The sequence below is a fragment of the Achromobacter sp. LC458 genome (genome assembly GCF_001005835.2).
In the GTDB taxonomy this organism is placed as follows: Bacteria; Pseudomonadota; Gammaproteobacteria; order Burkholderiales; family Burkholderiaceae_B; genus Achromobacter; species Achromobacter spanius_B.
The window spans coordinates 1-53,789 of sequence record NZ_LBHW02000041.1 but is presented as its reverse complement, the minus strand read 5'-3'; the positions used below and the strand labels follow the sequence as shown (position 1 = coordinate 53,789).

Genomic DNA, 53,789 nt, shown 5'->3' with positions numbered 1-53,789 from the left:
CCGTGAACGCTGTTGCACAAACGGGTTGATCAGCGTCAGCCGATCGTCGATCGACATCGTGGTCTGCATGTCTTCGGTGTAAAGAATTTCGCTGCCCGCCGCCAGCGCGGCCGCCACGATGGCGGCGTTGGCGCGTGCAAATTGGCCGGCCCTACGCGCGCGCCCGCGCTCATCAGCCTAGTTCTTCAAGATCCCGTCCAGCGAATGCAGCACGATGTCGGTGGTGCTGCCCAGGCTGAGCGCAAATGCGGCGTATAGGGCGGCCAGCAGTAGCGCGGCGCTGAGCCAGGGCGTCCACCAGGGCCATTGGCGGCCGACGCGATAGCGGCGGGATGCGATGTTGGTGCTGGCGTCTGTCAGGGCTTCCGGGGTTTCGCCGCGCAGTTCGCGCAAGGCGCGGTGCAGCTTGACGATGATGGTTTGCAGTGCCTCGTTCTGGTTGTGCTGCAAGCCATACTTGCCTTTGAAGCCCAGGCACAGGCATAGGTACTTGAATTCCAGCACGTCGCGATAGCGCGCGGGGTCCATCATCATGCGCGAAAGGACCGTGAAGAATTTCTCGCCGCCCCAGGTCTCGCTGTGGTTCACGCTTAGCAGCGAGCGTTCCGCCCATGATGAATGCGCGCCCCAGGGCGTGCCCATCACGGCTTCGTCGATAAAGGTGCACAGCGCATAGCGGTACGCCAGCTGCGTGGCGCCGTCGTAGCCATGCTGGCGGATTTCTTCGTCCAGCGCGGATATCTGGTCGCGTACGGTGGCGTAGAGGTCTTGGATGTCGTCGTATTCGCTTAGTTTGCGCAGGCGGATCACCAGGCCGAACAGCGGCAGCGCGCCGTCCACCAAGGGGTTGTAGCCGTGGCCGCGCAGCTGAAAGCCCAGGTCTTCGTCGCGGTCGATATGGCCGATGGTGTCGTAGCCGATGCGCGCTTTGTCATTGATTTCGGGCGTGGCGGATGTGCGCAGGAACTTGCCGCTGGGACGCTCGGTGGTGGCGGGGGTCGTCATGTCATTGGCTCCTGATGGCCCACAGTTGCAATTCCATCTCGGGGTAGTCGCCGGCGATGTGCAGGCCGAAACCCGCGGTATCCCGAAGCATCTGCCAGGAAGGATGGCTGCGGTCGAACTGGAAATACGTGAAGCCCGCGTGGAACGGCAAATGGCGCGGCGCGACCGGCAACGGCTGCAAGGGGATGCCCGGCAGTTGCAAGCTGACCAGTTCGCCCAGCTTTTCCATCGACGCCACCTTGGTCTGCTGCATGAACTGCTGGCGCAACCGGTCCAGCGGCATGCGCGCGCGCACCGCCAGGATGAAGTCGGCGTCCGCATACAGCGCGCGGTCATGCACGGCGGCGGTCAGCACGCCATATTGCTGGCGCTCAATCGGCAGCGAGACGGCGCGCGGCTGCAACACCGTGCTTAGCGCGCGTCGCAGCGTGTCTTCCAGCATCCGGAACGATAGTCGGGGGTCGTCGTGCTGATAGGCCGGAAACTCTTGCGGCAAGCGCCCTTCGTCGGTAAAGGTGACCAGCTCGCCACACGCCTGGCTGAACGCGATGTACAGCTGTTCGGGGTGCACATGGCGCAAGCGGGACAGGTGCAAAAACCAGGGATGCAGCCGGTTCAACACCAGCAGCAGGTTGAAATCGGTGACGTCCGCCACGCCCGCCTGCCCCGGCGAGCCGATGCGTTCGGCAATGTTCTTGGCGCGTTCGCGCATCAGGCCGGCGATCTCGCCCAGGTAACGCTTGAGCGGCGGAATGGCGTTCAGCGACATGCCGGTGGGGTAGAACGCATCGTCCAACAGCAGGCTGCCGTCCGGGCGCCGATCCAGCAATCGGCACAGCGCCACGCCCGTGAACGCGCTGCGGTCCTCGCGTTCAAGCGTCAGCTGAAGGTTGGGCGCGGCCAGGTCCATCGACACGTAATCGCCTTCCTGGCTGTGCGTGTCGCGCACCTCTTCGCTGCGCGTCACGTAGCGTGCCTTGGCATAGGTGTCCGGCCATTGCACTTCCAGCACCCCGTCCGAACGCAGCGGCAGGGTCAGGTAGACGGTCTGGTTGACGGACGACGTATCGGTGATGGCCAGCGGCACGGGCGGCGGCTGGTCGTTGGGGATATCGAACACCGTGCCGTCCGGCATCACGCCTCGGGCCCGCACGATGGCGATTTTGCCGAAGCTCAGGTATTCCTGGTTCAGCTCCAGTTCGCTCAACCCATAAAGGTGTTCGCTGACCCCGCCGATGCGTTGGTTCGCGTGGTGTTCCAGGGCGCGGGCCTGCTGCTGAAAGTGCTGGGGCTTGACGAACAGCCCTTCGTTCCAGATGACGGGGTTGCGTGTAGTCATGGTTGGGATCTCGGTTGCGACGCGCGAAAGCTCTCATCGACAATGCCGACGCGGTTGCCGTGCAACGTCATCAACAGCGCGTAGCGGCGGCCATTGGGTTCCAGTCGGAAAGCTTGCTTCCATACCGCGCCGTTCTGATCGTGGAAGTCGGCCACGATGGCGACGTAGCGGGTGTCTTTATCGATGCGGGCAAAGTCGATGAATTTGAACTGGCCCGGCTGCAACACATAGTCGTCCTGGCTGATATAGGTGCTGCCCAGCGCCTTTTTCAAATCTTTGGCCAGTTGCTCCGGGTCCGCGTTCAGCAGCAGCGAATCGTCTTTCAGTTGCAGCACCCTGAAGGCGATGGGGGTCGCGGCGCCGCGCGGCGGCGGGGCGGGATCGGCCGGTGGCAGGCTGGGCCCTCGGCTGTACTGGCCCAGCCCAAGGCCCAGGCCTGTGCCGGTACCCGAACCCGCGCCCGTGTCACCGCCCGTGCCGGAACCCAGGTCGCCCGCGCCCCCCATCAGCGCCATCGCGCCGGGCGCTTCGGTAGCCGGCGCGCTGGCCAAGCCACCGCCCAGCGGCAAGGGCACGCCTGAAAAGCCCTGCTCCAGCACGTGCCGCCCGGAACCAAATTGCCGCCCCGGCAGGTAGTGCGCCGAAATGCCCGGCGGCACCGTCAGGTCGCGCGTGACGACGGCGCCCGTCGACGGACCGGACGCAGGCACGGACTTGGGCGGTGCATGGCTTGCCACACCCTCCACGCCCTGCGCGTCCGCCACGTCCGCCACCTCCGTCCCCTGCGCCACCTCGGCCGGATCACGCCACAACTTGGACGACCCGGTATCCACGCGCCGCAGGGGGTGCAAGGACGGGCGCCCCTCTTCCAGTTCCTCAAGCAGGCTGCGCAGGCTTTCGATCAGCTCCTGGCGGTCGCCGCTTTTCAGCTTGACCTCAAGCGGCCCTTCCTCACGGTTGGACGCGGGGTCCGGCCCGGTATCGGCGCTGTCGTCCGGCATGCTGGCGGGGTTGGGGTTGACGTCGGCGGCGGCGTACAGGCTCAGGCCCACCAGCGAGGGCTGTTCATCGGGTGGCCCGATCGGAATGGACGGGTCCATCAGAATCTGCCCCGTCTTGGACAGCACATCGCCCACCGTGCCGCAGGCAGTCAACAGCGTGGACAGCAAGACAACGACAACAAGCCGCTTCATTCGGCCTCCGCCCGCAACACCCGGTCGTACGCCTGCTCGAACACGTCCCAGAACAGTTTTTCAAAGCCGCGTTGGCGTGTGGATGCCAGCTCGTCGTAGTAGTGCGTGTACATGCCCCACGCCCAGCCATCGCCGCCGCCCGCATCCGATGCCTGGTCGGGGCGGTAACGGTTGAAGCGTTGCAGCAGCAGCGCCGGCGCCAGGCTGCGCAATACCGCGTCCAACCCGGCCTGGATCGCCAGCGTGACCGCGCCGTGGTGCGCGTGCAACTGCGCCAGGCTTTCGTCGACCGCCGCCTTGGGCGACAGGTGCACCACGCTGCGATCGGTGGCGAACATGGCGCGCACCGTGTCGGGATAGCTCAGGCCCAGTCGCAAGGGGTTGTCTTCAATCGGTTGCAGGCTGCGGCCCAACAGCCGCCGTGGCTGCGCGGCGTCCGGTTGCTCAGCGTAGACCCGGGCGATGCCGCGAATGGCGGCATTAAGCGCCTGCCCGGCCTCGTGCAACAGCGCTTGTCCGGCCTGCGCGTCCAGCGGCCCCAGCGGCACCTCCAGCCCTTGCATCAACAGCTCGGCGGCCTCGGTCGGATCGCCCACCATGGCCTGCCGGTTGTTCAGGCGATACGGTTGGGGCGATGGTTTATGCAGGGACTTCGGCATGGAAACTTCTCCGGGAAATGGCAAGGGAGAGCCGGTCACGGGCGACCCCGTCACGGCTTCGAATCGCGTGGTGGCAAGGTCTGCCTGGGTCGGCGCGGCCGAGCCGCCGCGGCGCACATCCCACGGTTCCATCACCACGGGAGGCGACGCGGCGGCGCGCTCGGCGGCATCCAGCGCCCGCAAGGGGTCGCTGTCGGCACGCGCGTCAAACGGTGTGCTCAGCGCCAGAAAGTCCGCGTCCACAGGCGCTGGCGCGGCGTCTTGTTCAAACACGTAGGAACCGGCGGGCAAGTCGTCATGGCCGCTGGACTCGCCTTCCAGGATCTCGGCTACCCCGTACTGCGCCAGGTGCCGCGCCGGGTCCAGCAATTCCTGGTGCGGATGATTCAGGTGCACGGTGATGTGGTACGGCCCTATGTGCAGGACGTCGCCGTCACGCAGCTTGGCGGCGACCATCTTGCCCAGCGGCGCGTCTGCATCATTCACGCGCGTCTGGCCGCTGCGGTCCACGACGCAAAAGGCGGCATCGCGATAGACGATTTCGCTGTGAATCGGGTCGACGCGTCCGCTCTTGTCGGGCAGCGTCCAATCGGCGCCACGTCCCCCTATCGTGCCGCCGGCGGCGTCAAAACTGTGACGCGGCTTGCTGCCGTGAATCAGGGATCCGGGGTTGGCGACAACAAGCGCCAACGCCGTGAGCGAGGTTGCGGTAGCGGTCATAGACGGGCCTTGATACGAACGGTGAATGGTCGGCGCGCCGCCGTGTGCTGGACAAAGCTGGTCCAGCCCAGGTGGGCGCCGGTGTCGCGTCCCAGGTTGAAGGGCGGCACCTGGTCATGCCGCAAGCCCAGCTCCAGGTCATAGGCGGCGGGGTCGCGCAACAGGAAGTCGATCAGCTTGCGCAGCCGTTCAAAGTTCTCGCCGCTGGGCAGGAATTCCCGGAACCGCGCCTGATCCAGATCGCCGATCACAATGGAGAACTTGCTGTAGCGCGTGCGCACCCGCCCGCCCACCACGAAGCTGTCGCCCAGCACCCCGTTGCGGCGTCCAAGCCGCAAGCGCTGGCTGTCCGCCACATGCATGTAGCGCTGCTCGAACTCGCGCACGCCCACGTGCTTCAGGTCAAAGCAATGCGCGACGATGCCCGACACCACCTGCGGTGAGCGGCTGCGGCTGGCGATAACGCCGGCAAAACTCAACAGCCGGCTCCAGGGGATAGGCGTGGCGCCGCGCAGTTCGACGTCGCCCAGGCCCACCATGGCAAACACATAGCGGGAAAACCGATCCCGCGCTTCCCGCCGGAACCTGACGTAGTAGCGGTATTTGCGCCACGCCTGATGCAGCAGCGTCAACAACCGATGGTTGAAAAAATCCAGAAACGCCGGGCGGATGCCCACGCCTTGGCCGTACTCGTAGGCCAGCCGGTCCAGGTAGTGGCCGGGCAACGGGGAGTCCGGCCCGTGCAGGCCGAAGAACGTTGCCTGCACGTGGTAGTCGGCGCGCGCGCCGGCAGGCATGCGTTCGGCCAACGCCACGTCCGATGCCGGAAACCCCAGCCCCGCGTAGCTGCTCAGGCGCACACGCTGGCGCTCGGGCTCGTGGCTATCCCGGGACTCCAGATCATCGTCATGCAGGCCGTGCAGTTGCTCCAGCAACCGGAAGAAGTCGTAGTTCTTCGCATCGGCCAGCAAATGGTCCGCTAGATCAGCGGTTGTCTTCCTGTTTGCATCGGCCATTCGTAGTGCTCGTTGTTACCGGTGTTGGCGGCTTCCAGCAGGTGGAAGGAATTGATGCTGGCGTACAACGCAAAGAAGTGGCTTAACACCGTGCCGAACAGATACAGATCGCCCTCGCAGAGAAACGCGGCGGGATCCAGCTTGAGCCGCGTCTTCAGGCCCCGTATCGGCAAGCCCTTCATGAGCAGGTCGGTGGGTTGCGTGACGGCGTCGCCGATTCCGTCCAGCCGCTTGCTGCCGGCGCGCGCATGCTGGATGTCATGCAAGGCCGCGAAGTCATAGGCACGCAAGACAGCCTTCAGCGGTTCGGTGGACAGCAGCGACAGATAATTCAGCGACAGGTTTGAAATCAGCGTCCACTGCAACGCGCCGTCCAATACCGGCCGGTACGGCGCGGTCGGGCGCACGATGTTGCTGTAGGTGGCGAACGTGGGCGTCGTCTGCGTCTGCACGCAGATATCGCCCACGCCCAATGCCAGCGGCAAGTCTCGATTGGTGCACGTCAGCGCCAGCGAGACGGTTTCGTCTTCGTCGATGTAGTCGGTTTCGTCGCCACGGATAAACGCAATGCGATGCGCGACGCCCTGCTCGCCGATGGCGTTTTCGATGCGGCTGCGGTAGTACAGCGCGTGGCGGCCGCGTGCGTGTTCGATTTCGTGTTGCAGCGATTCAAACGGATGAAAGGTGCGCAGGTAGCGGCCGCGCTTGCCTTCGGCGACTCTCTGCCAGCCAGTAACTTCGTCGATGCTGAATATTTCGCATGCGTCGGCGCGGTGGCCGCCGGGCAACAGTCGCTGGTCCACCGCGCGCCCATTCAGGTTGATCGGCTCGGCATCCTGCTCGAACAGATTCACCGCGGGCGCGCAATACAAGGCCAGATCACCGATGCGTAGCCGGATGTCGGCGGGCATGGGCCGCGTGAAATGGAATTCCAGCCGCACGCGTTCGGTCGTGGCCTCGGGCCACAACGAGCGCAGCGCATTCAGGCTGAAGAAAAGGAAGCGACGCGGAAAAATGAAATATTCCTGAAGGATGCGATACCCATCGAAGACATTCCTGGGATACGGCAGCAGCGATTCTTCGGGCGCAAAACCGGGAAACGTGACCTGCCGGGGCGAGAGCGTGCGCGTCTGCCCCCCTGCTTCCAGGCGGATTTCGCCCAGGTAGCAAGACAGCCACAGGTACAGCGTCATGGCGGTGGTGTCGTCGCCCGACAGGTGAAAATCCAGTTTGTCGCAGTCGAAGGTATCGATGGCGTTTCCCGCCAGCGGCGCCAGATCGACGCGCATGATGGATTTCTCGCGCGTATGCGCATCGCTGACCTCGACGATTTCCAGCGGATAGATCACCACGTCCGTGCTGGTACGAAACTGGCAACGGGTGCCATCGACCGGCCGCGACAGCACGCGCGTGCCCTTCGGAATCACCTGCCGCGTCGTGATCGCGCGTTCGACCGGGGTGAACCGCATGATGGTCGCGCTGGGCAAGGGCCGCAGGTAATTCGGCCAAAGCAGTTGCAGCAGCGAATGGGTAAGTTCCGGTAGGTCGTCTTCGATCTTCAGGCGCAGCTTGGCCGTCAGGAACGCAAAGCCCTCTAGCAGCCGTTCCACGTCAGGGTCGGCGGCCTCGTCCCCCAAAAACTGCGACAGCTGTGGGTTGTCACGCGCGAACTCGCGTCCAAGCCGCCGCAGGTAATCGATCTCTTCGCGAAATTTTCCTCGCAACGGCATGTCGTCCCGCCTCCGTGGCACCGCGCTCAAACAACCCGGGCGTACCGGTCCTGATGGTGAATCACCAGATCGATCTCCACTTGTTCTTCGTGGTTCATGACCGGTACCAGGCATTCCAGCCTGAAGTTCAAACTAAGGGGTTGGGCAGGGTCCGGCCGCGAATGCACGTGCAGGACCTTGATACGCGGTTCAAAAGCCAGAACCGACGCGCGGATGTCCTGGCTGACGTGCGCGAGCAAGTCGGCGCTGCCCATCGCGGCGTCGTTGAAATCATGCAGCCCCAGCTCGGGGCTGCTCATCGAGCAGCCCCGGCGGCTATTGAGGATGCGTTCCAGGTGGCGTTTGATGGCGTGGATGCGTTCGGCGGCCAGCTCCTGCCGGGAACGGGTGCGCCGGGGCTGGGCGTCCGGCACCAGCCGTTCGAACAAACTGCCCTGCCCCCGCGACCTGGGCATCCGCCTGCCCCTTTATTCCTTGTCCAGCCTGCCAACCAGCGACAGCTCGAAGTTGGCGCCCATGTACTTGAAGTGCGGACGCACCGCCAGCGACACCTGGTACCAACCGGGATTGCCATCGATGTCCTGCACCATGACCTTGGCGGCGCGCAGCGGGCGACGGCTGCGCACATCGGCGGACGGGCTTTCCTGGTCGGCGATGTACTGCCGCAGCCACGTGTTCAGTTCGCGCTCCAGATCCTGGCGTTCTTTCCAGCTGCCGATCTGCTCGCGCTGCAACACCTTGATGTAGTGCGCCAGGCGGTTGACGATGAACATGTACGGCAGTTGCGTGCCCAGCTTGAAGTTGGTCTGCGCGGCCTGGCCTTCCGGCGTCTTTTGGAACAGCTTGGGTTTTTGCACCGAGTTGGCCGAGAAGAACGCGGCGTTGTCGCTGTCCTTGCGCATCGTCAGCGCGATGAAGCCCTCTTCGGCAAGCTCAAATTCCTTGCGGTCCGAGATCAGCACTTCGGTGGGGATCTTGGCCTGCAACTGACCCAGCGATTCGTACAGGTGCACCGGCAGGTCGTCCACCGCGCCGCCCGACAAGGGGCCGATGATGTTGGGGCACCAGCGGTACTTGGCAAAGCTGTCGGTGATGCGGCTGGCCAGCAGGTACGACGTGTTGCCCCACAAGTAGTTCTCGTGAGCCCCGTCGATGGTTTCGCGGTAGTTGAAACTGTTGACGGGATTTTCCAGCGGGTCGTACGGTTGGCGCAGCAGGAAGCGCGGCATCGTCAGGCCCAGGTAGCGCGCGTCTTCGGATTCGCGCAGGCCGCGCCACTTGGTAAAGCGCGGGCCTTCGAAGATGTCTCGCACTTCCTTCAGGTTGGGCAGTTCCTGGAAGCTCTTGATGTTCAGGAACTCTGCCCCGGCCGCGGCCAGGAACGGGGCGTGCGACATGGCGCCAACGGAAGCCACATAGGCAAGCAGCTTGATGTCGGGCGACGACGGGCCGAACGTGTAGTTGCTGACGATGGTGGCCACCGGCTCGCCGCCGAACTGCCCGTAACCTGCCGTGTAGACCTGCTTGTACAGGCCGCTGCGCGTGATGTCGCCGGCGCTTTCAAAGTCTTCCAGCATTTCGTCTTTGGTGACGTGCAGGACTTCGATCTTGATGTTCTCGCGAAAATCGGTGCGGTCCACCAGCAGCTTCAGGCCGCGCCAGGCCGACTCCAGCTCTTGCAACGGCGCCTGGTGCAGGATCGCGTCCATTTGCAGACCCAGCTTGCGATCGATCTGCGCAATCATCTGGTCGACCAGCTGCTTGTTGACCTGTTGTTGCGGTTCTTGCGTTCGTAGAATTTCCGAGATGAACGCGGCAACCCCGCGCTCGGCCACGGCATAGCCTTCGTGACTGGGTTCGATGCGGGTCTGGGCCATGATCTGCTCCAGCAACCCGATCGACGGCTTATCTTCCAACTTGGCGGCGGCTTGGGCCTTCATGCTCATATCCTTTGATTGCGGTTTGGCATTGCGACAGCAAGGGCGGCTTACGCGGCCGGCTTGTCCAACACAAGGTTCAGTTCCTTGGCCAGCGCCGTGCGCGCCTTGTCATCGGCCAACAGCGTCTGCAACTGTTTGCGAAACGCCGGCACGTTGCCCAGCGGGCCCTTAAGCGCCACCAACGCTTCGCGCAGGTCCAGCAGCTTGTTCAGCTCGGGCACCTGCCGGGCGATGGCGTCAGGCGCGAAGTCCTTCATGCGCTTGAAGTTCAGCGACACGTTCAGCGTGTCGTCTTCCTGCCCGGCCTCGCCCAAGCGCGAAGGCACCTGCATCGTCAGGGCCAGGCCGGCTTCGCCCATCACGTCGTCAAAGTTGTCCTTGTCGATGCGAACGGCCTGGCGCTCTTCCAACGCCGTCTCTTCACCGTGGCCTTTGAAGTCGCCGGTGATCAGCATCTTCAACGGCAATTCCACTTCGGCTTGCTGGTCGCCGGTGGCGGGCACGTACTTGATGTTGATCCGTTCCGGCGGGGCGACGGAGACCGATTTCTTCGACATGAAAGCTCCTGTTGTGAATAAGACAAACCACTCGGGGCTACCGCGATAAGTAGTGCTGGGATGCTAAGAGCGTGGGATACGAAGTCGCAATAGGACGAATAAGAAAACGCCGGAACATTCTCGAACGTGGGCTTTTCGACTTAGTAGTAACCGCGATATTTATGTCTTTCTGATTCCTCCTATGGAAATAAAAACCGCGCCATGGTGTCGTTGCGGATTACTTCTTTGTTCGAAAGTGTGTGAGTCATGATCAGAATTGATCTCTCTTCCCTCATCGATCGCTTGAACCCCATCTGCCGCCAGGCGGTCGAAGAAGCCGCCAGCCTATGCATCAGCCAGCATTGCGCCGAAATCACCGTTGCGCATGTGCTGACCAAGCTGGTGGATCAGCCGCTGTCCGACATGCGCGTGCTGATCCAGCACGCCGGCCTTGACGCCGATTCCGTGCGGCAGGCGCTGGCCGGCGGCAACCCTTATCACGAGGCCGCGCCGGGCCAATACCCCAGCTTTTCTCCGCTGCTGATTGAATGGCTGCAAGAGGCCTGGCTGCTGGCGTCGCTTGAACTTGCACAGGTCAAGCTGCGCGGCGGCAGTCTGGCGCTAGCCGCGCTGCTGAACCCCGGGCGCTACCTGCCATTGGCCGCCATCACCCTGTTCGAACACGTCAACCGCGAAGCGCTGCGCAAAGCGTTCAACACACTGTTCGCGCAGTCGGCGGAATCGCCCGGTCCCGGGGCGGACGCGCCTGCCACGCCGATCGATGGCGACGACACGGCCCTTGCCAGATACGGGCACGACTTCACCGCGCAGGCCCGCGCGGGCACGGTTGACCCGGTGCTGTGCCGCGATGCCGAAATCGACTTGATGATCGACATCCTTTCGCGGCGTCGCAAGAACAACCCCATCGTGGTGGGCGACGCGGGCGTGGGCAAAAGCGCGGTGGTGGAAGGGCTGGCGCTGCGCATCGTGCAGCAGCGTGTGCCCGAACCATTGCGTCACGTTGCGCTGTGGGGCCTGGACCTGGGCGCGTTGCAGGCAGGCGCGTCGGTCAAGGGCGAATTCGAAAAGCGCTTGAAAAGCGTCATTGACCAAGTCAAGGCGTCGGCGGGCCGCATCGTCCTGTTCATTGACGAAGCCCATACGCTGATCGGCGCGGGTAATGTGGCCGGCGGCAGCGATGCCGCCAACCTGCTCAAGCCCGCCCTGGCGCGCGGCGAGCTACGCACCATCGCCGCCACCACATGGTCGGAATACAAAAAGTACTTTGAAAAAGACCCCGCGCTGACGCGTCGCTTTCAGCTGGTGAAGCTGGAAGAGCCCACCCAGGAACAAGCGGTGCATATTCTTCGCGGCTTGCGGGCGACCTACGAACAGGCGCATCGCGTCTACATCGGCGATGACGCCTTGCGGGCCGCCGTCAGCCTGTCCGCGCGTTACCTGTCCGGCCGTCAACTTCCCGACAAGGCCATCGATGTGCTGGACACCGCCAGCGCACGCGTTGCGACCGCGCTGGCCGAGCCCCCTCGCCGCTTGACCGCGCTGGAGCACGAGCAGATGCAGATCACGGCGGAACTGGCCCAGTTGCGGCGCGATGCGCGCGCGGGCCGCGCGCCCGACCCGCGTCGCATTGCCCAGCTTGAAACGGATGGCGTGGCCGTGACCGAGCGCATGGTGGCGCTGCAACAGGCATGGGAGCGCCAACAGGCACTGGTGGATAAGATCCTGGGCCTGCGCGCCGCGCTGCCGTCGCAAGACGCGGTCGCGGATACCCTGGTCGCGGATGGCGACGGCTCGGGCGATGGCGACGTGCTGGCCGCCACTGTCGCTGAACTTCACCACCTGCAACGCGATGGCGCGCTGCTGCACGCCGACGTCGGCCACGAACAGATCGCACAAGTCATCGCCGACTGGACCGGCATCCCCGCCACCATCATCAGCCGTGGCCAGATGGAACGGCTGACGCAATTGCCCGACGTTCTGCGCGCGCGCATCAAGGGCCAGGACGCGGCCATCGACCGCATCCACAAGCACCTGTTGACCGCCATGGCCGACCTGCGCCGGCCCGGCACGCCCTTGGGCGCGTTTCTGCTGGCCGGCCCCAGCGGGGTGGGCAAGACCGAAACGGCGCTGGCGCTGGCCGACGCGCTCTTTGGCGGCAGGCAGTTCCTGACGACGATCAACATGTCGGAATTCCAGGAACGGCACACCGTGTCGCGGCTGCTGGGCGCCCCGCCCGGCTATGTCGGGTACGGCGAAGGCGGCGTGTTGACCGAAGCCATCCGGCGTCAGCCCTATTCCATTGTGCTGCTGGACGAAGTGGAAAAGGCCCACCCCGAAGTCATGAGCCTGTTCTACCAGGCCTTCGACAAAGGCGAGCTTGCCGACGGCGAAGGCCGCCAGATCGACTGCAAGAACGTGTTGTTCTTCCTGACTTCGAACCTGGGCTTCGACCAACAGGACGGGCAGCTTGCCGACCTGTCCGAAGACGCCTTGCGCGCCCGCTTGGGCGCCTTCTTCAAGCCCGCTCTGCTTGCGCGGATGCAGCTGGTTCCCTACCAGTACCTGGGCGAAGACGTGCTCGACCAGATCATCCATAGCCGCCTTGAGCGCCTGCGCGTGCAGTTTGCCGCCCGCTACGACGCCACCCTGGACATTACGGCAAGCGCCCGCGACGAGTTGCGCGGACGCTGCATCCGCCACGAAAACGGTGCGCGCCTGCTCGACGCCAGCATCGACGGCGAACTGCTGCCGCCGCTGTCATTAGCCGTGCTGCGGCGGCTGGCCACGGGCGAGTCCATTGGCGGCGCGCATCTGCATTGGGCCGAGGGCGCATTCACCGCCCAATTGCATTGAGGCCCGACATGGACGCGCAAAGCGTGGCAAACGTTGCCCGCGACATGGCATGCGCCAGCCGGCCCGACGCGCTGGCGCAAGTTTTCGTGGCCGCCTGCGCGGCAGCGCCCGCCATCTCGGCCGCCTGCCTGTACGCGCGCAACGCCACGGGCGACGCGCTGGTGCCGTTGGCGTCGGCCGGGTCTCCCGGCGCCGACCTGCACGACATCAGCATGGACGCGCTGGACGACCCCCTGGTCTACGCAATGACCAGTGGCAAGCCCTGCCTGGTAGAGCAGATGTCCGCTCTGGTGGGCGTGGGGTCCGGCTTCGAACGGCTGCGTGAACGCCTGGGCGCACGGCATGGCTTGCTGGTCGTGCCCTTGCTCGATGCACGCCGGCAGTCGTTGGCCGTGTTGGTTCTGGCGGGGCCGTCGCTGACCTTGTCCACGTGGCGCGACCACCCCGTCTGGCGCGCCTTGCAAGCGATGCACGAAGCGCTTTTCGCACGGCTGCACGCCCAGGCGCATGCCGCCGACGATGCGCGCTACCAACAGGCGCTACGCCAGACCCCGGCGGCCGACGCAGGCAAACAGCGCGCCGCGCGCTTGCTGGCGGCCGAATTCATTGGCGTCAGCGCCGCGGCGAAAGCGGCACGGGAAGCGATGCTGCGTTTCGCGGATTCGGCGTTGGCCGTGCTGCTGACGGGCGAAACGGGCACAGGCAAGGACCACGCCGCCTGGTTGATACACCAGGCCTCGTCACGCAACGGCAAGTTCGTGCCCGTGAACTGCGCGGCCATTCCGCAAGACCTGATCGAAGCCGAGTTGTTCGGCAACGTGCGCGGCGCATACACCGGCGCCGTGCAGGCGCGTACCGGCCTGGTTGCCGAAGCCGACGGCGGCACGCTGTTCCTGGATGAAATCGGCGACATGCCCATGGCGTTGCAAGGCACGCTGTTGCGGCTGCTCAATGAAAAGAAGTTCCGGCCGCTGGGCGCCACGCGCGAGCACGGCTCGGACTTCCGCCTGATCTGCGCTACCCACCGACCATTGCCGCAACTGATCCGCGATGGCCGTTTTCGCGAAGACCTGTACTTTCGGATCCGGCAACTGACGCTGGCCCTGCCGCCACTGCGCGAGCGTCCGGAAGACATTCCCGCGCTGGCCCTGCACACCGTTCTGCAACACAACCGAGAACGGCAGACTCGCGTGGCGGGTATCGCGCCGGACGCCCTCGCGGTGCTGGCGGCGCACGCCCTGCCGGGCAACGTGCGCCAGCTTCGCAGCCTGATCCTGGTGGCGTCCGAAAGAACAGCGCCAGGCCAGGCCATCCGCGCCGACACGCTTGAACTGTCGCAGGGCGACGTGCCGCCGCTGGCGGGCCACAGCGCCGGCGCCGATCTGCTGCATGGCCTGCTGCATACGGACAACCTGCCGCAGGCGCTGGACGCCTTTCAAAGCCTGGTCATCCGTGCGCGCCTGCGGCAAGTCAATGGATCTCGCACCCGGGCGGCCCAAAGCCTGGGTATCCCCAAACGTACGCTGGCGCGCCGCTGTCAGGCGTGGAATCTGGATCGGGAGGACCACACTTCATGAAACTTGCCCCTAGCTTGGTTGTGCTGATGCTGGCCGCGCCCGTCGGGCAGGCGGCCAACGACCTAGACGCGTTCGCGCGCGACTGCACGCAGATCGTGTCCGGCGTTGAACGGCTGGCCTGCTTTGACGCGGCGGCGGGCACACCGCCCACGCTCTCCGCGCCGCTGAACGGCCATCGGCACACGGTTGCGCTGGACCCGGCCGCAGGCATCCCCTCGACCGCCGAGCCGGCCCCGGCCCTCGACGCGGCGACCGCGCTGCTGCCGCCTTCGGCCCGTGCGTACGACATCGTCAGGCAGAACGAATCGACACGCCCGGAGGACGACAGGTCGTTTTTGATAAGCGACTCGAACGAGCCGCCCGCCGGACAGCAGCGCGTGGTGATTTCCGCGCCCGCGTTGAACATGCGCCCACCTATCTATCTGGCCATCACCTGCCTGTCCAACATTTCGCGCTTGCAGCTACTGGCCGACCGGCCGTTTGAACGGCACCAGATGTCGGTGCGCCTGTACATGGACGACCGTCCGCTGTCGCCCGCGCGGCCGTGGCGCGTGCTGGACGAAGGCAACGTGGCGGACGCCGGCCGGGGCCTGGTTGCCATCGAACAACTGCGGCCCTTCGTCGCGGGCGCGCGGCTGCGTGTGGAAAGCGACTATGCGCCCGTCAACGGCCTGACGTTCGACGCCACGGGCCTGCAAGCGCTGTTGTCGCGCCAGCGCGAGGCGTGTCACTGGTGACGCACTACGCCCCGCTTGACATGGATGCCCTGCTGGCGCCGCTGGACGCCCGCCAGCCCGCCGGCCACTTCGACGAAGAAGACGAAACCTTCCAGGCGATCGACCACGAGATGATCAAACTGGGCGGTCTGCAAGAAGCGCGGCTGGACTGGCTGTACGTAGACGAGGCCGCTCGCCAGTACCTTGCGTCACAGTGCAAGCATTTCCGCGTCGCGGGCCACCTGATTTCCGCGCGCATCAAGGCGGGCTCATGGCGCCGCTGGGCCGAAGCGGCCGATGTGCTGGCGGGCATGGTCGAGCACTACTGGGAGACCGGGCATCCCAAGCCCGGCCCGACGGGTTACCTGGGCAAGCGCCGACTGGTGTCCTTGTTGGCCGACCGCCTGCGCGACGCGCTGGGAACGCTGCCGGCCGCCAGTTTCAACCAGGCGGATCAGGCGCGCGCGCAGCAGGCGCTGGACCGGCTTCAGGCCAGTGCGCCCGAGGCCAAGCTGGACCAGGCATTGCTGACCCGGTTGGAAGCGCATTTTTCCCGCCGCGTCGAACAGGCCCGCTATCCCGACGCCGCGGCATCGGCCGCCCCCAGAAGAGGTGCCGGGCAACAAGGCGGCCAGGCCATCAGCGAGAGCTTTTTCGGCGGACCCGGTGGGTCTGCCAGTGGGTCTGCTGGCACCCCTGCCAGCTCCTTTTCCAGCGCCGCGCCAACCGCCTCGCTTAGCGCCGGCGACGAGCGTGAGAACCGCCGATCCCTGTTGAGCGTGGCCGAATTCATCAACCAGCAGGACGCCTACGACCCCACCGGTTACCAGCTGCGCCGCTTCGCCCTGTGGGCGCATCTGCACGCGGCGCCCAATACGCGCCACGGCATGCGCACCGAATTAATGGCGGTGCCGGCCGATATCGTGGACGGCTACGGCGAAGCCCTGGCCGGCAACGCCGTCAACCCGGCGCTGCTGCAACGGGTTGAAAAAAGCGTCGTCGCCTCGCCCTACTGGATACGCGGCAGCTTTCTGGCAGCCGGTATCGCCGCGCGCCTTGAAATGAAGGACGCCGCCGCCGCGATCCGGCTTGCCACGGAACGCTTCGTGCGCCGCATTCCCGCGTTAGTGGACCTGAGCTTCAGCGACGGCCGCGCCTTTGTCGACAGCGAAACACTGGCCTGGATCAGCGGCGCGGATGCCCACGACGGCAGCGTCGGCCCGCATCCGGAATTTGCCGCCCTGCGTGAAGAACTGATTGCGCAGCTGGACAGCGACGGTGTCGAAACCGTGCTGCATCGGCTGCAAGAGCAACAGGGCAATTCGGAATCGCCACGCCAGCGCGCGTACGCCACCGTCATCGCAGCGGACCTGCTTGCCGCTCGCGGCCTGTCATGGCTGGCTCAGAACCTCTACACGAATGTGGCCGTCACGCTGCGCGCGATGCCCGCCCACGAATGGGAGCCCGAGCTGGCCGAACAATTGAACCCGTACCTGCCCGTCCGCCCCGCCAGCGACGCGGACAGCAAGAGCCAAGGAGTCCTGCGATGAAGAATGTGTGGTCGATGATCAAGCGCTACGGCATGCCGGTCGCCAGCCAGTTCAAAAGCGCCATGCCGATCCTGGTGCTGATCGCCATCGTGTTCCTGCTGATCGGCCTTTGGTGGCTGGGCCCGTTCTGGACCTGGCGTGGCCAGCAACCCCTTGCCGATCTGACCCTGCGTATCCTGTGCACGCTGCTGATCCTGATGGCGCCGGCGCTGGGGTGGCTGTGGGCGCTGCGCCGACGCAATCGCCGGCTGGAGGCCGAGCGCGGCGCCTTGGCGCAGCGCGAAGACGACCCGGTGCTGCGCTTCGTGCAGGCGCAAGAGCGCGCGCTGGATCAAAGCCTGAACGTGCTGCGTTCCAACCTGAAGGGCCGCAACGCGATCTACGAGCTGCCGTGGTACCTGGTGCTGGGTCAGGAAAATACCGGCAAGACCAGCTTCATCAACCGATCCAGCCAAAGCTTTTCACTAAGCAACGAGATCAAGGCCGGCGTGCGGCGCGCGTATGCGGACCCGGACCTGGCGTATGACATCGATTGGTGGATGGGTGATGAAGCGGTGCTGATCGACCCACCCGGCGAACTTGTCAGCCAGACAGAGGCCGCGCCCGCGCCAGAAGTCGCGGACCGTGTATCGGATCGCGCCATGTCCGGCGGCGCGGCGGCAGCTGCTGCTCAGGCCGCCCCGCAAAGCGGCGCGCAAGTCGCCGACCAAGCCGACGGTCCAGTCACCCCGCAATCTCCCCCACAATCTCCCCCGCTGGCGGCGCCCTCGTCGCGCTCGCTGGGGCAGGTCTTGTTGCCGCCCGGCGCGCACGCAAGACTGTGGGCCGGGCTGTTGGACTGGCTGGGTCGCAACCGCAGCCGGCGCCCGCTGAACGGCGTGGTGTTGATGGTTGACCTGGTGACGCTGCTGAATCAAAAAGCCAGCGACCGCAAGGCCTTGGCGATTTTGCTGCGCACGCGCCTGGCCGAACTGAGCCGCCACCTGGGCACGCGCCCGCCGCTGTATGTGGTCCTGAGCAAGTTCGACCTGCTCAACGGATTCGAACCGTTCTTTGCCCGTCTGCCGCGTGCCGTGCGCGAAGACATCTTCGGCTTCACCTTCACGCTGGACTCGGTGCATGACTACGACGCGTGGCTGGACGAGCTGGCCGGCCGCTATGACGGCTTCATCCAACGCTTGAACGAACAGATATTCGACGCGCTGGGCGAGGCCGCCACGATGCAGGCGCGCGAAGCGCTGTTTTCGCTGGTGCGGCAATTGGCCGGCATGCGGCCGGTGCTGCTGGGCTTTCTGGAAGACGTCCTGGGCAGTGACCGATACATCACGCCCGCCCTGCCGCGCGGCGTGTATTTTTCGTCCGTCTATCAGCAGGGGCTGCTGTGCGACGCCTTCATCAATGCCGCGTCGCAATCGTATGGCCTTGAAGAGGCGCCCGCGCATGCCAAGCCCAGCGGCCGCTCGGTGGTGTATTTCGCGCAGCAGGTGTTCCAGCGCATCATCTACCCCGAGGCCGGCCTGGCGGGCGACAACCTGAAGGTCATGGCCGACAAGCGCCGCACGCTGCTGGTGGGGTTTGGCGTGGCCGGGCTGGGCTGCCTGCTGATGGCCGGCGGCTGGTACCACTACCACGGCGTCAACCGCCAGATGGCAATGTCCGTGCTGGAAAAAAGCCGCGAATTCAGCGTCCACAAGATTGACGGCAGCAGCGACCCCACGGGCCGCAACCTGTTGCAGCCGCTGGACCAGATCCGCAGCGCCGTCGCGGTCGTGGGCGATTACCGCAGTGCCTGGCCGGTGGTGTCCGAGCTGGGCCTGTACCAAGGCCGCAAGATCGGGCCTAAGGTCGACGAGGCTTATTTGCAGTTGCTGTCGAAGCGCTTTCTGCCGGAGTTGGCCAGCGGCGTCATGCACGCCATCAATAGCGCGCCCTCGGGCAGCAACCAGCAACTGGCGGCGCTGCGCGTCTATCGCATGATCGAAGACCGCGACAACCGCCGCGCCCCCATTGTCGAAGACTGGATGACGCAGCAATGGCAGGCCGCCTACCCGGGCCAGGGCTCGGTGCAGAATGGCCTGATGCGTCATCTGGACTACGCCATGAAATATGCCGACGCCGAGCTTCCCCAACACCAGGCGCGCATCGCCGACGTCCAGCAGCGCCTCCGGCAGTTGCCCATGCCGCAGCGCGTCTACATGACGATGCGCGAACAGGCGGGCAAGATCCTGCATTCGCCGCTGGACCTGCGCCATGAGGTCGGCCCGGCGTTCGACATCCTGTACAAGGATCCGGCCGCGCCGGGCAGCACGGCGGGCGCGACCACGCGCATCGATCCGCTGCTGACGGCGGCGGGTTACCACGGCTACTTTGCCGCGCACGGCAAGGACTTTACCGACCTGGCAATGATCGACCGCTGGACGCTGGGCGAGCGCCAACGCATCGACTATTCAGAGGCCGATAAACAGGTGCTGGCCGAACGCGTGCGCGCGCTGTACAGCAGCGACTACATCGACACCTGGCAACGCAACCTGAACCAGCTTGAAGTGGTGGACTTCAACGACCTGGGCCAGGCGGTAACGGTGCTGGGCAATGTCACCAGCCCGGCCGCGCCGCTGCGCCGCCTGCTCGAGACCGTGCGCGACAACACGGTATTGAGCCCGCCCTCGCCCGGGGTCGCCACGCCGGGCCAGCCCACCGACAAGGTCGAGCCGGTGACGGCCAATGCCATCACCGGCGCCAACGTTCCGCAGGTGGCGGTCATTGCGCGGCCGTTTGCGCCCTTGTCGGAACTGCTGCTGTCCAAGGGCGACAAGCCTTCGTACCTGGACGAAAGCATGGGCGCCATCGGCCGCGTCCACGACACGCTGAAGGGCGTGCATGACAGCGCTGAACCGGGCAAGGCCGCGCTGGCCGTCGTGCTGGACCGCTTTGCGCTCAAGGGGGCCGACCCCATCGGCAACCTGCAACGCGTGGCGGTGGGCCTGCCCGAACCGCTGAACCGGCAAGTGAAAAAGCTGGCGGACGAATCCTCGCAGGTGCTGCTGATTGAGGCGCTGAAGGAACTGGAACGGCGGTGGGACACTGACGTCTACCGCTATTACCAGGAGCGGCTGGCCGGGCGCTACCCGTTCAACCCGAACAGCCGCGTGGACGCCTCGCTGGAAGACTTCACGGCGCTGTTCGGGCCGCAAGGCAGGCTGGCGCAGTTCAAGGAGCAATACTTGAAATTGTTCTTTGACGACAACCTTGAAGCCTTGTATTCGGAACGCCGTGGCGGGTACCTGGTGCGCATGGACGTGTTGGAGCAGCTTGAGGCAGCCGACCGAATCCGCGATGCCTTCTTCAACAGCCGAGGGCGCTGGGCGTGCAGTTCAGCATCGAACCGCTGGGGCTGACGTCCAGCCGGCGCAGCAGCGTGCTAAGCGTCGAAGGTCAGTTGATTGCCTACAGCCACGGGCCTAGCAATAGCGTCGGCCTGATCTGGCCGAACAATCTGGGCGATTCCACGGAAAGCCGTATCACGCTGGTCAGCGCGGCGGGCACCAGCAGCGGGCTGGTGTATCGCGGGTCGTGGTCGATGTTTCGCCTGTTGAGCCAGGCGCGCCTGGACAGCGCAACGGCCAATAGCGTGGACCTGAGCTTTTCCGCCAACGACGGCGCGATGCGCTATCGCATCACGGCCGAGAAATCCAATAACCCGTTCACGCAAGCGAGTTTTGACGGGTTCGTCTTGCCGCAAACGCTGCTGGCCGAGACATCCAAGCCGACGCCGGCTCCGCCCGCGCCCCTCTTCACACCGGCGGCCAACCCCAAGGCAAGCACGCCCAAGGGGCCGACGCGTTCGCCGCCCAAGGCAGGGGCCGCGCTGCCCAAGCTGGCCATCAATGCGCACCGCGCTGATGAATCTTGGGAACGCCGCAGCGGCATTTTGCAATGCACGCCATGAGCAACCGGCATCCAGGCTGGCGCGGCTGCTGTCGGCCGGCAACCGAAACCGACCGGCTCGTGCAAACGGCTGAAGTCGGCTCGGTCCGGCGGGCAACTGGACCCGGCAGGATCCAGCAATTGGCCGATGCCGGCCCGGTCCGGCGCGTCCGGCGTACGGCTTACTGCTGCTGGCGGCGCTGTTCCAGTTCTTTCAGGCACTGGGCAACGCCGGCCTGCATTTGCGCGTTGGACACCGCCGCGCGGTCAGACACTTCACGGCAGCGCACATACTGCGCACGGCTTTCCTCGGTGTCGCGCATGACTGGCGGGGGTGCGCTCGGGTCAGGCGTGACGGTCATGCGCAAGGTCGACGGCGGCGACTGGCTGCCGTCCTTGGAAGGCATGCTGGGAAATTGCATTTCCTGGGAAGCGGGCGCGGGGCTTTGCATGGACTGTGCATGCGTCACGCTTGCGGCGCCCAGCGTGCAAAGCGCGGCGAACGCGGCGGCAGGAACGGAGAATTTCTTCATGGGGACCTCTTCTTTAATGGGCAAGCGCCCTTGGCGACCGGATTGTGGATGCGCGGCCGCCCGGGGCGCGCCGGCTAATCGTAGCGCCGGGTGCGCTTCCTCGTCGTGCCAAACCGCTACAAGCGCCCCCGCAGTTGTTTCGCGCCGTTTCCGACCCAGCCAAGCCACCGGGCATTGGGGCGGCCCCAGATGGCTGGGTCCGAAGCAAAGCTCGGGGCTAAATCCGGGGCTGAACCCGGGGCCAAATCTGGGGCTAAATCCGACGCTAAATCTGGGGCTAAATCTAGGGCTAAATCCGGTGCTACGCCTTGGGCGCAGCCCCGGACCGCGACGTACGCAGCGGCGCCAGCAAGGACGACAAGCCGTTGTGATCCAGTTCATGCATCAGCGCCAGCAGGCGGCCCAGCTCGCCGGGCGGAAAGCCCTTGCGCGCAAACCACGCCAGGTAAGGGCCGGGCAGGTCGGCGATGAGTCGCCCTTTGTACTTGCCGAACGGCATGTCGCGGGTCACCAGCAGGTTGAGCAGTTCAGGGTCCATGGCGCATCAAGAGATTAAGCCGGCAGTCTACCCCAGCCGTTCTGCCTTGCCATGCACCCTTCCCGCAACGGATTGCGGCACTTTACATCCCGTTTCAGCACCCTCCCGTTACTGTCCGTATCGTGAATCCGGCAGGACATGTTCCGGCAAAAACACTAACCCACAGGAGCTCGCCATGATGAAAACCACCCTGACCTGCACCCTGAGCCTGGCCTTGCTTGCCGGCTGCGCGCCGTTCAAGTCGCATGACGCGCGCGATACGCCCGCCGATAACCACACCGCCCGCAATGCGCTGGACTGGCCAGGCAGCTACGAAGGCACGCTGCCCTGCGCGGATTGCCCCGGCATCAAGACGCGCTTGACCCTGCTCAAGGGCGACCGCTACGAGCGCCAGACCCAGTACCTGGACCGCGAGCCGCAACCCGAAATCGTGACCGGCACGTTCAGCTGGGAGTCGGACGGCAGCACCATCCGCCTGGACGCTTCCGGCGACAGCCAGCGCTACTTCGTCGCCGAGAACCAGGTGACGATGCTGTACCGCGACGGCACCCGCCCCACGGGTCCACTGGCCCCGCACTACGTGCTGCGCCGCGCGCAATAAGGCGCGGGTCGGGCTTCGTGCCGGCGCGAAAGCACGCGGACACAGGTGCGACTTCCAGGAGCCAGGTGCGGCCGTGTGCGGGCGCGAAGCCCGCAATGCACAGGCGCCGTCGATCCGGCTATTCTTGAGGGCAAACCGCTGCGCCCTGACGGCGCGGCGCATACCGATCAAGGAAGCCATGAAGACCGACCACGAGCTGCTTTCCGCATTCGCCCCCACCGGCACGCTGCGCGCGTCCATCAACCTGGGCAATCCCATTCTGGCCAACACCGACCCGGCCACCGGCCAGCCGGTTGGCGTCTCGGTGGACCTGGCCACGGAACTGGCGCGGCGCCTGGACGTCAAGCTGGAATTGGTGGTTTTCAAATCGGCCGGCGAATCGGTCAACGCGGTGGCGGCCGAGCAGGCGGACGTGGGGTTTTTCGCGATCGACCCCTTGCGTGGCGAACAAATCGCCTTTACCGCCCCCTACGTCGTGATCGAAGGCGCCTACCTGGTACGCGACGATTCGCCGGTCACCGCCATGGAACAGGTCGACAGCCAGGGCGTGCGAGTGACGGTCGGCAAAGGCAGCGCCTACGACCTGTACCTGACGCGCGAACTGAAGCACGCCGAGATCTTCCGCGCGCCGACCTCGCCCGCCGTCGTCGATACCTTCATGAAAGAAAATCTGGAAGTGGCGGCGGGCGTCAAGCAGCAGCTGCAAGCCGACGCCGCGCGCCTGGGCGGCCTGCGGCTACTGGACGGCCATTTCATGCTGATACGCCAGGCAATGGGCGTGCCCAAGAGCCGGGGCGACAAGGCCAGCGCGTATCTGTCGGCCTATGTGGAAGCCATGAAGAAGGCCGGGTTCGTGGCCGACGCGCTGGCGCGTCACAAGATCCAGGGCGCGGCGGTGGCGCCGCTGGAAGCGACGGGGGCCTGAGCCGGATAGTTTTGGCGGGCGCGTCCCGCCGCTTCGTTATGCGAGCGACGCGGGCGGGGCATTGTCCAAGGTGACGTCCGGTGTGATGTTCGGTGCATTAGCCGGTGCGCTAGCCGGTGTGCTAGCCGGTGTGATGTCCGACACGCGGGCTCCGAGGTGATGTCCGATGTGATGTCCGATGTGATGTCCGATGTGATCTCCGATGTGATGTCCGATGTGATCTCCGATGCGATGTCCGATGTCCGCGCCTACCCCGGCGTCCCGCCCTGCCCCTCCCCCAGGCTTGCACTCAGCATCTCGCGCAGCTTGAACTTCTGGACCTTGCCCGTGGGCGTGGTCGGCAGTTGGTCCAGCACTTCCAGGCGCTCGGGAATGTACTGCCTGGTCACGCCGAAGCCTTTCAAGAACTGCACCAGATCCTGCAAGCTCAACACCTGCCCGGGCTTGAGCGTTACCACCGCGCAAGCGCGTTCGCCCAGGCGCGCGTCCGGATACGCCGCGATGGCGGCCATCTCCACAGCGGGATGCCGATACAGCAGCGACTCGATTTCAACCACGGGGATGTTCTCGCCGCCTCGGATGATCACGTCCTTGCTGCGCCCCGTAATGCGCAAGTAGCCGTCGGCGTCGATGCGGGCCATGTCGCCCGTATCGAACCAGCCGTCGGCGTCGGTGGCGTTCAACTGCGGCCGCTTCAGGTAGCCGCCAAAATTGGAGCATGACCGTAGCCAAAGCTGGCCTTCGACGCCGGCGGGCAAGGCTGCGCCCGACGCGTCCCTGACTTTGATCTCAACGCCGGGCAGTGGCTTGCCGTCGGTGGTGCAGGCCCGCGTGTCGTCATCGTCCGGCAACGTTAACGTGACCGCGCCGTTTTCCGTCATCCCCCAGGCCGAGATGATTTTCGCGCCCAGCGCGCGAGTGGCCTGTTCGACAAGCGGGCCGGGGATGGGCGCGCCCGCGCAAAGAAAGACGCGCAGCGTGGGCACCGTCAAGCCCGACTGCGCCACCTGACGTGCGATATCCGTCAGGAACGGCGTCGATGCCATGCTGAACGTGACGCCCAGTTCGCGCATTAGCGCAACGGCTTTCTCGGCATTCCAGATATCCAGCGTGACGGCGCTCGCGCCCAGGTAGAACGGCATCATCAAGCCGTACATAAAGCCGGTCTGGTGCGCCATTGGCGAGCCCATCAGCACAACATCGTCCGAGCCCAGGCGCAGCCGCTCGGCGTAAGCGGCGATGTTGGACAAGCAGGTGTTGGCGGTGTGCATGACGCCCTTGGGCTCGCCCGTGGTGCCAGACGTGTACATCAGCTGTGTGACGTCATCCGGGCCGGGGCGGGATTGGGTCAGGATGCGTTCGGCATCCGGCTCGCGTTCCCATTCAGGCCCCGCCAGCAGCGCCTGGAAGCTGTCGGCGCCCTGGCCACCGGCCACGATCACATGCTGTAGCGCCGGCAGATCCGCGCGCAAGTCGGCCACCATCTCCGGGTAGTCAAAGCCCCGAAACCGATGCGGCACGATCAGCACACGCGCTTCGCCATGGCGCAGCATGAAAGAGAGTTCACGCTGCCGAAAAATATGCATCAGCGGGTTCATCACCGCGCCGATGCGCGAGCAGGCCAGATACGTGACAACGAATTCCCAGCCATTGGGCAGTTGGCACGCCACCACGTCGCCGCGCCCGACACCCAGGCGCGCCAGCCCCACGGCAGCGCGGTCGGCCAGCGCCGCCAGTTCGCGATAGGTGAACGTGCGCTGCGTGCCGACGTCGGACTGCACGGCGGTCAATGCAACTTTGTCGGGATGCGCCGCCACGCATTTGTCCAGCAGGTCGTTGATGGTCACGTCCCGCCACCAGCCGCGCGCGATGCTCAACGCCCGGCGCGGCGCAATCAATACGGCGTCAAATTCCATGGATGCGTCTCCCAGAGAGGTTGCAAGGAATGCGGGGATATCAAGCGGGCACGACGCGTCGACCCGCGCGCTCGCGAGCGATGATGATTTTCATGATTTGCGCGGTGCCGTCGCCGATCTGGAATCCCAGCACGTCGCGTAGCCGTTGCTCCATCAGCCCGTGGTCGTATCCGCCATGGCCGAACGTCAGCAGGCATTGATGCACCACGTCGTACGCAAGCTTCGGTGCCCACCATTTGCACATGGCGGCTTGCGCGCTGTGGGGCAGGTTGCGGTCCTTCAGCCACAAGGTCTGAAGGCACAGCAGCCGCGCCGCCTCAAGCTGGGTTTCGGCCTCGGCCAGCGGATGCGACACGCCCTGGAATGCGGTCAAGGGTTTGCCGAAGGCCTCGCGCTGGGCGGCATACGCCCACGTCTCATCCAGCGCTGCGCGCGCCACCGCCAGCACCTGTAGCCCGATCAGCGCGCGCGAATAATCAAAGCCCTGCATGACCTGGACAAAGCCGTGGCCTTCCTGCCCCAGCCGGTGGTCCGCCGGCACCCGCACGTTTTCGAAGAATAGCGAGCCACGTCCGATGGCGCGCTGCCCGTGGCAGTCAAAGCGGTTGCGCGTGATGCCGGGCAAGTCCATCGGCACCAGCAAGGCCGTCACGCCATGCGCGCCCGATTCCACGGTGCCACTGCGGCCGAACACGATGGCGGCGTCGGCTTGGTCCGCGGCGGAGATGGATGTTTTTTCACCGTTGACCACGTAGTGCCCGTCCACGCGCTCGACCCGCAGCCGCAGGTTGGCCGCATCCGAACCGCCGCGCGGCTCGGTCAAGGCAATGGACAGCAACGCATCGCCCTGCGTCAGCCGGGTCAGCCACGGCGCGGCGACCTCGCGCGGGCCATGCTGCGCCAGGATCTGCCCATTCAACGAAGCCAGCAGATTGACGTAGGAAAAGCTCAAGTCGGCGCGCGCGATCTGCTCGTGGATGACGCCGGCCGCGATGCAGCCCAGGCCCTGTCCGCCGCGGTCCTCGGGCAACTCGGGCGCGATGAACCCCAACTGCCCCATTTCGCGCATCAGGCCGCGATCCAGCACGCGGGTCCTGTCGCGCTCCAGGTAGCCGGGCGCCACGCGGCCGTCCGCGAATCGCCCCGCGTGCTCGGCCAAGACGGACAGGTCTTCGTCGATGTACGGATTCATGTTGTCTCCTCCGGCGCGCCGGTCGTTGCGGCGCAGGCTCGGTTATTTCGCGTAGCGGCGGAAATCCGGTTTGCGCTTTTCCTGGAACGCGCGCACGCCCTCGCGGGATTCCTCGGTGTCGTAATAGAGTTTCAACGCGTACATGCCCATGCCGGCGATGCCCGCCTGATGCGCCGTGTCCATATTGAACGAGCGCTTGGCGATGGCGATGGCGGTGGGGCTTTTCTCCATGATCTCGGCGCACCACCTGGCCACTTCGTCGTCCAGTTGCTCGTGCGGCACGACGGCGTTGACCAGGCCCATGGCCAAGGCTTCCGAGGCCGGATAGCGTCGGCACAGGTACCAGATCTCGCGCGCCTTCTTTTCGCCCACGACGCGCGCCAGGTACGCGGTGCCGTACCCCGGGTCCACCGACCCGACCTTCGGGCCCACCTGGCCGAACACGGCTTTATCGGACGCAATCGTGAAGTCGCAAATGGTGCACAGCACGTTGCCGCCGCCGATGGCGTAGCCCTGGACGCGCGCGATCACCGGCTTGGGCACGTCGCGAATGGCGCTGTGCAGTTCTTCCATGGGCAGGCCGATGGTGCCGCGTCCGTCGTACTGGCCGGCGTGCGCGGATTGGTCGCCGCCGGTGCAGAACGCCTTGTCGCCCGCGCCCGCCAGCACGATGACGCCGATGTCGGGCGCGTAGCCGGCGCGGTTGATGGCGTGAATGAGTTCGTCACAGGTGCGGCCACGAAACGCGTTCATCTTTTCGGGCCGGTTGATCGTGATCCAGGCGGCGCCATCGCGCACGTCGTAGAGAATGTCTTCGTAGTCCATCTTGGCTCCTCATGGGGCATGCGAAAGCGGTGTCGTCCGCCTTCAGCCGTTCATCGTCAAACCGCCCGACACGCTCAATACCTGCCCGGTGATGTAGGCGGCGTCATCGCTGGCAAAGAACAGGATTGCGCCGGGCAGGTCGTCCGGCTGGCCGATGCGGCCCAAGGGAATGGCGCGGGTAAAGGCCTCAAGCAATTTCTCGGGGTTGCCGGCGCCTTCCTTGTAATCGGCGAACAGCGCGGTGTCCGTCGGGCCTGGGCACACCACATTGACCGTGATGCCATGACGCGCGTGCTCGCGTGCGATGGTTTTGGAAAACGCCACCAAGCCGCCCTTGCACGCCGCGTACACCGCTTCGCCCGAAGACCCGACGCGCGCCGCGTCCGACGCAATGTTGACAATGCGCCCCGCCTTGCGCGCCGCCATGCCGGGCAGCACGGCGTGGTGCAAATGCAAGGCGCCCACCAGGTTGATGGCGATCAGCCGTTCCCATTGCGCGGGTTCCGTCTTGGTGAATGGCTTGAACACGTCCCACCCGGCGTTGTTGACCAGGATGTCGATGGGCCCCAGCACGGTTTCCGTTTCCGCGATGGCCGCGTCCACCTCGTGGCGCTGAGTAATGTCACAAGCGATGGCCAACGCGCGCCCGCCCGCCGCTTCGATCTTTTCGGCTACCCGCCGCGCATGCTCTTCGTTCAAGTCCAGCACGGCCACGGCGGCGCCTTCCCTGGCGAAACGCGCGCAGGTCGCGCCCCCTATCCCCCCACCGCCGCCTGTCACCACGGCCGTCTTGCCTGCCAGTCTTTGCATGATTTCCTCTGCGCGGGTTGCAGGCTTGGTATCCTTGCCAACGAATCAGGCCAAGCCCATATACGTAAACATATTGACGTATATTAGAGACTTGGCGACGCCGCATCAAGTTGCGAAACACGGTACGAAGCTTATGAAAAACCCTAATAAAAATACCGAGATTGCCAGAATGGAGTTAGCCAACCGGTTGTTCTTCCGGCTATACCAATGCGCCAACATGCTGCATAAAACAGGTAGCCGCGCGGTGGAACACCTGGGGCTGACCACGCAGCAATGGGCCGTATTGGGCGCGTTATCGCGGCCAGAGGCGGCCGACGGCATGAGCGTGGGCGATCTGGCGCGCTACCTGATGGTCAGCCGCCAGAGCCTGTCGGGTTTGCTTGGCCGGATGGAACGCGACGGCCATATCGGCAGTGCGCCGGATGGGCGCGACCGGCGCTCGCGCTTGATCACGATGACGCCATCCGGTCGCAAAGTGTGGGTGCACGACGCCGTTCCGCGCATCCATGATTACTACGAAGGCGCGCTGGCCGACTTCTCGGTCGGCGACCTGAGCCACACGCTGCACTATCTGTTGAAGCTGCTGGAGAACATGCAAGGCATGGACAAGGACGCGCCGCAAGACGACGCGCCCTGACCTAGCTCGCGCTTGGCTAGTGGCTGATCATCCAGGGCCTGGCGCCCGCGAAGGACTTCGCCCCGTCGGTGCTGGTGCGCGTCTTGCCGGACGCGCGGCCGCCCGAGCAACACCCGCAGTTCATGCCATGGCCCGCGCGCGAGCTGCGCGGCTCGTTTGCGCTGCGCTCATTGACCGCGCGCGCGCGGTTCACGGCGGACGACAAGGCCGAAATGGCCGGCGCGCCGCCGATGATGCGCGCGGACAACGCGCCGCATTGCGGGCACGCGGCCGGGTCGCGCCATTGCGCCAGCGGCCGCAACGCGGCAAAGTCGCCGCATCCGCCGCAGGAATAGTCATACATGGGCATCGCGGTTCTCCTGGCGGTCGCGTGACAGCGGCATGTCTACCCCGCCCTGGATATGTTTGATCGGCCCGGATGCCGAGGGCTGGATATCGAAGTCAAAGATCTCGGTGGGCAGCCACAGCGTGGCGCAGGAATTGGGGATGTCGACCACGCCGCTGATGTGGCCTTGCACGGGCGCGCAGCCCAGAAGCGAATAGGCCTGGGCGCCGGAATAGCCGAATTTCTTCAGGTATTCGATGGCGTTCAGGCACGCCTGCCGGTACGCCACGTTCACGTCCAGGTAGTGCTGCTTGCCTTCTTCGTCCACCGAGATGCCTTCGAAGATCAGGTAGTCCTTGTAGGCCGGGGTGATGGGGCTGGGCTTGAAGATCGGGTTCTTGATGGCGTACTTTTCCATGCCGCCCTTGATGAGCGACACGCGCATGTGCACCCAGCCCGCCATTTCGATCGCGCCGCAGAACGTGATTTCGCCATCGCCCTGCGAGAAGTGCAGATCGCCGACCGACAAGCCGCCGCCATCGACGTACACCGGGAAGAACACGCGGGCGCCCCGCGACAAGTCCTTGATATCGCAGTTGCCGCCGTGCTCGCGCGGCGGCACGGTACGTGCGCCCTCGGCTGCTGCGCGGTCGCGGTCAGCACCTTGCAATGCGCCCATGTGGGCCGTCTTGGGCGCGGGCGGGTTCGCCAGCGGCGGTACACGGTTGGGGTTGGTGTCGATCAGCGCCTGTTCGCGCCGGTTCCACGTTTGCAGCAGCTTCTTGTCGGGCAGGCAACCGATCAGGCCCGGATGGATCAGGCCCGCGAAATTCACCCCGGGGATATGGCGGGACGACGTGAACATGCCGTGAAAATCCCAGATGGATTTTTGCGCATGGGGGAAATGTTCGGTCAGGAAACCGCCCCCGTTATTGCGGCTGAAAAAGCCGTTGAACCCCCACAGGCTGTCCGGCTTGGCGCCGATATCCAGCAGGTCAACCACCAGCAAGTCACCGGGTTGCGCGCCTTCTACGCCCACCGGCCCCGACAGAAAGTGCACGGTGGACAGGTCCACATCGCGCACGTCGTCGGCGCTGTCGTCGTTCTTGATGGCGCCGCCGGTCCAGTCATAGGTTTCCAGCACGAAGTCGTCGCCCGGCTTGACCCAGACGGCCATGGGGATATCGGGGTGCCACCGATTATGGATGTGCTTGTTTTCGTAAGGGGACTGGTCCAGGTCGACCGTAATGAGGGGTGTCGTCATTCTCTTTCATCTCCAACGTACGTGTTGATAAAACAGAACAGCAGCCAAGAAGGCGCCCGATCCCGTTGCGGGTCGGGTCATTTTGAAAATGTGACCGGTGATTGATGTGCTGATTGATGTGCTGATTGATGGTAGACGCGTTCGGGCGATTCACCATACTGGTTTTCCATGCAGTGGCAGGCGTGCGGCGCACCATGTCACGGGGCATTTTTCGCACCAGTTATGATGCACACCACGTCATACCAAGGCTTTTCGCATGGCAGCAAACCCCCGCCGGCCCCTGGCCGTTTTTTTGATCCTGACGGCATGCGCCGCCGGGTCCGCGCACGCGGACGACGCGTGTGTGTCGCGCGTCGACGAGCAACTGCGCTCGATCAAGCGCGCGCAGGATGTGCAGCGCACGCGCGAAGCCGCCAACAATCTGCAATTGAACCGCGAGCTGTGCCAGGGTCGGCTGGACCTGCTGGATGCCCGCTATGCGCTGGTCGATGATTTCGAGGCGTGCCGCCGCAACGGCACGACGTTCTCGGAGTCGGTCGTGCGCGACCTGACTCGCGCGTCGGACGAGTTGGCCGACGCAAAGGCGGCGTGGGTCCGCACCTGCGGCCGCCAGATGAAAGACTGACCGCGGACTAAAAACGCAGAACGGACGGAAAGCGGGGTCGCAGGGCCGACCGGTCGGTCAATAAGCCCATTGGCCCTTGCCCTCCGTTGTCCCGCCGCCTTGCTGATCGTTCAGATCGTCATTTCCATTTCCACGCTTTGCGGGTAGAAAATGGCGCGGCTGGGATCGAAGCCGTAACGCGATTCGAACTGCGTCGCGTCGGCCGCCAGTGCCAGCACGGACTCCAGGATGAAATCCGCCTTGGCGTCCGGCAACAGCACACTGAAGTTCAGGCGGATGAAGCCGGGCTTTTCAATCTCGCGGCCGTCCAGGATGGCTTGCCGCATCTGCCGCGACTGCGCCGGCCCGATGTCCAGCAGCCGGTGCACATACGGCCCCGCGCAGGCGCACCCCCCACGCGCCTGGATGCCGAAACGGTCGCTCAACATGCGCGTCACCAATTGCTGGTGCACATAGCCGCCCTTGCCGTCGCGTACCCGAAACGAGAAGATCGGCAAGCGCTCGGCCGTCAGCGAGCCCAGCAATTCCAGGGGTTCCGCGCCTTGCCAGGCAGCAAGCGCGCGCTGCACGAAATGCGCGTTGCGCTCGCGCATGAAGTCGGCGCCCAGCGCTTCCTTGACCAGCAGCACCAAGGCGGCGCGGATGTCGCCCACCACGTTGGGCGTACCCGCTTCTTCGCGCGATTCCAGGCTGGCGCTGTAATCATGACCCTCGGGCGACACGAATTTGACGGTGCCGCCGCCCGGCCAGGTGGGCGTGGTGTCGATCACCGCATCGCGGCGAACGATCAGCACACCGGATGCGCCCGGCCCGCCAATGAATTTATGCGGCGAGAACACAATGGCGTCGATGTGCGCATTGGGTGCCGGCGACATACGGACCGGCAGGTACGGCGCGCCGCCCGCGTAGTCCCACAACATCTTGGCGCCCGCCTGCTTGACGCGCCGCGTGATGCCGGCCACATCGGCCACGATGCCGGTCACGTTCGACGCGGCCGACAACGCGCAGATCAGCAGCGTGCCGGCGGGCGCGTTCAGCGCGGCGTCCAGCGCCGCCAAGTCGGGACCGCCCTCGGCGGCTTCGGCAACTTCCACAATCTGCGCGCCGCATTCGCGCCACGGCAAGATATTGGAATGGTGCTCGTACGGGCCGATGATGACGCGGACGGGCTTGCCTGCCGCTACCGCCGCATGCACGCCAAACAAATGCACCAGGCGGTTGATGCCCGCCGTGGCGCCGGACCCGGCGAAAATCACGGCATGGGCGTCGGTGGCGCCGCAGCAACGCGCGACAGCGGCGCGGGCCTCGCGGCGCAAGCGGGTAATGAAACCGCCGCAATACGAGGCTTCGGTGTGCGAATTCGCGTAATACGGAAGCACCTGTTCCATGACAAAGCGCTCGACCTGCATCAGCGCGCGGCCCGAGGCCACGTAGTCGGCATAGACCAGCGGCTTGCGGCCAAACGGGCCGTCGACGAACGCGTCTTTGCCAATCAGGCCATCGGCAAGCTGGGCCGCGATGTCGGGGGATGCCAGGCTGTCTTGAAACTGCTGCAAGGGACTTGCGGTGTTTGAGGCCCCGGCCGTGGCCGAGGCGGTAAGCGTCGTCATGATAAGTCTTCCAATTGATGCGAAATATCATACGATGGAAGCCGACAACAAACATCACCGTTATTTTGCGTAAATCGATATAACTCGGGTCATATGAACGAACGGATGGAGAAAATAGACAAGCTTGATCTGAGCATCATTGCTTGCCTGCAAAAAGACGGTTCCCTGTCCCAGCGCGAGCTGGCCGACCGGGTCGGCCTTTCGCAGAACGCGTGCTGGCGCCGGCTACAGCGCTTGAACGCCTGCGGCATCATTCGCGGCACCCGCGCCGAGGTCAGCCTGGTGGCGCTGGGGCTGGACCTGACCGTGTTTGTGATGATCCGAACCAGCCACCACGCCAAGGCCTGGGCCGACGGCTTTCGCGAACACGTCGAGCGCCTGCCCGAAGTGACCGAGTTCTATCGCATCGGTGGCGATTGGGACTACCTGATCAAGGTGGTCTGTCGGGGCATGGCCGGCTACGACCGCTTCTACCAAAAGCTCATCACCGACTTCGAACTGTCGACTGTGACGGGCTTTTTCAGCATGGAAGCCATCATTGAAAACCGGCCGCCCGATCTGCGGCTGTTGGAGACCTGAAGGGGCTACGTCGGTGGGCCGGGGCGGGAACTTTCGCGTACGATGCGGTTCGAACGCCAGTGCCGCCCGCACTATCCCGGAGACCCCCCAGGCCATGATTCTTTAAGCACTCCCTTTGATTTCCCTTTGCCTTGCAGTGCGCTGCCCTATGGCCACTGCCGCGCAAAGCGTTTCATTATTTCGGAGAGCTATCCATGGCCCGGTCATCCAGCGCGCCGCCCCCGGCGCAGCCCTTGACGCATTCGGCGTCGCCCTTCCTTGGTTTGCAGCATGTCAGCTTCGCGCTGCCCGACGGCCGCGTGCTGCTAGACGACGTCACCCACGACTTCGCGCGCGTCCGCCATGGCGTCATCGGGCGCAACGGCGCGGGTAAATCAGTGCTGCTGCGTGTCATGCTCGGCACCCTGCCGCCGCAGTCCGGCCGCGTTGTGCGCCACGGGAAACTGGCCCATGTGGCGCAGACGCCGGCTTGGCCCGATACCGCCACGCTGGCGGATGTTGCGGGCCTGGGTCCGGTGTTTCGCGCCTTGGCCAACATCGAAGCAGGCAGCACCGACCGGGCAGACTTTGACTTGGCGGAAGGCCATTGGCTGATCCATCAAGACTGGGCGCGCATGCTGGCCGACGCCGCCCTGCCGGACTGGCAACCCGCACATCCCGCCTGCGCGGCAAGTGGCGGCGAGTTGACCCGCGTGGCACTGGCCGGCGCCTTCCTGCAAGGCGCCGACGCCCTGTTGCTGGACGAACCCACCAACCACCTGGACACGCGCGCCCGCGATTGGCTGACAGAAAAAATCCACGCATGGCGCGGCGCGCTGATCGTCGTCAGCCACGACCGCCGCTTGCTGGACGCCATGGACAGCATCGTCGAACTGGACAACGCCGCCCTTCGCGGCCACGCCGGCAACTACAGCGCCTGGCGCGCGCAACGCGACAGCCAGGACGCCGCCGCGCACACGGCCCTGGCGCATGCGCGCCATGAACGGGCCAAGGGCCTGCGTGCGCTGCGGCAACAGCACGACGCCCAGCAGCAGCGCACCGCGCGCAACAGCCGCAACGCCCGCGAAACCAATCAGGCCGCCGTGTTGCTGGGCGGCAAAAAGGCCAGCGCACAAGCGCACGCGGGACGTGATCGCCAGCGCCGTCAGGACGCCGCCGCCGCCTTGGACGTCGCCGTCAGACAGGCCGCCTCGCTGGCCCCCACGGCCGCGGACGTGGCGCTGGCATTGCCCGACACCACGGTGCCGGCCGGGCGGCGCGTTCTACACCTGGAGGCCGCCCTGCCCCCTTGGCCGCCCCGCGCCAAGCCGCTTAGCTTGACCTTGGACGGCCCGTTCCGGCTGGCAATCCAAGGCCCCAACGGCTGCGGCAAAAGCACACTGCTGGCGATGTTGGCCGGTGTGCTTGCCCCGCGTGCCGGCCGCTGCGACGTGCGCGTGCCCACCGCGATGCTGGACCAGGCCGCAAATGCATTGCCTGCAAGCGCATGGCCTGCAAACGCATTGCCCGCAAGCGCATTGCCGGCAAACGCATTGCCCGCAAACGCGTCGCTATTGCAAACCCTGGAGGCGCAGGGCGCGCCGCTGTCACCGGGAGAATCGCGCAGCCGGCTGGCCCTGCTGGGCCTGGGCGCAGCGCAGGTCCAGGCGCCCGCAGCCACGTTAAGCGGCGGTGAACGCATCAAGGCGGCGCTGGCCTGCGCGTTGTGGCGCAAGCAACCCGCGCAGTTGCTGTTGCTGGACGAACCCACGAACCACCTGGATATGGCCTCGGCGCAGGCGCTGGAAGACGCGTTGGCGCATTACCCCGGCGCCATGGTGGTGGTGTCGCACGATGCGGCGTTCCTGGACCGGATCGGCCCAACGCACTATTTAACGTGCGGCGACGACGGGACGTGGTCGCTACGGGAAAGCGCTCCTGCATAGATTTTTCAGACGCCGGAGGTGGCCTCTGCCATGTCGGTTAGTCGCGCCTGGCGAGGCGGCACCTTGCGCTTTTTAGCAAAGACGAACACGTGCTGAAAGTCGTCGTCCACGCGATGAATGTCGGCCTGCACCCCGACAATCGGCGGCACGAACGATTCGAAATACTCGCGTACTACGGGCATCACTGGAAACGGTGCCCGATCCGGTCGGTCGTTATAGCCCAGCACCAGCAGGCCACCCGGCTTTAATACGAGTTCGCATTGCGTCAGCAGACGCCTGAACTCGGCTGCGTTATTAATACCGAAACCCAACAAGCCGTTTGCCACCACCACTTCGAATGCGTTCGGGCCATAGTGATCCGCCATGTGGATGGCGCTCCCCGTCCAATGGCTACCCGGCCGCCCATAAACTGCCTTGCGCGCCTCGATATCCAGCGAATGAAACTGGCATAGCAATAAGCGCGGGTAATGCCAGTTGTGCTTGTCGATGCCCACGAACAGGGTTTTGATGTCGTGGTCCGCTACGGCCGCCATTTCATTCAGATAACCGAATACGGATTCCTCCAAAAAGTCGCGGTTCGGCGCGCGAAGGCGGAAATCGATATTCAACCGTTCGGCCGTTCTTGGGGACAACTTGAACAGCACCCGCTTAAGTAACGTCTTGAGATCCCGCATCCCACTTCCATTTTTATTGTGATTTTCAAGGGCTTTGGCCTCAAGGCGGCCCGTGTCCGACTTGAGGCCAAAGCGATTGAAAAATGATAGGGAGCGGCCGCGCAAGAACTATCAGAAGATTCCCAATCAGCACCAGGACGATTACTAAAATGGATCTGAGTAGCCCTCGCCTCTCGCACCGCTTGTAGGTGTGCGCCCGGCACTGGCCCTTATTACCCAGGGTTATCCCGAATGCCTGCATAACAACAAATCGTCAATAATTCGCCAACGTTTTGTCATCGATCCGTCCCTTTACACCTGCCATGTCTGCCTCCATCCGGGACGCCATCGTTTCTTCCGCCCATCTGGCCACGTCCGCCCCGCAGTTATCCGAGGTGGAATTTGGCCTGATCATCGCGTCGCACGCGTTCAACCGCTGGATGGTGCGCTGCATGGCCTGCGCCGGCCTGCCCGATCTGACCTCGCTGGACATCCTGGTGCTGAACCACGTGTATCACCGTGGACGCGGCAAGAAGCTGGCCGACATCTGCTTCACCCTGAACGTCGAAGACACGCACCTGGTGAACTATTCGCTTAAGAAACTTGAGCGGCTGGGCGTCGTGCAAAGCGCCAAGACGGGCAAGGAAGTGATCTACACCACCACCGACGCCGGCGCCGCCGCCATTGCGCGTTACGCCGAAGTGCGCGAGCAGTGCCTGGTCAAGTCGTTCATCGACTCGCCCGCCGCGGACGAAGCCAGCCACCAGCTGGCCAACACCTTGCGCGCCCTGTCGGGCCTGTACGACCAGGCTGCCCGCGCCGCCACCTCGCTGTGAGAATCCACGTTGTCTAGCACCACCGCTTCTTCATCCGCCCCGCTGCTGTCCGTGCGCGGCGTATCGGTTGACTTCAATACCGACAACGGCGTGTTTCGCGCCGTCGACGGCCTGGACTTTGACGTCCAGCCGGGCCGGACGCTGGCGATTGTTGGCGAGTCCGGTTCGGGCAAGTCCGTCACGTCCATGGCGATCATGCGGCTGACGGATTACTCGAACGGGCGCATCGCCACCGGCCAGATCCTGTTTCGCGACGACAACGGCCGCGAAACCGATCTGACCCGTGCCACCGACGAGCAGATGCGCGCCATTCGCGGCAACGACATCGCGATGATCTTCCAGGAACCGATGACGTCGCTGAACCCCGTGTTCACCATCGGCGACCAGATCGTGGAAGCCATCATGCTGCACCAGCAGCTGTCGCGCTCGGCCGCACGCGCGTCCGCGCGCAAGCTGCTGGACAAGGTGCGCCTGCCGGACGCCGAGCAGCTGCTGGACCGCTATCCGCATCAACTGTCGGGCGGCATGCGCCAGCGCGTGATGATCGCCATGGCACTGTCGTGCCAGCCGCGCCTGCTGATCGCCGACGAACCCACCACCGCGCTGGACGTCACCATCCAGGCACAGATCCTGAACACCATCCGCGAACTGCAACGCGACCTGGGCACCGCCGTCATCTTCATCACGCATGACATGGGCGTGGTGGCCGAGATGGCCGACGACGTGGTCGTGATGCTGCGTGGCAAGAAAGTCGAACAAGGCACCGTCGAGCAGATTTTCAATGCGCCCAAGCACCCGTACACGCGCGCGCTGCTGGCCGCCGTGCCGCGCCTGGGCAGCCTGACCGGCCGCGACCTGCCGCTGCGCACGCCGCAAACCGTGCTGGAAGGCGACACGCTGCGCGAAGTGGGCGAAACCCGCGAACAAGACACGGCCACCTACGACGCCCCCGTGCTGCGCGTGGAAAAACTGACGACGCGTTTTGACGTCGGCCACAATTTGTTCGGCCGCGTCACGCACCGCGTGCACGCCGTGGAAGAAGTCAGCTTTGACGTCTATCCCGGCGAAACGCTGGCGCTGGTGGGCGAGTCCGGCAGCGGCAAGTCGACCATCGGCAAGACCTTGCAGCAGCTGGTGGCCCCCACCTCGGGCGCCGTGCGCTACAACGGCCAGGACATTTTTTCGATGGACGCCGCCGGCCGCCAACGCCTGCGCCAGGAAATCCAGTACATCTTCCAGGACCCGTACGCGTCTCTGGACCCGCGCAAGACGGTGGCTTTCAGCATTGCCGAACCGATCCGCACGCACGGCTTGCTGCATGGCGAAGACGCCATCGCGCGCCGAGTGGGCGAGCTGCTGGAACAGGTGGGCTTGAAGCCCGAGCATGCCAAGCGCTATCCGCATGAATTCTCGGGTGGCCAGCGTCAGCGCGTGTGCATCGCGCGCGCCCTGGCCAGCAACCCCAAGCTGATCATTGCCGACGAATCCGTGTCGGCGCTGGACGTGTCCATCCAGGCGCAGATCCTGAACCTGCTGATGGATCTGCAAAAAGACCGCGGCCTGTCGTACCTGTTCATCACGCACGACATGGCGGTGGTGGAAAAAGTCAGCCATCGTGTCGCGGTGCTGTACCTGGGCCAGATCGTGGAACTGGGCACGCGCCGGCAGATCTTTGAATCGCCGCAGCACCCGTACACGCGCAAGCTGCTGGCCGCTGTGCCGGTGGCCGAGCCCGGCCGCCACATCGACACGTCGCTGATCGAAGGTGAAATCCCTAGCCCGGTACGCCGCGTCGGCGACGAACCGGCCATTATTCCGCTGACTGAATTCGCGCCCGGCCACCAAGTGGCCCGCGCGGCCTAGCCTCAGCCCCCCATTTTTCCTCGGTGTGATCCGAGTTCCCGTCCCTGGAGCGAACATGCAATTCCTACGCACCACCTTCACCGCCACCGCCCTGACCCTGGCGTTGGGCGGCGCGATGCCCGCCGTCTTCTCGACCGCGCATGCCGCCGGCACGCTCAGCGTAGCCATCAACCAGGACCCGGGCAGCTGGGATCCCATCGACACCTTTGTGACGTTCTGGGGCTCGGTGGGCGGCAACCTGTATGACGGCCTGACCATGCGCGGCGCCGACCTGAAGCTGCAACCCGGCCTGGCCACCAGCTGGGAATACCTGGACGACAACAAGCGCCTACGCTTCAAGCTGCGCGAAGGCGTCAAGTTCCATAACGGCGAACCCTTCAACGCCGAAGCCGTGAAGTTCACGTTTGAACGCCTGCTGGGCGCGGAAGGCGCCAAGGGCCCGCAAAAGTCCAACTACGATTCCATCGGCGAAATCAAGGTGGTGGACGAGTACACCGTCGACTTCATCCTGAAGCAGCCGGACCCCGTGCTCTTGACCAAGCTGGCCGGCTACGGCGCCATGATCGTGCCGCCCAAGTACATCAAGGAAAAAGGCGAGGACTACTTCAACACGAACCCGGTCGGCACCGGCCCGTTCAAGTTTGAAAGCTACCAGCCCAAGGTCAACGTGACCTTGGCGCGCAACGACGACTACTGGGGCGGCAAGCCCAAGCTGGACAAGGTCGTGTACCGCTTCATCAGCGAACCCGGCACGCAAGTGGCCGAGCTGCAAGCCGGCCGCATCGACATTGCCACGCTGATCCCGCTGGGCCTGATCGAAACGGTGAAGAAGTCGGGCAACGCCGACGTTATCTCGACGGGCGGCCCGGTTGCCTTTGCCCTGCGCTACAAGACCAGCGGCGGCATCACGCAGAACCGTGACGTGCGCCGCGCGCTGATCATGGCGGTGGACCGCGAGGCCATCGTCAAGCAGCTGCTGCTGGGCCAGGCCAAGGTCATTGCCAGCTTCCAGGGCCCGCAATCGTTCGGCTACAACCCCGACCAAAAGCCGCTGCCCTTCAACCCCGCCGAAGCCAAGAAGCTGCTGGCCGCCGCCGGCGTGAAGCCGGGCGCCACCGTGCAGATCGACGTGCGCGGCAGCGATTCGAACTTCCGCGAAGTGGCCCAGGCCGTGTCCGGCTATCTGCAAGGCGTGGGCGTGCGCGCCACCATCAAGCCGTATGAAACCGGCGTGCTGCTCAACGACATCATCCCGGGCGGCAAGACGGGCGAGATGTGGCAGAACCAATGGGGCGGCTGGACGTACGACTACGACAACACCGCGTACCTGATGTACCACACGGGCCAGAAATGGAACCCGTACGACAACGACGCCAAGCTGAACGCCATGTTGGAAGCGCAACGCACCGTCTATGACGTGAAGAAGCGCGAAGCCATGTTGCAGGAAATCGCTACGTACGTCGCCGATCAGGCGCTGGAAATGCCGCTGTACAGCCTGAACACGATCGTGGGCGTGAACAAGCGCGTCAAGAACCTGGAAGTGCCCGGCGATATCCGCTTCCGTTTCCTTCAGACCAGCGTGGAGTAACGGCCCCGAAGCGCCAGGCGCTTCGCCCCAGGGACAAGCCCGCGGCCGGCAAGGCCGGGCTCGCGGCCCTCCCTGGCAGGGTTCGAGCAGGACTCATAGCATTCACTCACTGATCCGCTCCGGTGAAAACCGGGGCGGCGCCTCATGACCGGATTTCTTATTAAGCGCGTGTTGCAGGCGGTCTTCGTGATCGTCGCCGTGACATTGCTGGTTTCCTATGCAGTACGCCTGACCGGCGACCCCGCGCTGATGCTCAGCCAGGGGTCGGGCAGCGTGACCGAACAAGACCTGGCCAACATCCGCCAGGCGCTGGGCCTGAACCGCCCCTTCCACGAACAATACCTGTCGTACATGCAAGGGCTGTTGCACGGCGATTTCGGCCGCAGCTTCATGGGCGGCACGTCTGTCGCCAAGTTGATCGGCGACGCCCTGCCCGCCACGCTGATGCTGGCGTTTACGTCGTTGATCGTGTCAATTCTGATCTCGCTGCCGCTGGGCATTCAGGCGGCCATCAAGCGCGGCAAGGCCACCGACCAGGCCATCCGCATCCTGTCGCTGGTGGGCCTGTCGTTTCCAAACTTCTGGCTGGCGCTGATGCTGGTGCTGCTGCTGTCGATCACCTTTCCGCTGTTGCCGCCTTCGGGCTGGAGCGGACCGGCCAGCCTGGTGCTGCCGTCGCTGACGATGGCCATCATCCTTAGCGCCACCAACATCCGCCTGGTACGCACAACCATGCTGGAAACGCTGTCGGCGCAATACATCATGGTGGCGCGCAGCAAGGGCCTGAAGGAACGCGTGGTGCTGTACAAGCATGCGCTGCGCAATTGCGCGATTCCGCTCATCACGTACCTGGGCCTGCAATTTGGCGGCCTGATCGGCGGCATCGTCGTCATTGAAATGGTCTTTAACTGGCCGGGCCTGGGCACGCTGGCGTTCGACGCCATTTCGGGCCGCGACTACCCGGTGCTGCAAGGCACGGTCACCGTGCTGGCCACCGTCATCGTCCTGGTCAACCTGATCGTCGACATCGCCTACGGCATCGTCGACCCCCGTATCCGCACGCGTTGAGCCTTATGCAGACAACCTCCTCCACCGCCGCCGCGCCCAAGCCTTTCAAGCCACGCAGCCGCTATCGTTCGCTGGAATTCGTGCTGGGCGCGTTGCTGACCGGCGTGATGATCCTGTTGGTGCTGACGTCCGGCTGGCTGTTTCCCGATGGCGGCGAATCCATGGACCTGGCCGCCCGCCTGATGGCCCCGTTCACGTCGGCCGCGCATCCCTTCGGCACCGACCCGCTGGGCCGCGACGTGCTGGCGCGTGTCATCGTCGGCGGCAAGATCTCGTTGATGGTGGGCTTTGCGTCCGTGATCGGCGGCGCGCTGCTGGGCATCGTCATGGGCCTGATCGCCGGCTATTACCGCGGCTTCTGGGACATGATCGTCATGCGCTTTGCCGACGTGCAGCTGGCGCTGCCTTTCATCCTGGTGGCCATCACGTTCATTGCCATCCTGGGCGGCGGCCTGTTCAACGTGATCTTCTTCATGATCGTGTCGCAGTGGGTGCAGTATGCGCGGCTGGTGCGCGCCCAGGTGCTGGCGCTGCGCGAACGCGAATTCGTGCTGGCCGCCCGCGCCTTCGGCGTGCGCGACCTGGCCATGATCCGCCACCACATCGTGCCCAACCTGCTGGGCCCGCTGGTGATCCTGATGACCTTGAACGTGGCCAACAACATCCTTCTGGAAAGCAGCCTGACCTTCCTGGGTCTGGGCGTGGATCCCATGATTCCCAGCTGGGGCGGCATGCTGGCCGATGGCCGCACGTATATGCAGACCGCATGGTGGGTCAGCGTCTTTCCCGGCGTGGCGATCATGCTGACCGTGTTAGGTCTGAACCTGCTGGGCGATTGGCTGCGCGACCGCCTGGACCCCACCGGAAAGGTGTAAAAGACCAAATGCCCCGCAAGGGGCATTTGTGAATTTGCAGGATGCCGCCTGAACCCCGAAGGAACACAAAGCATGTCTTTGCTTGATAAAACATTTGACCGCACGCTGGACGCCTGGACCCATGCCTACCTGGCGCCCGCCTGGCGTGGCGCGGTCGTGGAAGGCTGGCTGTTCGAAGGCGTGCAAGCCCGCCGCGCGGCGCAGGCCCGGCTGGCGCAGGCCGGCGTCACCGCGCGTTTTCGCAGCGCCTACAAGCCGCTGCTGCATTTCTTTTTGGAAGACGTCCAGCGCGAGGGCCTGGTGTCCGCGCTGGTGCGCTACCCGCTGCATGAACACGCGCAGGCCAAGCGCTTCACGCTCGAAGCGTATCCGCTGATTGCTTTGCTGGACGGCGTGCGCGTCGTCATGCAGGCCGGCGCCAACGACTTGCATTACGACGTCACCCTGACCTACGCCGACGGCCGCAAGGTTGACGCACGCGTGTTCGCCCCCAACGTCGTGGGCGCGGCCCAGGATGGCACGCCCGAACTGTCGCCTACCGGTTGGCTGCGCGTGCAGGACGCCGACGGCGTCGTGCAAACCGATGGCGCGCAATCGACTGAATACCAGCAGGCGTTCCGCAGCATCGTGGACACGGTGCGCAACCACCCGTGGGGCGCGCATGAACCGTATTTCGACCGCCTGGAGATCCGCGTGGACCTGCCCGGCATGGACTTCGCGCTGCCGGTAGACGAAGAAATCGTCAGCACCTTCGAAGCCCTGCACGAGGACGTGTATTTCACGTTGCTGGAACATTTCCAGCATCATTCCGGCCGCCCGTCGGGTGACCGCGGCTTGCAACCGGGCCAGATCATTCCCGACATCCGCCGGCATGACGGCGCGGCGCGCGTGCAGATATCGCTTGAGCCGTTTACGCACGTCGCACCGGTCACGCCCGTGCCGCCCAACGCCCCGTTGGCGCAGTGCCGCGAGCCCCTGACGGCGGGCCAGATCGCCGGCTGTGTGGCGGCTTTTGGCGGCGACACCTTCCAGGCAGTGTCGCGTCAAGGCCGCCCGGTGCTGGGGACTTATGTCCGTGGCCCCGGCCCCGCCGTGTTCATTTCGGGCGCGCAGCATGCCAATGAAACCTCGGGCGTCGTCGGCGCATTGCGCGCCACCCAGGCGCTGGCCGAACGCGGCGACGCGCACTTCGCGCTGATCGCCTTGGAAAACCCCGATGGATACGCCCTGTTCAACCGCCTGCGCGAACACCACCCGCGCCACATGCTGCATGCCTCGCGCTACAGCGCGCTAGGCGACGACATCGCGTATCGCGAGCACGCCCCGTTTTTCGAACGCGACGGGCGCCATCAGGCGCATGCCATCAGCGGCGCGCAATTGCACATCAACTTGCACGGCTACCCCGCGCACGAATGGACCCGGCCGCTATCGGGCTACCTGCCCCGCAATTTTGAACTGTGGACGATTCCCAAGGGATTCTTCCTGGTGCTGCGCCATCATCCGGGCTGGCGCGACCGAGCGCGCCGCTTGATAGAAGGCGTCACCGCGCGGCTGGCGCGTAACGTGCCGGGGCTGGTGGAATTCAATGCGCGCCAATTGGAACTGTTTCACGCGCATGCGCTCGAAACGGGTTTCGATGTCATGAACGGCATTCCCGTGCAGATCACCGAGACCGACCGCGAAGAACTTCCGCTGGCGCTGATTTCCGAGTTTCCGGATGAAACGGTCTACGGCGACCGCTTTATCTTCGCGCATACTGTGCAAATGGAAACCGTCCTGGCGGCGACTGACCTGTACCGCTCAGGGCTGTAAAGACCAATAAGAAATGAATATCCGAGAACGCAATCACGGCGACGACCTGGCCCTGGCGGACATCTGGCTCCGTTCGGTGCGCGCCACGCATTCCTTCCTGACCGAAAAAGAAATCCAGGGCATGTACCCGCAGATCCTCAACACCTACCTGCCGTCCGTGCGGGTGTGGGTCTGCGAAGACGAAGACGGCGACATCGCCGGCTTCATGGGGCTGACGGGCAACAAGGTCGACATGCTGTTCGTGGATGCCAGCAAGCGCGGCAAGGGCGCGGGCCGCCGTCTGCTGAACTTTGCCCGTTCGCTGCATGGCACCCTGCTGGTGGACGTCAATGAACAAAACCCGCAGGCGCATGGCTTCTACAAGCACTACGGGTTCGTCGACACCGGCCGCTCGGCGCACGATGACGCCGGCCGCCCCTTCCCCATCATTCACATGAAGCTGGCGGGCTGACCGCCTCATGGCGGCTACGCCAGGCTTTCAAGGCCTGGCGATAGTTTTCCATGGCTTCGTCATACCGGTCGTACACGCAGGGGATGCAGCCGCTGTTGCAGCATTCATCCGGCGCGGGCGGTTCCGGCGGGACGGGGATGGGATCGTCGTCGGGAGGGGTCGGTAGGCGGGTGCTCATGGCCGGATGTTAACGCGACGGCAACGCTGTATTTGCATCGGCCACGTCTTGCTGGTCGCGCCAGTGCCTGCGGTGGATCTCGTAGCGGACCTTGGTGTTGGAGTCGGGCTTGGCGTTGGCGTTGTTGGCGTTGTTGGCGTTGGCGTTGTCAGCTGCCGCCTCCACATCGCCAAGCAGGCGCATGCCGATCTTTTCCAACACCCGGCGCGATGCCGCGTTGGATCGGATCGCGACCGCGCACAACGTGTCCACCGGCAGCAGCCTGAAACCCAATCCGACCAGTGCCGTTGCGATCTCGACGGCGTAACCCCGGCCCCAGCAATCCGGCTCGAACGCGTAGGCAAGCTCGATGGCGCCGCCTTCATCGGTAAGCGTGAACTTCAGGCCGGCGCGCCCTGCCAACGCGCCATGCTCCCGCGTTTGCAGCACATACATGCCGTAGCCATGGTCCAGCCAATGGGCCACGTTTTGCGCCAAGTACAACCGGCTGGCGGCGGCGTCGCGCGTACCGCCCATGGTGGCCATCACGTCCGCATTGGCATGCATCTGCGTGATGAACGGCAGGTGCGACTGACGCATGCGCTCGGCGCGCAAGCGGGGTGTCAGGAAAACGTCAGGAAATGCGGCGTGCGGCATGACAGTCGAAAAGAAAACGGGGCGGCTACATCATAGCGGCGCAAGGCGACGCATGACAGTAGCCGCCCCGGTACGGCGGGCTTACTTCGCGGGCCGCGCGCGCAGGGCGTCGGGCTTGTCGGCCTTCAGCGCATCCAGAATGCGTTTGCCCACCCGCCCATCTTGCGGCAGGTTGCGGCGTTCCTGTTCGGCGCGCACCGCGTCGCGGGTCTTGGCGCCGGGTATGCCGTCCGCCTCGCCCACGTCGTAGCCCCGGCCGTACAGCTCTTCCTGCAACTGCTTGATCTCGGCGCGCGACAGGCCGGGGTCATCTGTCGGCCACGCCGCGATGATGCCCGGGCGGCCCTGCAAGCGGTTCAGCAGCAACGACACCGCCAGTCCATAACGGCGCGACTGGTTGTAATGCAGGATGGCGTCAAAGTTCACCGTCGCCAGAAACACCGGCCCCTTGGCGCCGGTGGGCGCGAACAGATAGGCTTGCTCGTCATTGCCCGACGGCAGCTTCAGCACCGACCCATCACCCTGCTTCAAGCCGGCCTGCGCCCACTGGGCAATCGTGCGGCGGTCTTGCGAGCCCACGTACTCCGCGTCCGGTTCGGGCGGGATGGCGGCGGCCAATTCGGCCGGCACGCGCACTTCCACCACGGCCGGCAGCCCATGCGTCCACTTGGCGCGGCGCTTGCGCAGATGGTTGGCGGTAGACGCCAGCGCGTCAGGCAGCGAATTGTAAAGATCGATGCGGCCATCGCCGTCGCCATCGGCGGCCAGTTCGTAGAAGGACGTCGGAATGAACTGCGTCATCCCGAAAGCGCCGCTCCAGGAACCCACGAAGCTGTCCGCCGGCACCGTGCCGTCACGCAGCAGGCGCACCGAGGCGTAGGCGTTTTTTTCCCACAGCGTTTTGTTTTCCGTGCAGGCGCGCGTCAACCAGGCGTTCAGCACGTCAGTCTTGCCGATCTGCCGGCCGTAGTTGGTTTCAATACCAAAAATCGCCACCAGCGTGGCGGGGTCCACCTGGTATTGCTGGCTGATGGTGGCCAGTTGCGGACCCACCTTCTTCATCACCGCCAGGCCGTCATTGACGCGTTCGTCGTCCACGGTCTTGGCGATGTAGTCCCACCAGCTTTCGCGCCCTTCGGGCTGGCCCTTGGCGGACGCAACGGTAGTGGGCAGAAGCTTGGCGCTGGCTGTGTATTTGTCCCAATCCGCCACGGTCAGGCCATTGGCGGTGGCACCCTTGCGCAACTTGGCGATACACGCCTTCGTGTCGAGCTCGGTCGGAATGATGACCGTCGGCGCGGCGGCGGCAGGCGCGGCGGTAGCGGCGGTAGCGGGCGTCCCGGTAGCGGCGGTAGCGGGCGTCCCGGTAGCGGCGGGGGCCGCGGCGGCCGGAGCAGTGGCGGCCGGAGCAGCAGTGGCGGCGGGCGTCGCACTGGCCGGCGTGGCAGCGGCGGCCGGAGCGGCAGCGGGCGCCGACGACGTCGCGGGGGCCGGAGCGGGCGTTGCGGTGCCGGCCTTTGTGGCTTCCTGCTCGGCAACAACGTCGTCAAAGCTGCGCTTGGGCGTCAGCGGCGGCTGGGCCGGCGCAGGTGCGCTCTGCACGCGCGTGCCGGTGGCGGACGCAGGCGATTGCGCCTGAGCAGCGCCCGCGACGGCGATGATGGCCGCCGCCAACACAAGGCGCGACAGGCCAGGGGAATCGATTCGAGGGCGTGAAGAACGCAGAAGCATGGTATTCCTGAAAAATCCAAGTCAGCCCGGATCGTACCGCGACCGGCCGCCGAAATCGAACGAGGGGCAGTGATGTTTTTGCGTCGCCCCTTGCCGCCCCGCCTGACGTCAGGCCGCGTGGGACTGCGCTTTATCGACCGGCGGCGCGCGCAACACACGCAGGCAGACCGCCATCGCAATCAGGCTGAACACCGCAAAGCCCAGCGCCTGTCCCAGCAGCACGCCCTCGGCGCCACCATAGTGCGCGCCCAGCCACACAAACGGGATCGTGCCTACCGTGGACCGCAGCCAACCGATCATCGTCGAATACGTGGCGTACCCCAGGTTGTTGAACACGGCGATCGACACGAAGAACAGGCTGTTTACTGCCCAGGCGAAGCTGCCGTAGCGGCAAAAGAAAATCACCAGGTCACGCCCCGGCCCCGTCATGCGGAACAGGTCGGCCACCCACGGCGCGGCCAGGGCCAGCAAGGTCGCCGCACCCAGGCCATACACCACAGCCCAGCGCGACGTCAGGCTTACCGCCTGCCTGACACGGTCCCATTGGCCCGCGCCCAGGTTCTGTCCAAGAATGGGGCCTATCGCGCCGGGCAGCACGAAGTAAAGCGAATAAGCCAGTTGCAGCACGCGGTCGCCCCCCGTCCCCCCCGCCATGACGCTGGGGCCGAACGTGGCGTAGGTCGACACGGTGAAGATCACGGCCGCTGGCGTCGCCAGCGCGGTCAATGCGGCCGGCAGCGCGATCCTGCCTATGGCGGCCAGATCGCCAAGCAGCGCGGCCCGCCCAGGCCAAGCCACCAGGCGATGCTTGCGGAACACCAACCAGCCGCCCAACGCCACGGTGGCCATGCGCCCCACCCCGCCCGCCCACGCAATGCCTTGCATGCCGCCGTCCAGCACGAAGATGACGATGGGATCCAGCACCGCCACCGTCGTCGTGCCCGCCAACAGCACCCACATGGACTGCCTGCCGCGCCCCGATGCCCGCAGCAGGTTGGACAACATCATGCCGATGCCCATCACTACTGCGAACGGCGTCGTGATCAGCACGTAGGACAACAGGTGTTCGCGCATGTCGGGCGCCAAATTGATCGCCGCCGTGAACGGGCCGATTGCCGCCAAAAAGAGGACACCGGCCACCAGCGCGGACCCTGCCATCAAGATGAGCGACGCACCGGCCAACGTGCGCGCGCGCGGCGCATTGCCCGCGCCCAGTGCGCGCGACACCAGCGCGGCGCCGCCCACGGTGACGCCGATGCACACGGACGTGATCGTGAACTGCGTCATCGACCCAAAGCCCACCGCGCCCATCACGGCTTCGTCCTGCAAGGTGCCCAGATACAGCAGCGACAGGAATTCCACAGCGAAGACGGCCAGCATGCTGGCCCAGCCGGTCAACACCATTTCAAGCACATGCGGCCCGAGCGGCCCCGCTATGAAACGGGCGCGCGAGACGTCAGCCTGGGGATACGCTGACTGCCCCGCACCGCCGGCTGCGTGGTCGTCTACGCCCGGCTCAAGCCCCACGCTGGTGGATGCGGCTTCAGGTCGCTTCGCGCCGGGCGTATCCACTGCAATCTACCGAGGCGCCGCGTTGCCGCGCAGCTGCTGCAAGCGTTCGATGGCCGCCTCCAGGCCTTGCGCGGCGGCGGCTTCGTACCAGTGCAGTGCGGCTTTCATATCCGTCTGTTCCAGAATCATCGCCTGCACGTATTGCGCATCGGGATTGCCGCGCTGCGCATCGGCCAGCAAGGCGCGCTGCGCCAGGGCGTCCTGACGCGGCGACTCGCCATACACGTGCGCGTCATTGCCCACCGGGTCTTCGATCATGCCGCGCAGCGAAGGCGGGTTATGCGCAAACTGCTGCCGCCAGAACAACGCGGTCAGCAGGATGAAGGCGATGAAGACCAAGGCAACGATAAGCAGGTTTTTACGAGTCATGGGGGCATGAAATACGGGATGAAAATCAGGGCTGAACCGGTGCGAACCAATATTGCGACACGCTGCTTTCGTTGGAATACCACGGCAGCAAGCCGATGCTGTCAGACTCGCGCTGCACCGTCACCAGCAGGCCGCCATCCTGAGGTCGAAACATTGCCACGTGGCGTCGCACACCCATGGCTTCATGCTGGCGCCAATCGTGCCGCACGCTGACCCATAGCCTGCCCTGGGTGCAGCCGGTGTAGCGCCGGATGCCGTCGGGCATGTTCAAACGCGCATCGCCCGGCATGGCCGTCATATCCTGCGCGCCGTCCTGCATCGGCAGCCGCGCGGCGGACCTCGCGCCCTGCCCGTCCAGCGCCAGCACGCTCCAGCCCCGGCCCTCGGCCGCCATCGACACAGTCGCCTGATCCGTCGACCGCCATTCCGGCAGCAGCGATTCGCGCATGCCGGGCAAGTCCAGCGGATACAGGAAGAAGGTGTGCAAGTCCTTTAACGCCCCGTTTTCTTCGCCCGCGCGCAATTCGCCCCGGGCGCGATAGGTGCCCGCCAGCTCCGGACATTGCGCGGGATCCGAAGGCAGCACCACCGGCTCGCCGCTTTTGAACGACGGCCACGTGACGGCCACTTCATCCACGCGCGACAGGCCGCAAGCGGCCAAGGTCAACGTCAACAGGCCGGCCGCCCCCATGCGGACAAGCGAACGCGCGCGGCTCGCGCAGGGCGTAGCAAGCGGTTGGGCGGAAAATAGGGATGAATTCATGGTTGCGCGCGTCCAGCCGGGATCGGCGCTGAACTATATCTGAAACCCGCCCCGCCGTTGCCAAGCGGTGCGCGGCGGAGAATAATCGGCACATCTCCACCGGCCACGCACCATGACACCGTTCCGAGGCAAACTTCGCATCCGGCACCTGGAAATCGTGCTGACCGTCTCCGAGCTGGGCAACCTGTCCAAAGCGGCGGCGCAGCTGCACAGCACGCAATCCGGCTTGTCGCGCGCCATCGCCGAGATCGAAGAGCTGGTGGGCGCGCGCCTGTTCGAGCGCACGGCCAAGGGCACCACCTGCACGCCGCTGGGCGAGGCGATGTGCCGCCACGCCCGCCTGCTGCTGACGGATTTTCGCAAGGCAGAGATCGACCTGGCCGCCGTGTCGCGCGGCGACGAAGGCAGTCTGACCGTCGGCTGCTTCTCGATGTTTGCCGGCTGGCCGGTGGCGCAGGCGGCGCGCTCGTTTCGACGAGCCTATCCGCGCATCACGCTGACCATCGAGATCGGCACGCACGAACGCCTGATCGAAGACCTGGATGCGGGCGCGCTGGACGTGCTGATCAGCCGATTTTCGTCCACCGTCAACCCGCAGATCTATCGTTCCACCACCTTGCTGGAAGACGCCGTCGTGCTCGGTTGCGCCACGCACCATCCGTTGGCCGGGGTGGCAGGCACGACGCTGGCTGACTATGTGGCTTACCCCTGGATCACCGCGTTGCCTGGAAGCCGTATCCGAGGCGAGCTGGAAATGTCCCTGCGCCAGGCCGGTTTGGCGATTCCGGATATGATCGGCGCCCTGTCCCTGGAGTTTGGCCGCGAAATGCTGCTGGACGGGCACTACCTGTGGATGCTGCCCGGCAGCGTGGCCACGGTGCGCCAGGCTCGCGGCGAACTGGTCGTGCTGCCCGCGCGCCCCGCGATCAAGAAGTCCCCGCTTGCCGCGATCTGGCGGCGCGACCGCCCCAGCACCCGACAGGCCCGCGCTTTCGCGGCGCATCTGGCGCAGGCCATCGAAGCGGACGACATCGCGCTGGCCGCGTGATCGTTCGTTATAACGCCGGCACTTTTCGCCGATCCTCTTTATCTGAACACGCCCCTTTTTTTTCGGAGCACCCATGTACGACTGGCTCAACGCACTGCCCAAGGCGGAACTGCACCTGCACCTGGAAGGCTCGCTGGAACCCGAGCTGCTGTTCCAGCTGGCGCAACGCAACGGTGTTGCGCTGCCCTGGCCCGACATCGATGCGCTGCGCGGCGCCTACAACTACGGCAACCTTCAGGAATTTCTGGACCTGTATTACATGGGCGCGGACGTGCTGCGTACCGAGCAGGACTTCTACGACCTGACCTGGGCCTACCTGTTGAAGTGCCGCGAGCAGAACGTGGTGCACACCGAACCCTTCTTCGATCCGCAAACGCACACCGATCGCGGTATTCCGTTCCAGGTCGTGCTGGATGGCATCAGCCGCGCATTGGAAGACGGCCGCAAGCAGTTGGGCGTATCCAGCGGGCTGATCCTGAGCTTCCTGCGCCACCTGCCCGAAGAGCAAGCCATGCGCACGCTGGACCAGGCCCTGCCCTTTCGCGACGCATTCATCGCCGTCGGCCTGGACAGCAGCGAAAAAGGTTTCCCGCCCCGTTTGTTCCAGCGCGTCTTCGACCGCGCCCGCGCCGAAGGGCTGCCCGCCGTGGCGCATGCGGGCGAAGAAGGCCCACCCGAGTACATCTGGGAAGCGCTGGACCTGTTGAAGGTGCTGCGCGTGGACCACGGCGTGCGCGCTGCCGAAGACCCGAACCTGATCGCGCGGCTGATCGACGAACAGATCCCCTTGACCGTCTGTCCGCTATCCAACACCCGGCTACGCGTCTTCGAACACATGCGCGACCACAACATCCTGTCGCTGCTGGACGCGGGCGTGAAGGTCACCGTGAATTCCGATGATCCGGCTTATTTCGGCGGGTATGTCACCGAGAATTTTCAGGCGCTGCATGAGCATTTGGGCATGACGCAGGATCAGGCGAAGGCGCTGGCGGATAACAGTCTGGATGCGCGCATCGCGAAGTGAGGCGTGGAGGAAGGCGGTGGGGCGGTGGCTGGAAGTAAGGCAGCGGAGGGGTCAGCCTCTGGCTGTTTCGCGAGCTTGATTCACTCTGGTATCGCGGATCACGGCGCGCTCCGGGATTCGATATCCATTGCCTCGGGCCATTCAACCAACGGCGCCCAACGCAGCGCCAGGTTGTATGCCGGCACGTCATTCGCATCGCGTGGTTCGATGTCGGACGGGGGCAAGGCGTCGGGGCCTAGTTGCATGTAGGTGCAGACGTAGGCCCAGAGATTGTCCAGGTCTTGGTTGTAGGTGCTGAGGTGGAAACGTTCGATGACCTCGTTCGTACCGGGCTTGACGATGGCGATTGAGACGCCCCACTTGATGATGAGACCACCACCGGCGGTAGGCCCCCATTGCTCCCACACTTCGGCTCGCACATCGTTCCAGTCGTGGCTGGCGGTGGTTGCATAACGGCCCCCGAAGGGATTCCACCATACCTGGTGGAACCCATAGACGTAGATCCTGCGACGGACTCGATTGAACCGAATCGGTAAATCGCGTGGTGTAGAAACGTCTATGTGGTATAGAAACGCGGCCAAGTAAAAATAGCCTGCGGAACAAAGCGCAATAACGAACAAAGCAATTAGTCGATCCGTCATATCCCCGGACGAAAACCAGTCGTAGCGGATGGCAATAGTCGGCTGCCAAATGAAGGCGTAGGCGCACAACGGAACAGTTACAACAAAGGTTCCTCGGACACTCGAAGAACGTCTGGACAGTTCCAAATAGATGCCATCCAGGTAGTTTGGCGGCTGCTCTGGACCACCCAACGCCTTGGGCGGGTCAGTCGGTCCCGGCAAATCGCGCTTCCACCCCGGACACGGCGGGTCGAGCATAGGACTGGGCATCAGGGCTGCTCCCTGCGGCATAGCCAGGCATGTCCGAGCTCATCATCCTTGTTTGGCCAGTAGCGAATATCGATGGTGGCGCTATTGAGAGCGTGCGCGCCTCCAAGCCAATAGCGGCAACGCAACACGGGGCTCTCCTCGACCGGCATCCAAATCTGTTCCGGGACTAGCTCAGGCGCAACGCTCAACTTGGGCGCTTCGACTTGACTGTTGTGATACACCGATGCGAGCACAGCCGACGCTACCGCTTGGCTACGTCGACCTTTCGCCACGCCAAATTGCTCAATGCTCAGAGTAAATTCGTAGCGTGACCTGATGGGATCGAAACCGGGGAGAACGACCCGATAGCTCAACACGGTGCCGTATTCAAATCCACCTGTTTCCTTAGCCTGCAAAACGTCCATTATGATCAGCCCATCCAAATCTACGGCACGCTTGTCAGGGTCAAATCCAAGGGATGCCTCCATTCCCAAAACGGCGGCATTTAGCGCAGCAACGGCAAAGTCCATCTGATGCCCCTCGGCCCACCTCAACTCCATTTCGGCTTTTCCGAAATATGACTGTCGCGCCCAAAGTTCCAGGGCATCCGACTCCAGTTTCTTTGCTGTGCCTGCGGCGATAAAGGCCGCGAGCCCAAGCGCAACACCGATCCCCAAGGGCCCGAGTAGCGCGCCGCTGCCAATCGCGCCAGCCCAGGCAAAGCCACCTCCGAGGATTGACAAAACTGCGGCAACTACATTTGCCAGTCCTGCTGATGTATCGCCTTGCCTCGCAACACGCAACAAGGCGCGCATACTCCCAACCCCATCCGCCACTCCCCCCAACGCCGCTATCGCCCCACCCGCTTTCACCAACCCCTTCCCCAACCCAATCGCCTTCGCGACCACGCCCAGCTCCGCATTCGCAATCCTCCGCATAAACGGCTGGACCGCCTCGCCTGCCACACTGACCGCCAACCCGCCCGCCTCGACACCCGCGCCTAGCATGCCGATGCCCGCTCCGTACAACGCAGCCATCGCCTCTGCATGCTCCGCGCCCACCGCGTTTCGAGCGGATTCCAGGCTGGTTTGTACGCTGTCGTGCAGAAAGTAGAGGCTGACGAGCGATAGCGCGCCGTAGCCCGAGCCTACCGACAGACGCTTCAAGCTGACGAAGCCGTTCTTGGCGAATTCTCGGGCTTGTTCGGCGGTCAGTTCCAGACCGATCAGCAGATCGGCCACGGGGGCTTCCAGGTGATGGACGCCTATCGACAGTCTTCGCATCAGGCCGCCCGCCATGGCGCGCGTACTGTGCGTGACGTCATCAATGGCCGCTTGCATGCTGTGCGCGGCGTCTCGCGCTGCGTCGG

General features: G+C 64.8%; 48 protein-coding genes. 21 read left to right on the top strand and 27 right to left on the bottom strand.

The annotated features are described in order from the left end of the window. Nucleotides 1–177: 177 nt before the first annotated feature. From icmH to tssB, 9 genes are read right to left on the bottom strand one after another with little or no spacing between them, the layout of a single operon-like run. Nucleotides 178–1,005, bottom strand: a complete 828-nt coding sequence (gene icmH, locus YH64_RS25090; RefSeq protein ID WP_082134626.1) for a type IVB secretion system protein IcmH/DotU — start codon at nt 1,003–1,005, stop codon at nt 178–180. Nucleotide 1,006: 1 nt separating this feature from the next. After that, nucleotides 1,007–2,344 (bottom strand): type VI secretion system baseplate subunit TssK, encoded by a 1,338-nt coding sequence (tssK, locus tag YH64_RS25085; RefSeq protein WP_046807001.1) that lies wholly within the window; start codon nt 2,342–2,344, stop codon nt 1,007–1,009. Then, nucleotides 2,341–3,537 carry a type VI secretion system lipoprotein TssJ gene (tssJ, locus tag YH64_RS25080; protein ID WP_052946100.1) on the bottom strand — a complete coding sequence of 399 codons (1,197 nt, stop codon included), beginning with the start codon at nt 3,535–3,537 and terminating at the stop codon, nt 2,341–2,343. The genes tssK and tssJ overlap by 4 nt, the downstream gene beginning before the upstream one ends. Beyond that, nucleotides 3,534–4,916, bottom strand: a complete 1,383-nt coding sequence (gene tagH, locus YH64_RS25075; RefSeq protein ID WP_046807000.1) for a type VI secretion system-associated FHA domain protein TagH — start codon at nt 4,914–4,916, stop codon at nt 3,534–3,536. Before tagH ends, tssJ begins: the two co-directional genes overlap by 4 nt. Next, nucleotides 4,913–5,932, bottom strand: a complete 1,020-nt coding sequence (gene tssG, locus YH64_RS25070) for a type VI secretion system baseplate subunit TssG (RefSeq protein WP_046807007.1) — start codon at nt 5,930–5,932, stop codon at nt 4,913–4,915. The genes tagH and tssG overlap by 4 nt, the downstream gene beginning before the upstream one ends. After that, the gene (gene tssF / locus YH64_RS25065; protein WP_046806999.1) at nt 5,896–7,662 is read right to left on the bottom strand and encodes a type VI secretion system baseplate subunit TssF; all 1,767 of its coding nucleotides are present in this window, start codon (nt 7,660–7,662) and stop codon (nt 5,896–5,898) included. Before tssF ends, tssG begins: the two co-directional genes overlap by 37 nt. A gap of 26 nt (nt 7,663–7,688) precedes the next feature. After that, nucleotides 7,689–8,117 (bottom strand): type VI secretion system baseplate subunit TssE, encoded by a 429-nt coding sequence (gene tssE / locus YH64_RS25060; RefSeq protein WP_046806998.1) that lies wholly within the window; start codon nt 8,115–8,117, stop codon nt 7,689–7,691. A 12-nt stretch (nt 8,118–8,129) separates the two neighbouring features. After that, nucleotides 8,130–9,602: a type VI secretion system contractile sheath large subunit gene (gene tssC / locus YH64_RS25055; protein WP_255444736.1), complete on the bottom strand. Its 1,473-nt coding sequence runs from the start codon at nt 9,600–9,602 to the stop codon at nt 8,130–8,132. A gap of 47 nt (nt 9,603–9,649) precedes the next feature. After that, nucleotides 9,650–10,159 (bottom strand): type VI secretion system contractile sheath small subunit, encoded by a 510-nt coding sequence (gene tssB / locus YH64_RS25050; protein WP_046806996.1) that lies wholly within the window; start codon nt 10,157–10,159, stop codon nt 9,650–9,652. A 246-nt stretch (nt 10,160–10,405) separates the two neighbouring features. On the opposite strand from tssB, the gene tssH reads away from it, so the two are divergent. Genes tssH through YH64_RS30415 form a run of 6 tightly spaced genes read left to right on the top strand, consistent with a single transcriptional unit; the run spans nt 10,406 to nt 20,801 of the window. Beyond that, nucleotides 10,406–13,012: a type VI secretion system ATPase TssH gene (gene tssH / locus YH64_RS25045; protein WP_046806995.1), complete on the top strand. Its 2,607-nt coding sequence runs from the start codon at nt 10,406–10,408 to the stop codon at nt 13,010–13,012. Nucleotides 13,013–13,020: 8 nt separating this feature from the next. Next, nucleotides 13,021–14,589 carry a sigma 54-interacting transcriptional regulator gene (locus tag YH64_RS25040; RefSeq protein ID WP_046806994.1) on the top strand — a complete coding sequence of 523 codons (1,569 nt, stop codon included), beginning with the start codon at nt 13,021–13,023 and terminating at the stop codon, nt 14,587–14,589. Further along, nucleotides 14,586–15,326 carry a type VI secretion system-associated protein TagO gene (locus YH64_RS25035; RefSeq protein WP_221935925.1) on the top strand — a complete coding sequence of 247 codons (741 nt, stop codon included), beginning with the start codon at nt 14,586–14,588 and terminating at the stop codon, nt 15,324–15,326. The genes YH64_RS25040 and YH64_RS25035 overlap by 4 nt, the downstream gene beginning before the upstream one ends. Further along, nucleotides 15,323–16,855 (top strand): type VI secretion system protein TssA, encoded by a 1,533-nt coding sequence (gene tssA, locus YH64_RS25030; protein ID WP_221935924.1) that lies wholly within the window; start codon nt 15,323–15,325, stop codon nt 16,853–16,855. The genes YH64_RS25035 and tssA overlap by 4 nt, the downstream gene beginning before the upstream one ends. After that, nucleotides 16,852–20,250, top strand: coding sequence for a type VI secretion system membrane subunit TssM (gene tssM / locus YH64_RS25025; RefSeq protein WP_221935923.1), 3,399 nt, complete (start codon nt 16,852–16,854; stop codon nt 20,248–20,250). The genes tssA and tssM overlap by 4 nt, the downstream gene beginning before the upstream one ends. Next, nucleotides 20,220–20,801: a type VI secretion IcmF C-terminal domain-containing protein gene (locus YH64_RS30415; protein ID WP_221935922.1), complete on the top strand. Its 582-nt coding sequence runs from the start codon at nt 20,220–20,222 to the stop codon at nt 20,799–20,801. The genes tssM and YH64_RS30415 overlap by 31 nt, the downstream gene beginning before the upstream one ends. A 160-nt stretch (nt 20,802–20,961) precedes the next feature. Here the strand turns inward: YH64_RS30415 and YH64_RS25020 are convergent, their stop codons facing one another. Both YH64_RS25020 and YH64_RS25015 read right to left on the bottom strand, forming a co-directional pair. After that, nucleotides 20,962–21,312 carry a hypothetical protein gene (locus tag YH64_RS25020; RefSeq protein WP_046806992.1) on the bottom strand — a complete coding sequence of 117 codons (351 nt, stop codon included), beginning with the start codon at nt 21,310–21,312 and terminating at the stop codon, nt 20,962–20,964. Between the two features lie 301 nt (nt 21,313–21,613). Then, on the bottom strand, nt 21,614–21,850 hold the full coding sequence (locus tag YH64_RS25015; protein ID WP_046806991.1) for a DUF3820 family protein: 237 nt from the start codon (nt 21,848–21,850) through the stop codon (nt 21,614–21,616). A gap of 175 nt (nt 21,851–22,025) precedes the next feature. Between YH64_RS25015 and YH64_RS25010 the strand changes: the two genes are divergently transcribed. Both YH64_RS25010 and YH64_RS25005 read left to right on the top strand, forming a co-directional pair. Continuing rightward, the gene (locus YH64_RS25010) at nt 22,026–22,451 is read left to right on the top strand and encodes a copper resistance protein NlpE (protein ID WP_046806990.1); all 426 of its coding nucleotides are present in this window, start codon (nt 22,026–22,028) and stop codon (nt 22,449–22,451) included. Between the two features lie 178 nt (nt 22,452–22,629). Beyond that, on the top strand, nt 22,630–23,376 hold the full coding sequence (locus YH64_RS25005) for an ABC transporter substrate-binding protein (protein ID WP_046806989.1): 747 nt from the start codon (nt 22,630–22,632) through the stop codon (nt 23,374–23,376). A 248-nt stretch (nt 23,377–23,624) separates the two neighbouring features. On the opposite strand, the gene aliA is transcribed toward YH64_RS25005, so the two are convergent. Genes aliA through badH form a run of 4 tightly spaced genes read right to left on the bottom strand, consistent with a single transcriptional unit; the run spans nt 23,625 to nt 28,119 of the window. Next, complete coding sequence (aliA, locus tag YH64_RS25000; RefSeq protein ID WP_046806988.1) at nt 23,625–25,292, bottom strand: cyclohexanecarboxylate-CoA ligase; 1,668 nt, start codon at nt 25,290–25,292, stop codon at nt 23,625–23,627. A gap of 40 nt (nt 25,293–25,332) precedes the next feature. Continuing rightward, on the bottom strand, nt 25,333–26,484 hold the full coding sequence (aliB, locus tag YH64_RS24995) for a cyclohexanecarboxyl-CoA dehydrogenase (RefSeq protein WP_046806987.1): 1,152 nt from the start codon (nt 26,482–26,484) through the stop codon (nt 25,333–25,335). A gap of 42 nt (nt 26,485–26,526) precedes the next feature. Then, nucleotides 26,527–27,309, bottom strand: coding sequence for a 2-ketocyclohexanecarboxyl-CoA hydrolase (gene badI, locus YH64_RS24990; RefSeq protein ID WP_046806986.1), 783 nt, complete (start codon nt 27,307–27,309; stop codon nt 26,527–26,529). A gap of 42 nt (nt 27,310–27,351) precedes the next feature. After that, nucleotides 27,352–28,119 (bottom strand): 2-hydroxycyclohexanecarboxyl-CoA dehydrogenase, encoded by a 768-nt coding sequence (gene badH / locus YH64_RS24985; protein WP_046806985.1) that lies wholly within the window; start codon nt 28,117–28,119, stop codon nt 27,352–27,354. Between the two features lie 133 nt (nt 28,120–28,252). Between badH and YH64_RS24980 the strand changes: the two genes are divergently transcribed. Beyond that, a complete protein-coding gene (locus YH64_RS24980) occupies nt 28,253–28,756 on the top strand; it encodes a MarR family winged helix-turn-helix transcriptional regulator (RefSeq protein ID WP_046806984.1) in 504 nt (167 codons plus the stop codon). A gap of 16 nt (nt 28,757–28,772) precedes the next feature. Here the strand turns inward: YH64_RS24980 and YH64_RS24975 are convergent, their stop codons facing one another. Continuing rightward, entirely contained in the window at nt 28,773–29,105 is a 333-nt protein-coding gene (locus YH64_RS24975; protein ID WP_046806983.1) for a zinc ribbon domain-containing protein, read from the bottom strand. Beyond that, nucleotides 29,092–30,345 (bottom strand): formamidase, encoded by a 1,254-nt coding sequence (fmdA, locus tag YH64_RS24970; RefSeq protein ID WP_046806982.1) that lies wholly within the window; start codon nt 30,343–30,345, stop codon nt 29,092–29,094. Before fmdA ends, YH64_RS24975 begins: the two co-directional genes overlap by 14 nt. 256 nt (nt 30,346–30,601) lie before the next feature. Here fmdA and YH64_RS24965 point away from each other — a divergent pair, with 256 nt between their 5' ends. Next, entirely contained in the window at nt 30,602–30,970 is a 369-nt protein-coding gene (locus tag YH64_RS24965) for a hypothetical protein (protein ID WP_046806981.1), read from the top strand. Between the two features lie 110 nt (nt 30,971–31,080). Here the strand turns inward: YH64_RS24965 and YH64_RS24960 are convergent, their stop codons facing one another. Beyond that, on the bottom strand, nt 31,081–32,580 hold the full coding sequence (locus YH64_RS24960) for an aminotransferase class V-fold PLP-dependent enzyme (RefSeq protein ID WP_046806980.1): 1,500 nt from the start codon (nt 32,578–32,580) through the stop codon (nt 31,081–31,083). A gap of 105 nt (nt 32,581–32,685) precedes the next feature. On the opposite strand from YH64_RS24960, the gene YH64_RS24955 reads away from it, so the two are divergent. Together YH64_RS24955 and YH64_RS24950 are read left to right on the top strand one after the other, a co-directional pair. Further along, nucleotides 32,686–33,159 (top strand): Lrp/AsnC family transcriptional regulator, encoded by a 474-nt coding sequence (locus tag YH64_RS24955; protein ID WP_255444732.1) that lies wholly within the window; start codon nt 32,686–32,688, stop codon nt 33,157–33,159. 194 nt (nt 33,160–33,353) lie between these two features. Then, nucleotides 33,354–35,084, top strand: a complete 1,731-nt coding sequence (locus tag YH64_RS24950; RefSeq protein WP_052946099.1) for an ABC-F family ATP-binding cassette domain-containing protein — start codon at nt 33,354–33,356, stop codon at nt 35,082–35,084. Between the two features lie 5 nt (nt 35,085–35,089). Here the strand turns inward: YH64_RS24950 and YH64_RS24945 are convergent, their stop codons facing one another. Next, entirely contained in the window at nt 35,090–35,863 is a 774-nt protein-coding gene (locus tag YH64_RS24945; RefSeq protein ID WP_255444731.1) for a hypothetical protein, read from the bottom strand. A 197-nt stretch (nt 35,864–36,060) separates the two neighbouring features. Between YH64_RS24945 and YH64_RS24940 the strand changes: the two genes are divergently transcribed. The 7 genes from YH64_RS24940 to YH64_RS24910 all read left to right on the top strand — a co-directional run bounded on the left by YH64_RS24940 (nt 36,061) and on the right by YH64_RS24910 (nt 44,230). Further along, on the top strand, nt 36,061–36,573 hold the full coding sequence (locus YH64_RS24940) for a winged helix DNA-binding protein (RefSeq protein WP_046806977.1): 513 nt from the start codon (nt 36,061–36,063) through the stop codon (nt 36,571–36,573). A gap of 9 nt (nt 36,574–36,582) precedes the next feature. After that, nucleotides 36,583–38,436 carry a dipeptide ABC transporter ATP-binding protein gene (locus YH64_RS24935; protein ID WP_046806976.1) on the top strand — a complete coding sequence of 618 codons (1,854 nt, stop codon included), beginning with the start codon at nt 36,583–36,585 and terminating at the stop codon, nt 38,434–38,436. 55 nt (nt 38,437–38,491) lie between these two features. Beyond that, entirely contained in the window at nt 38,492–40,024 is a 1,533-nt protein-coding gene (locus YH64_RS24930) for an ABC transporter substrate-binding protein (RefSeq protein ID WP_046806975.1), read from the top strand. Nucleotides 40,025–40,168: 144 nt separating this feature from the next. After that, nucleotides 40,169–41,092 (top strand): ABC transporter permease, encoded by a 924-nt coding sequence (locus YH64_RS24925; protein WP_046806974.1) that lies wholly within the window; start codon nt 40,169–40,171, stop codon nt 41,090–41,092. 5 nt (nt 41,093–41,097) lie between these two features. Further along, on the top strand, nt 41,098–41,967 hold the full coding sequence (locus YH64_RS24920) for an ABC transporter permease (protein ID WP_046806973.1): 870 nt from the start codon (nt 41,098–41,100) through the stop codon (nt 41,965–41,967). 72 nt (nt 41,968–42,039) lie between these two features. Next, on the top strand, nt 42,040–43,779 hold the full coding sequence (locus YH64_RS24915; protein ID WP_046806972.1) for a peptidase M14: 1,740 nt from the start codon (nt 42,040–42,042) through the stop codon (nt 43,777–43,779). Between the two features lie 13 nt (nt 43,780–43,792). Further along, nucleotides 43,793–44,230 (top strand): acetyltransferase, encoded by a 438-nt coding sequence (locus YH64_RS24910; protein WP_046806971.1) that lies wholly within the window; start codon nt 43,793–43,795, stop codon nt 44,228–44,230. Here the strand turns inward: YH64_RS24910 and YH64_RS24905 are convergent. From YH64_RS24905 to YH64_RS24880, 6 genes are all read right to left on the bottom strand, one after another. Then, the gene (locus tag YH64_RS24905; RefSeq protein WP_082134625.1) at nt 44,205–44,408 is read right to left on the bottom strand and encodes an oxidoreductase-like domain-containing protein; all 204 of its coding nucleotides are present in this window, start codon (nt 44,406–44,408) and stop codon (nt 44,205–44,207) included. The two genes, YH64_RS24910 and YH64_RS24905, sit on opposite strands and share 26 nt — an antisense overlap. A 9-nt stretch (nt 44,409–44,417) precedes the next feature. Then, the gene (locus YH64_RS24900; RefSeq protein ID WP_370512777.1) at nt 44,418–44,987 is read right to left on the bottom strand and encodes a GNAT family N-acetyltransferase; all 570 of its coding nucleotides are present in this window, start codon (nt 44,985–44,987) and stop codon (nt 44,418–44,420) included. Nucleotides 44,988–45,125: 138 nt separating this feature from the next. Then, nucleotides 45,126–46,775: a lytic murein transglycosylase gene (locus YH64_RS24895; protein ID WP_046806969.1), complete on the bottom strand. Its 1,650-nt coding sequence runs from the start codon at nt 46,773–46,775 to the stop codon at nt 45,126–45,128. 108 nt (nt 46,776–46,883) lie between these two features. After that, the gene (locus tag YH64_RS24890) at nt 46,884–48,347 is read right to left on the bottom strand and encodes an MATE family efflux transporter (RefSeq protein WP_255444730.1); all 1,464 of its coding nucleotides are present in this window, start codon (nt 48,345–48,347) and stop codon (nt 46,884–46,886) included. A 6-nt stretch (nt 48,348–48,353) separates the two neighbouring features. Continuing rightward, nucleotides 48,354–48,716: a hypothetical protein gene (locus tag YH64_RS24885; RefSeq protein ID WP_046806968.1), complete on the bottom strand. Its 363-nt coding sequence runs from the start codon at nt 48,714–48,716 to the stop codon at nt 48,354–48,356. 25 nt (nt 48,717–48,741) lie between these two features. Next, nucleotides 48,742–49,479 (bottom strand): hypothetical protein, encoded by a 738-nt coding sequence (locus YH64_RS24880; RefSeq protein WP_255444729.1) that lies wholly within the window; start codon nt 49,477–49,479, stop codon nt 48,742–48,744. 112 nt (nt 49,480–49,591) lie between these two features. Between YH64_RS24880 and YH64_RS24875 the strand changes: the two genes are divergently transcribed. After that, nucleotides 49,592–50,527, top strand: coding sequence for a LysR family transcriptional regulator (locus YH64_RS24875; RefSeq protein WP_046806966.1), 936 nt, complete (start codon nt 49,592–49,594; stop codon nt 50,525–50,527). Nucleotides 50,528–50,600: 73 nt separating this feature from the next. Further along, complete coding sequence (locus YH64_RS24870; RefSeq protein ID WP_046806965.1) at nt 50,601–51,551, top strand: adenosine deaminase; 951 nt, start codon at nt 50,601–50,603, stop codon at nt 51,549–51,551. A gap of 98 nt (nt 51,552–51,649) precedes the next feature. On the opposite strand, the gene YH64_RS30645 is transcribed toward YH64_RS24870, so the two are convergent. Next, nucleotides 51,650–52,441 carry a DUF6708 domain-containing protein gene (locus YH64_RS30645; protein WP_255444728.1) on the bottom strand — a complete coding sequence of 264 codons (792 nt, stop codon included), beginning with the start codon at nt 52,439–52,441 and terminating at the stop codon, nt 51,650–51,652. Then, nucleotides 52,441–53,789 (bottom strand): hypothetical protein (locus YH64_RS24860; protein WP_221935921.1); only part of this gene is annotated, 1,349 nt, incomplete at its 5' end. The genes YH64_RS24860 and YH64_RS30645, both read right to left, overlap by 1 nt.

Coding starts and splice junctions, on each gene's coding strand:
- YH64_RS24980 (WP_046806984.1), top strand. CDS start 28,253: ATGAAAAACCCTAATAAAAATACCGAGATTGCCAGAATGGAGTTAGCC.
- tssE (WP_046806998.1), bottom strand. CDS start 8,117: ATGCCCAGGTCGCGGGGGCAGGGCAGTTTGTTCGAACGGCTGGTGCCG.
- YH64_RS24900 (WP_370512777.1), bottom strand. CDS start 44,987: ATGCGTCAGTCGCACCTGCCGTTCATCACGCAGATGCATGCCAATGCG.
- aliB (WP_046806987.1), bottom strand. CDS start 26,484: ATGAATCCGTACATCGACGAAGACCTGTCCGTCTTGGCCGAGCACGCG.
- YH64_RS24930 (WP_046806975.1), top strand. CDS start 38,492: ATGCAATTCCTACGCACCACCTTCACCGCCACCGCCCTGACCCTGGCG.
- tssH (WP_046806995.1), top strand. CDS start 10,406: ATGATCAGAATTGATCTCTCTTCCCTCATCGATCGCTTGAACCCCATC.
- tssM (WP_221935923.1), top strand. CDS start 16,852: ATGAAGAATGTGTGGTCGATGATCAAGCGCTACGGCATGCCGGTCGCC.
- YH64_RS24910 (WP_046806971.1), top strand. CDS start 43,793: ATGAATATCCGAGAACGCAATCACGGCGACGACCTGGCCCTGGCGGAC.
- YH64_RS24885 (WP_046806968.1), bottom strand. CDS start 48,716: ATGACTCGTAAAAACCTGCTTATCGTTGCCTTGGTCTTCATCGCCTTC.
- YH64_RS24905 (WP_082134625.1), bottom strand. CDS start 44,408: ATGAGCACCCGCCTACCGACCCCTCCCGACGACGATCCCATCCCCGTC.
- tssJ (WP_052946100.1), bottom strand. CDS start 3,537: ATGAAGCGGCTTGTTGTCGTTGTCTTGCTGTCCACGCTGTTGACTGCC.
- tssK (WP_046807001.1), bottom strand. CDS start 2,344: ATGACTACACGCAACCCCGTCATCTGGAACGAAGGGCTGTTCGTCAAG.
- fmdA (WP_046806982.1), bottom strand. CDS start 30,345: ATGACGACACCCCTCATTACGGTCGACCTGGACCAGTCCCCTTACGAA.
- YH64_RS25035 (WP_221935925.1), top strand. CDS start 14,586: ATGAAACTTGCCCCTAGCTTGGTTGTGCTGATGCTGGCCGCGCCCGTC.
- YH64_RS24940 (WP_046806977.1), top strand. CDS start 36,061: ATGTCTGCCTCCATCCGGGACGCCATCGTTTCTTCCGCCCATCTGGCC.
- badI (WP_046806986.1), bottom strand. CDS start 27,309: ATGGACTACGAAGACATTCTCTACGACGTGCGCGATGGCGCCGCCTGG.
- YH64_RS25020 (WP_046806992.1), bottom strand. CDS start 21,312: ATGAAGAAATTCTCCGTTCCTGCCGCCGCGTTCGCCGCGCTTTGCACG.
- YH64_RS25040 (WP_046806994.1), top strand. CDS start 13,021: ATGGACGCGCAAAGCGTGGCAAACGTTGCCCGCGACATGGCATGCGCC.
- YH64_RS24975 (WP_046806983.1), bottom strand. CDS start 29,105: ATGCCCATGTATGACTATTCCTGCGGCGGATGCGGCGACTTTGCCGCG.
- YH64_RS24895 (WP_046806969.1), bottom strand. CDS start 46,775: ATGCTTCTGCGTTCTTCACGCCCTCGAATCGATTCCCCTGGCCTGTCG.
- YH64_RS24950 (WP_052946099.1), top strand. CDS start 33,354: ATGGCCCGGTCATCCAGCGCGCCGCCCCCGGCGCAGCCCTTGACGCAT.
- YH64_RS24965 (WP_046806981.1), top strand. CDS start 30,602: ATGGCAGCAAACCCCCGCCGGCCCCTGGCCGTTTTTTTGATCCTGACG.
- tssC (WP_255444736.1), bottom strand. CDS start 9,602: ATGAAGGCCCAAGCCGCCGCCAAGTTGGAAGATAAGCCGTCGATCGGG.
- YH64_RS25010 (WP_046806990.1), top strand. CDS start 22,026: ATGATGAAAACCACCCTGACCTGCACCCTGAGCCTGGCCTTGCTTGCC.
- tagH (WP_046807000.1), bottom strand. CDS start 4,916: ATGACCGCTACCGCAACCTCGCTCACGGCGTTGGCGCTTGTTGTCGCC.
- aliA (WP_046806988.1), bottom strand. CDS start 25,292: ATGGAATTTGACGCCGTATTGATTGCGCCGCGCCGGGCGTTGAGCATC.
- YH64_RS24960 (WP_046806980.1), bottom strand. CDS start 32,580: ATGACGACGCTTACCGCCTCGGCCACGGCCGGGGCCTCAAACACCGCA.
- badH (WP_046806985.1), bottom strand. CDS start 28,119: ATGCAAAGACTGGCAGGCAAGACGGCCGTGGTGACAGGCGGCGGTGGG.
- icmH (WP_082134626.1), bottom strand. CDS start 1,005: ATGACGACCCCCGCCACCACCGAGCGTCCCAGCGGCAAGTTCCTGCGC.
- YH64_RS24880 (WP_255444729.1), bottom strand. CDS start 49,479: ATGAATTCATCCCTATTTTCCGCCCAACCGCTTGCTACGCCCTGCGCG.
- YH64_RS24920 (WP_046806973.1), top strand. CDS start 41,098: ATGCAGACAACCTCCTCCACCGCCGCCGCGCCCAAGCCTTTCAAGCCA.
- tssB (WP_046806996.1), bottom strand. CDS start 10,159: ATGTCGAAGAAATCGGTCTCCGTCGCCCCGCCGGAACGGATCAACATC.
- YH64_RS24955 (WP_255444732.1), top strand. CDS start 32,686: ATGGAGAAAATAGACAAGCTTGATCTGAGCATCATTGCTTGCCTGCAA.
- YH64_RS24870 (WP_046806965.1), top strand. CDS start 50,601: ATGTACGACTGGCTCAACGCACTGCCCAAGGCGGAACTGCACCTGCAC.
- YH64_RS24915 (WP_046806972.1), top strand. CDS start 42,040: ATGTCTTTGCTTGATAAAACATTTGACCGCACGCTGGACGCCTGGACC.
- YH64_RS30645 (WP_255444728.1), bottom strand. CDS start 52,441: ATGCCCAGTCCTATGCTCGACCCGCCGTGTCCGGGGTGGAAGCGCGAT.
- YH64_RS25005 (WP_046806989.1), top strand. CDS start 22,630: ATGAAGACCGACCACGAGCTGCTTTCCGCATTCGCCCCCACCGGCACG.
- tssF (WP_046806999.1), bottom strand. CDS start 7,662: ATGCCGTTGCGAGGAAAATTTCGCGAAGAGATCGATTACCTGCGGCGG.
- YH64_RS24925 (WP_046806974.1), top strand. CDS start 40,169: ATGACCGGATTTCTTATTAAGCGCGTGTTGCAGGCGGTCTTCGTGATC.
- YH64_RS25015 (WP_046806991.1), bottom strand. CDS start 21,850: ATGGACCCTGAACTGCTCAACCTGCTGGTGACCCGCGACATGCCGTTC.
- tssG (WP_046807007.1), bottom strand. CDS start 5,932: ATGGCCGATGCAAACAGGAAGACAACCGCTGATCTAGCGGACCATTTG.
- YH64_RS24875 (WP_046806966.1), top strand. CDS start 49,592: ATGACACCGTTCCGAGGCAAACTTCGCATCCGGCACCTGGAAATCGTG.